Here is a 57,671-nt window from a genome sequence, read left to right as displayed (position 1 = left end):
CTGTAAAGGTGCGCCGCAAATTGTACAAATCGGCCGAAGAAGGTATTTTGACGTACCGGCATAGGGATAGTTTGTACTAATGCGGTATCTGGGTTTTGTTCGAGACGGCGGGCTAAATCTAACATGCGCTCGCCCGTCATTATGCTGTCGGCATCTAGCACAATCATAGATTCGTAGTTCGCACCCCAGCGTTCACAAAATTCTTTTAAGTTACCCACTTTGCGATGAAGGTTCTTTTCCCGGCGACGATAAAACACTTGTGAGGCGAAGCTGCCTAAACGTTTCGTCATACGCTGCCATGCGCGAAGCTCGGCATCCGCCTTGGTTTGATCGCGGGTGTCACTTAACATGTAGAAGTCGAAATGATCAGCGTGTGGCGTATTCATTAACTCGCGGACACACGCTTCAAAGCCCACCATAATTCGGCGTGTATCTTCATTATATACTGGCATTACCACCGCATGACGCTCGGTTAATTGAGTGGCTTCATCAGGCTTACTTTGCTTTTTACGCAAGCTTAAAGGGTCAATATTAAAGAGTTGGAGTACAAACCCGATAATACCGGTCCAAAATGCCATACAGAGCCAAGCGAACAATATTAGACCTAAACCAAGCTGAGCTATTTCAAGCTTTGTTAACCCATTTGGAAGAAAAATTTCATAAAGGCTCCAACCGGCCAAAGCCGTACTCGGAAGCACTAACATTGCCATTATAAATACGCGCATGTGCTCTCCTGTCGTGATGAATCGGTCACGCTTTGTTGAGGATGTTGGGGAAATGGAAGTATTACTTAGGTTGGTAGACATAATTCCAAACCTCACTGATACGTTTGCCATCTAGCTCGATATAAGCACGCATATCTACCGTGCTTTTGTCTTTAGGCTTAAGAAGAAAAGTAGCACGCCACTCTTTCCCTTCATTAGCGGGGTAAAGGCGCTGCTGAGAAATTGCACCATTGCTACCTTGCACAATAAGCTTGGTAGCGTCTGGGTTAACGCTTGTAGCCGTGTTTTCATTAGCTGACATTTCGGTCGAATCCATATCAGGTGAAGCGAAGTCAACAATAAAGCGGCGCTGAGTCTGCTTCGCTTCATCTTTTACTTTCTCACCAGGTAACGACGGTTTGCCTTGGCGTGTGCGAATAACAGTGGCCAACTCGCTAACAAATGCGTTTCGCTCTACCGTTTTTAAGGTGTACGCAAAATAGCGAGATTCACCACTAAGTAACGGTGCTTCAGGCACCCAGTAGGCTACAATATTGTCGTGCGTTTCTGAGTTAGTCGGTATTTCTACCACCTCTAACCGGCCTTTCTCGAACCCCTCAGTAGGGGTTACCCAAAGACCTGGGCGAATATGATAGTTTGCTTCAGCATCCAAGTAGCTTCCCCACTCACCATCGCGCTGCAACATGCCAAAGCCTTTCGGTGCACTGTCACTCAACGAGGTAATTTGTAGCCTTGCCGGGTTAGTCAGCGGACGCCAAATCTCTTCATCGGCATGCGTCACCATTAACACGCCATCGCTGTCATGTACTTCAGGGCGGTAGTCATCTGGACGCTTTTCACTGTTTTCGCCATAAAGAAACATACTGGTAAAAGGGGCGACACCTAGTTTTTCTACATCTTCGCGGGCAAACAACCAGCTTTGCACATCAACCTTTGTATCAATGCCGGGCTCAATAACAAACTTGTACGCTCCAGCCACTGACGGACTTTCCAGTCGTGCGTAAATCGTAATAGGCTGGCCTTCTTTAGGCTCAATAAGCCAAAATTCAGTAAAGTGAGGAAATTCTTCCCCTTTCGTGAGGGCAGTATCAATGGCAAGCCCGCGAGCAGAAATACCATACACTTGATTCTTACCCACTAAACGAAAATAAGACGCCCCTAAAAATACGGCAAACTCATCTTTGTATACTTCATTTTTCAATGGGTAATGAACGCGAAAGCCTGCAAACCCCGTTTTATCGTTAGTCAGCCCTGCTAACGGCGCTGCTTTGTCGTCATAGCGAAACATGTCGCTAGTGAAGGGAATGCGCTGAGCGCTATTGAATTCATCAATCGTGTGAACTGTCACAGGTAATTGATAGAGAAAGCCGGGGTGAAAAAACTGTACTTCGTAGTCGTTTTTGCCGTCCCACAAGCTTTTCTCAGGATTAAAGCGAATAGCGCGATAAGTTTGATAATCAATTGATTTTAACCCTTCATCGAGACCATGATCGTTTTGCTCATAACCTTGCTCAGCAGACGCTTTTGCGGCATCGATAACAGATTGAAGAATAGGGGATGCATCACGAGGTTCGTTGCTATTACTCACCTCTTCAGCATTAATCACTGGTGCGACTAATAATGACAACACACAGGCCATCACAACCGCAACGCGAGAGTAAAGTGACATGAGGCCTCGCTTGGTTACTTTACTGACACTCGTCACGCCATCAAAGCGGTCTTGTTTATACTCTTGCTGCATGTCGTTATCTCCATGAATTAGGGCTATGCCAGAACGCGTTCAAAAAAGTCACCTGCTAACTCCATAGATGAATGCCCAAAGGTGCTTATTTTGATAGGAACCTCGCTGCCCCATAAAAGGAAGAAGAACTGGGTAGCGAATTAACCGCGCTTGAACTCATAAGAGCAATTGCAAAGAATGATCCAACTTATTGAAAAGGGGTTGAAAAACCATCAATCGCCTTATTTTCAAACATTTACAAAAGTTATTTTTGAATTGGAGGGCCATCTTCCACTGTGTAAAAACGTACCAGCCATTAGACGAAAGGATATAGTGTTGTTTTTTAGATACACATTTAGCGGATTTTGTTGTTCAGATAATCAACGCTGTTTGATAAACCTGTTTCGGTAAGAGAATGCACTCGCAGCTAAAAACCACTATCTTTCTGTTAGTTATAGAAAAATCGTCTGTTAAACCATCAACCCATAACGTAATTGGCAAACCCTTTGCAAAACAAACTTCAGATTTAACAATGGAATTCGCGATATTTGTTTGCATATTACGATGCACAGGTTCGCAAAATTTGAAACGCAGGTATTTTTTCTTTCTGCGATAAATAGGAGTTTTTTCAATGCGTAAAGCAATCACTTTACTGACAGCACTTACCACTACCGCAGCCTCTGTTGCTTCTTTTGCAACGTTAGCTGAGTCTCCAGACTGGCGTTATGTAGAAGGTGGCTATAGCAAGATGGATTTTGACGATAACGAATCGTTCGAACCCGATGGTTTCGTACTAAGCAGCAAATACCTATTAAACAGCAACATTTACTTAAACGGTGAATACAGCAACTTTGAAGAAGGCAGCTTCGATTTCGATATGCTAACCCTAGGTGCTGGTTACAGAATGCCACTTAACGCCACTACCGATGCATATTTCGGCGCCAACTTTGAGCGCATCGATGGCGATTTCGATGATGAGACGGGCTACAGTGTGAATGCTGGTGTTCGTTCTATGGTGACTGAGCAAGTTGAGCTTCTAGGTGAAGTAGGCTACTACGACGTTGAAGATGGCGATGCCACGTTCAAAGTAGGCGCGAACTATTATATCACCCCTCAATGGGCCGTGGGTGCCAACTACAAGCTTATGGATGACTTAGACATCATGCAGGTAACTGCACGCTACAGTTTCTAAACCTTTCTCGTTTTGGGATGCTCTCCTGATGAAAGGTAGCCGGGTCACTCGCCCGGCTTTTTTTATTCTTCAATTTACGTATAAGCTCTGTTTTAAGCTGCACGTATACCTACTTTTCTTCAGCAGACTCACTTTGGGATGTCACATCGCCTTTTGGTCTGATATCCACGCTCTCGTGAAGCTCTGAATACACTAGCACGGCCTCACCACTTTTAAGCGCATCTAATACTTGTGTCACTTTGGTTTCCATAGTGACGTCTTCAGCGCCGTATTCTGTGCCTTCTCGCAGCACAAATGCTTCCACTAAACTGTGTAGGGTTTCGGTATCAACCGCGTCGATTGGAATTATCATCTCTGCCTCCAGAAAAAAGTGAGCTCACGCTAACGATTAAGCATGAGATAAAGCCAGCTAACGTGCAAACAAGATAGGAAACTTACACGTAGGGCGTGGTGGGGTTAATGGGCAGTACATCGCTAACGTACCTTTTTACCCTTTCATGCAGCCACACTTTAGGGCTAAACACCGAACCTTGCATAAAGCCAACATGGCCACCACGCTCACTGAGTTCAAGGGTAACATTGCGTGCTAACTCTTCTTCTTTAGGCACCACTAAATGGTTCATAAAGGGGTCGTCAATACTGTGCAATACAAGCGTAGGGCAATGAATAGCGCTCAAGAAGTGGTACGCACTGCATTTCTCGTAATAGTCGTTCGCGTCTTCGAAACCATGCAAGGGTGCAGTGACTTTCTCGTCAAATTGCGCAAAGCTGGTAATGCCATCAACATCATCGCCTGTTAACTGAATAAGTTTACGATAATCGATAAACGACATCTTCTTTCGTAGCGTGGTTTTTATGCTCGATAAAAGGTATTTCTGATACACCCGCGAGAAACCGTGGTTAATTGATTTGGCACACTCCGACAACTTCAATGGTGACGATATAGCAATAGCCGCATTCAGCCATTTTTGCGCGGGGTTCTCACCAAGCAGCTTTAACAGCATGTTACCACCAAGCGAAAAGCCCACAGCAACTTTAGGGAGTTGGGGGAATTTTTGGTTTAGCCAATCAAGAAAAAAGCTCGGATCGCCGGTCTCGCCAGAATGGTAGCCTCTTGGCTTTAAATTTGGTACGCCGCTACAGCCACGATAATGCATCATCACCACTTGCCAGCCATTCACGGATAAATTGGCCATCATATCGTTGGCGTAATGTGAGCGAATGCTGCCTTCAAGGCCATGGAACATCACAATAATCCCCGAAGGCTCTGCGGGCTTTGGCCCCCATGCAACGTCGACAAAATCGTCATCTGGCAATGTTAGGCGTTCCATGCTGTATTTTAGCGGTAAGCGTTTTTGAATGAAGCGTGGCCATATAGTTTGAACATGACGGTTCTTTGCCCAACTTGGTACCCGAAAGCTGCTTTTTATAATCTTTCCATGCGATAACGCAATTTTGCTCATGCTGTTTTCTTATTTTTTCTACGACAAATGCTTTAGTAACTGGCTGATTAACTTGCGGGCTTCTTGTTTTTCTCTTAGCCCATACGCATTAATAAGTGCAGCGATAGAAGCATTGAACACACCCGACTGACCAGAGGCGCCTGAAGGTAAAGACGCTAAGCCAAGGCTGTTTACCGTTTCTACAATAATAGCTTGTTGCGTTTTTTCTAATGCTAACTCGTCATCTTTTAGCTGATTGTATCTCGCTAAAGCTTTCTGGTAGTTTGCATCTTGCTTGTCTTTTGGCTTCGCTTGCTTTCGCTCAAGCCGATGTTGCTTAAGGACGTGTTCTGATGCTTCAACGGCGCTGATAACCGCGTTTAACTGAGGCAAATTAATAATGAAGCCGTGCTCAATACACCAACATATCAGCAAAAGTATGTTTACGTTCACACCATGGCGGTCTTGCAACAAAATGGCAAGTGGCGCTACATCGCCTGTACCATAGCGACTGCCTGCGTACTGCCAAAAATCCTCTGCATTTACAATAGCATTATTGTGCTTCATAACTTGCGCGCTGCGCCTCCATTTGCTCCTGAGCATCAAGCCACTGCATCTCTTCTTCTTCAAGCTGCTGAGTGAGCTTTGCCTGTTTATCTAACAATTGCATAAGTTCGGCTTTTTTATCATCGTTATATAAACTTGTGTCTGATAATGATGCTTCAAGGGTTTTCAGCTCGCCTGAACATTTGTCCATGGCCTTTTCGTGCTTCTCTAAGGCTTTTTTCAGTGGAGCAACTTGCTTTCTAAACTCTGCTTCTCGGCGCTTTTCTTCTTTACGATCGATTTTACGCTCGCTAACAGCGCTTGCGTCTTCATTTAACGCTTTCGCATCGCTGTTCGCTTTTGCTTTTTCGGCGGCTTGTTGCTTTAAAATCCAGTCGCGGTAGTCGTCTAAGTCGCCAGTGAACGCCGCCACTTCGCCGCTATCTACTAGGTAAAAGTCTTCGCATACCGATGAGAGTAAAAATCTATCGTGCGATACCAACACCATGGCACCTTCAAAGCCTTGCAGCGCAATATTCAACGCATGACGCATTTCTAAATCAAGGTGGTTGGTGGGCTCATCGAGTAATAACAAGTTTGGTTTTTGGTACACAATAAGTGCGAGCACTAACCGGGCTTTTTCGCCACCAGACATAGGCGCAACAGCTGAAAGCGCTTCATCGCCGTTAAAGCCAAAGCCACCTAAATAATCTCTCAATTGTTGTTCGGTAGCTTTTTCGTCTAGGCGCTGTAAGTGCAAAATAGGCGTGGCGTTAGGATCGAGGGTTTCTAATTGATGCTGAGCAAAGTAACCAATTTTAAGGCCTTTGGCGGTATCGAAAATACCTTGCTTCGGGGCATGTACACCAGCTAACAACTTGATAAGAGTAGATTTACCTTGTCCGTTTCGCCCCAGTAAACCAATACGACTTCCTGGCACCAAGTTAAGCTTCACTTGCTGTAATACAATATGGTCATCATAACCTAACTGTACGTGTTCCATTTGCACAAGGGGATTAGGCAGTGCAGCAGGCGGTACGAACTCAAAACTAAATGGGCTAGCCGCATGAGCAGGCAACAGAGTTTCCATTTTTTCAAGTTGCTTAATACGGCTTTGTGCTTGCTTAGCTTTACTCGCTTTAGCTTTAAAGCGGGTAATAAAAGAGGTTAAATGCGCCACTTTTTGCTGCTGCTTTTCAAACTCTATATTTTGCAAACGAAGTCGCTCGGCACGCTGCCTTTCAAAGGCAGAATAGTTACCGGTATAGGTAATCAGCTGTTGCTGCTCAACACTGATAATTTGCGCTACGGTATTATCGATAAACGCCTTATCGTGAGAAATCAATAACAGCGTACCTTCGTAGCGCTGCAACCACTTTTCTAACCAAATGACGGCATCTAGATCTAAGTGGTTCGTGGGCTCATCAAGCAACAATAAGTCAGAGGGGCATAGTAGTGCTTGCGCCAAATTTAGGCGCATACGCCAACCACCAGAGAAATCGGTAACCGGTGCGGTAAGCTGAACGTTGGTAAAGCCCAGCCCTGATAGAATAGTCGCGGCTCTTGCTTCTACATCGTACGCGCCGGCTTGCTCTAGTTGGCCATGAATTTTACCAATCAATACGCCGTCTTCATCTTGTTCTGCTTGCTGAAGCTGTGCTTGTAAACGGCGAAGATTTTTATCACCATCAATAACGTACTCTATTGCACGTCTGTCGGTGGCAGGAGTTTCTTGTGCAACACTCACTATACGCCAATCAGCAGGCACCACACAGTCGCCTGCATCTACAGACATTTCGTTACGCAGTAAGGAAAACAAGGTCGATTTGCCACAGCCATTGCTCCCTATAAGGGCGACTTTATGGCCTGGAAATACCTGCGCTGATGCATTTTCTAGCAGCACTTTTCTGCCACGCATTAGCGATACGTTGGTAAGCTTTATCATTCATAACCTTCGCGGGAACAATTTAGGTCGCGTATAATAGCAAATTCCTATCAAAATCTGATCAGGAAATGGCTTTTCGCGGTATAATACTGAGTAAATTACGTTAAGAGAGCTGCAATGCAAAAATCGATTAAACGCCGCTTTGTTGCAGGCGCTACCTGCCCAAAATGCCAAGAGTTAGACACTATTTCGCTATATTACGAAAATAACGTAGAAAAGCTAGAGTGCGTGGCCTGTGGCTATAATGAAGCGCAAACCGAAGAACAAGTGAATGCGGCCACCCGTGAAAATGAAAACGTGATTGGCATTTTCAAACCTCACTAGTTCGCGGTTACCCCCCCTCACGTTTGTGTAACTCACATCTTCGCAATTAGCGCTAGTATACATAATACTCAACCTTGCATTCCTCGTAGGGTGCTACTCATGAGTTAATTCACATAAGATTATAGTCATGTGCATTGCCTCTTTCTAATAAGAAGTAACTATTACGCATTCTGTGAAGATACCGCCCACATTCGACGTATCTTTACATAATGTAACGTCAGAAAGCTTTTGATAGCATACTCTTATCCAACTGATAGTACTGAATTATTTAACCTCGCCCCATTTACAGACAGCTAACTTCCGGCGGCATAATTCTTGAAGTACTCTTTTAAAGGAGTATTTATGAAGACCGCAAATCGTTACCTATTTATTTCACTCGCCATCGTACTTGGGTTGCTACTTATCATTCGCATGAGCATGCCTTATACGGCCCAGTGGTATATCAATAAAACTCTCAGTCAGCCGGGTGAATACAGCGGCCGAGTAGGTGACGTAGATTTAATGCTTTGGCGCGGTGCTTATAGTTTAGAGCACGTGTTGTTGTACAAGTCTAACGGACAAGTAGACAAGCCTCTGTTTCGCGCCGATAAGGTTGAGTTCACATTAAACTGGAGCCAACTTATAAAAGGGGCCGCAAGCGGTACGGTGAATCTTACTCGTCCTGAAATTAACTTTGTCGACGGTGCCACCAGCGATAACAGTCAAGCCGGTAAAAACGAAGATTGGCTTAACATTGCTAATCAACTGTTTCCATTACGTATTGATAAGCTTAGTGTGACCGATGGCAAAATTGGTTTTTATAACCCAGAGACCTCGCCTGTTATTGATATTTCGCTACACGACATTCAAGGTGAAGTAACAAATTTGGTGAATAGCGATGCGTTATCTGACAATCGGGTGGCTAATGCCACCCTGAGCGCACAAACTGCCCAACAAGGTACACTGAACCTAGAAGCCAAGCTTAACCCTGCCACACATAAACCTACTTTCGATCTCAATATTCAAGCCGACAATGTGGCTTTAGTTAACTTTAAAAATCTGCTGGATACCTATGCACCATTCGACCTAGAGGCAGGTTCACTTACCCTTGCTGCCGAAGTTGCTGCCGATGATGGCAAAGTAAAAGGCTACATAAAACCAATACTGCACCATGTGGAAGTATTTTCATGGAAGGGTGATATTGAGCAAGATGGTGATGGATTACTTGAAGGCACCGTAGAGCTATTATCCGCTTTTATTACTGAGCTATTTGAGAACCAAAGTGAAGATCAAGTCGCTACTCGCATTCCTATTGAGGGGGATTTAAGTAGCCCAGATACCGATGTACTTCGTGCGCTGGGCGCCATTATTAAAAACGCTTTTATTAAAGCCATTAGCGGCGACATTGAAGAGTCGGTAGAGTTAGAAACTTTAGCTGAACCCGCACTGCCTGATTCAACCAAAACCATTGACACAGACAGCCAAAGCACTAAACCTTGATACGATAAGCTGGTCGTTGTATCTGTATCGGCCAGGGCTTCGTAAGCTCAGTCTGCAATGCGGGGGTATCATTAATAATGGGGAGGCGGTGTTTCTTCCGAGTCTTTGGCCATATTAGAAGGCTCAATTGATTTAACCTTGTCGATAACGTGGCGTAACTTGTAGGTAAGCTCATCAAGTTGTTGCTGCTGTGAAGACAGCGCTTCATTTAAGGCTTCAATGGTATGCTCTTGAAACGCTATTTTCGTTTGGAGCTCTTCAATACTGTGGTTCGTACTATCGAGTTCTACCCGAAATGCGACACTGTCAGTACTGCTATTTTTATCTGTCATAATCTACTCTATTTACTGCGTTGCCATACTTCGGCAAGACCACTGCTGCTTTCTGTCACAATATTACCATCGGACATAAACCCAACGCCATAAACAACTGCAGTTGGCGGTGAAACAGTATCTCGTGATGCTACTTGCCAAGCATCCACTTCCTTACCACTTTTCAAATCCCACAAATACACTTGGCGTGACGGCGAGCCTGTCAGTAAATACTTACCATCATCAGAAAACACAGCATCAGTGAAGATTTTTTGCCTAGCAATAAAGCTCAGACCGCTAATGGCCTCGCCAGTTTGCACGTTCCACACTTGTGATTTGCTTTGGCTATCGGCAGTAAAAGCAAAACGACCTTTGTCATCTAATGCCACTTTGGTCACCCGGGAAGGATGCGTGAAGGTATGGATTATTTGCCCTGTGTCGGTGCTCCATAAATAAGCGATATAGTCGTTGCCACCGGTTAAGGCAAACTTGCCATTCGGGGAGATATCAATCGAGTTCACTTTTTCTTGATGCCCTAAAAACTCTAACCTGCGCTGAGTTTTAGGCTCAAAAAACATGACCTTACCATTAGAACGAGCCACCAAGATGCCATTGCCATTATTCGAAATGGCCACATCACGAATAGACGCTTCGTCAATACGCCAAAAGCCAATCGGGTCGCCGGTTTCAATGCTCCAGAGTGCAAACGCTTCTCTGTCAGCGGTGACTACATGAGTATTGTCGGCTGATATATGTAACGAAACGACTAAATTATTGCCTTCCCCTTGATGACTCCATTGATACAAAGGAGTGTCTTCGCCTATTCGCCATACATTGATGCCATTGTTGATGCCTGATACAACGGAAATAGTACCATCGGGCGACACATCGGCTGCGTAAGCCCCTTCCTCAACATGTCGCCATTGTTTAATTGGCGTGGTCTCAGGGAAGCTACATCCTATAGATCCACTTATTAATAAGGTGAGTAACAATAATCTGGGGAACATTTGAGCCCTAAACATAATCAAATAGGTTTCGCTTTGTGAATGCTAGGTTTAACATAGCATGGATCACGCATCTTTCACTATCGTGCAGACTGCCCTGGATGCAGCAGTTTAAACATAGACGCATGATGATAAAAATTTATGGAGACGTTTTATGCAGAAGTCGCTTGTTGCCTTATCTACTATTGCTGCCCTAGGCCTTTTTGCCTGTCAGCCAAACACCTCTGATGAGGCCGCTACTACCGGCACTGACATCGCTGAAACCGCCGATGTTTCGACAGAATCAATGACAGACGTACAAAAGCAAGCGTACGCTATGGGTGCAAGTATGGGCTTGTTCGTGAGCAACCGTGCACAACAGCAAGAGCAACTAGGCTTTCCGCTAGATGAAGCGGCGTTGAAAGAAGGCTTTGAAGATGGCCTTAACGACACATTGAAATTTACCCCACAAGAAATTCAGCAAATTGCTCAGCAAGGCGAAGAAGTACTTCGTGCTAAGCAACAAGAAATGGCGCAAAAAGCCGCACAAGACAATGTTGAAGCAGGCGCGGCATATTTAGAAGAAAACGCGAAGAAAGATAGCGTAACCACAACCGAATCTGGTCTTCAATATGAAGTGTTAGAAGAAGGTGATGGCGCAAGCCCCGCGGCTGAAGACATCGTTAAAGTTCACTACCGTGGCACTTTGCTAGACGGTACTGAGTTCGATTCTTCATACAAGCGTGGTGAGCCAGCTCAATTCCCACTTAACCAAGTTATTCCTGGCTGGACCGAAGGCGTTCAACTTATGCAAGAAGGTGCGAAGTACCGCTTCCACATCCCTTCTGAATTAGCTTATGGCGAGCGTGCTACTGGTTCAATTACACCAAATTCAACGCTAATCTTCGATGTTGAATTGCTTGAAATCGTTAAAGAAGAAGCTGCTGCTGAGTAATATCACGCCGCGCTTCAAAGTGTAGTGGCTACGCTTTAGCATTGGCCACTACTTGTATAAGCCGATACTTATTTAAGTGTCGGCTTTTTTAATGCGTTAAGTGATGGTTGTACCAAAAAGAGCGGATAAGAGTGAAGGCTGCACGATAGTCACCGCTATTAATACAGCAAATGCCCACCTTACGCAGAAGGTGTATTAGACGGCTAGTCATTCGATTACTCGCTTTTTGTGCACCTTATCGACAACCTATTTAAGTATGACGAGGTGGCGCACGACGACGTTCACGCTGCACTTTAAATACCGCAAAGTGATTTAACAGATATTGACCAAACTTATACATTAATAAACCAATCACGAGATATCCTGCTGTTATCAGGCTATCCATACGTACTACAATATCCAGTAAGCCATACAGCACCATTAACGCGCCAGTTAAAAAAAGCATAAAACCAGCAATAGTGCCGCCCATTGAACCGTTAGTTGCAGCACGGCGCCTGTCTGCAGGCTTATTTTCCGCCTTCGGTGCGTTATCTTCCATTCGATTTTCCCGCTCATTAGCTGGTTGCTATTTATACTGCGACAACAACTTTAAGGTTTATGTTCAATATTTGCACAAAGTGGTTTAAATGGTAGATTTCAACGCATTTGTTTATTGCGTTCTATTAATTCACCCACATACACTAGCCATAAGATTTCAATTTAACTAAATAATTGTGAAAACACCACTGATAACACGAAAAGGATATTTGAAGCTAAAACAGGAGCTTGACCATTTGTGGCGGGAAGAAAGGCCCGAAATCACACGAAAGGTGACGTGGGCTGCTAGCTTGGGCGATCGTAGTGAAAATGCAGATTACCAATATAATAAGAAAAAATTACGTGAAATCGACAGGCGAGTACGTTACTTACGTAAGTGTTTGGAAAACCTTAAAGTCGTGGATTATAGTTCCCAGCAGGAAAATAAAGTTTATTTTGGTGCTTGGGTAGAAATCGAAAACGAACAAGGGCAGGTGCTAGAACTTCGCCTTGTGGGTTACGATGAAATATTTGGCCGTCGAGATTACATTTCTATCGACTCTCCTATGGCGCGAGCCCTAGTGGGGAAAGAAGAAGATGATGACGTTACGGTAAAAACAGAAACCGACATAAAAGAATGGTGGATAAACCGCATTTGGTACGATCCAACCGATAAACTGTAATAAGGTTAAAACAGTTTCCATGAATACTGACCTTACAATCAGGCTTCTTCTGACCCGTCGCGGTGGTATAATTGCTGCCAGTTATTCCAACTAAAATGAAAGCGGTGTAAAAAGGCTAATGCTAGCCACTACATCCTTATTTGCTATTGCCTAGAGCGTATTATGATTATTAACAAAATTGCCGAAGAACTTGCCGTACAAACTTCTCAAGTCAGTGCTGCGGTTAAGCTTCTTGATGAAGGTTCAACGGTGCCGTTTATTGCACGTTACCGTAAAGAAGTGACTCAAGGGCTAGACGACACTCAGTTACGTACGCTTCAGCAACGTCTTACCTACCTTCGAGAACTAGAAGACAGACGCCAAGTCATCTTGAAATCTATTGATGAGCAGGGAAAACTGTCTGATGAGTTAAAGCGCAACATTACCGGCGCTGATAGTAAGACCACATTGGAAGACTTATACTTACCCTTTAAGCCCCGTCGACGCACCAAAGGTCAGATAGCCATTGAGGCAGGCCTTGAAGGCTTAGCAGATACTTTATTTGCCAACCCTGACCAGTCTATCGATGAGTTAGCCGCTAAATACGTTAATGCCGAAAAAGGGGTTTCAGATACCAAAGCCGCACTTGAAGGCGCTCGCTTTATTTTAATGGAACGGTTTGCTGAAGATGCAGCACTGTTGGGTAAAATTCGCAGCTACCTGATTGAAAACGCACATATTAAAAGCACAGTAGCAAACGGTAAAGCACAAGAAGCCGTTAAGTACAAAGACTACTTTGAACACAGTGAAAAGTACAAAAACGCACCTTCACATCGCGCCCTTGCTATGTTTCGTGGCCGTAACGAAGGCATGTTGAACATTCAACTTGATGCCGACCCGCAGCAAGATGATGCCAGTGCACCTTCTCACTGTGAACACCTTATTGCCAGCCACTACAACATAATGCACCGCCACCGTCCTGCAGATGATTTCTTAGCGCAAGTAGTGCAGTGGACGTGGAAAATTAAAATCGCGTTACACATGGAAACCGAGCTATTCAGTGGTCTTCGCGAGCGCGCTGAAAAAGAAGCGATTGAGGTCTTTGCTAAGAACCTCAACGATTTGCTAATGGCTGCGCCTGCTGGCGCTAAGACCACGATGGGCCTTGATCCTGGTCTTCGTACTGGCGTGAAAGTCGCTATCGTAGATAAAACAGGCAAAGTCGTCGCTAAGAATACCATCTTCCCCCATGCACCGCAGAACCAGTGGGATAAGTCACTGCGTACCCTCACTACCGTGTGTAAGCAGTATAAAGTTGAGCTTATCAGTATAGGTAATGGTACAGGTTCCCGTGAAACCGATAAGCTTGTAGGGGAAATGCTTAAAAATAACCCAGAGCTAGGTGCACAAAAAATCATGGTAAGCGAAGCCGGCGCATCGGTTTACTCTGCATCAGAATTAGCTTCAAACGAACTACCTGATTTGGACGTGTCTATACGTGGTGCAGTTTCCATTGCTCGTCGTTTACAAGACCCCCTTGCCGAGCTTGTAAAAATTGAACCTAAAGCCATTGGTGTAGGCCAATATCAACATGATGTTAGCCAAAGCCAGTTAGGTAAATCTCTCGACCGCGTAATTGAAGACTGTGTAAATGCGGTGGGTGTAGATTTAAATACAGCATCACCCGCGCTGCTAAGCTATGTGTCTGGATTGAATAAAACCCTTGCAAACAACATTGTGCAATTTAGAGATACCAATGGCGCCTTCGGCGACAGAAAAGCGCTAATGAAAGTTGAGCGCCTAGGGCCGAAAGCCTTCGAACAAGCGGCGGGATTCCTACGCATCGTAAATGGTAGCAACCCACTAGATGCGTCTGCGGTTCACCCCGAAGCTTATCCTGTGGTTGATAAAATTGTGGATACGGCCGCGGTTGCCGTTAACGATCTTATCGGTAACACAGAGCTATTGAAAACCTTATCGCCAGATACATTTACCAGTGACGCTTTCGGCTTACCCACGGTAAAAGATATTTTAAGCGAGCTTGATAAACCGGGCCGCGATCCTCGACCTGAATTTAAAACTGCCACCTTCAAAGAAGGGGTGGAGACCATTAAAGATCTTACCCCAGGTATGATTTTAGAAGGCGTTGTGAGTAATGTTGCGAACTTTGGTGCCTTTGTTGATGTAGGTGTCCACCAAGATGGTTTGGTGCATATTTCAGCGCTAACCAACAAGTTCATCTCAGATCCACGGGATGTAGTGAAAGCCGGGGACATTGTTAAAGTTAAGGTGCTTGAGGTAGACGTAGCACGTAAGCGTATATCGTTTACTATGCGGTTAGAAGATACCCCGACCTCGTCGAATCAAGCAGGCAAAAGCAATAACAGCAATGGCGCTGCTAACGCAAAGTCTACTGCTAATTCCCGCGCTAACAATGGGTCACGTGGACACTCTCACGCAGATAAGCCAAACAAGCGTGGCGGCGGACAAAACCAGCAGCAAAACAGTGCGATGGGTAATGCCTTTGCCGATGCCTTCGCCAAAGCCAAGAAATAACGCCTAACGCCATTGTTTACACGCGCGATTATAATTTTAAAGCCAGCATACATGCTGGCTTTTTGTATTTGCCCAGTAGAGTTTTGTATTTATGAGAGTAGTACGGTTAAGAACACGTGTTATTGGCAATGAGGGTAAACGAGGCTAGATAAGCGCTATTACTGTTAAGCGCTAGGCACTACAAACCCTAGGCGCTAGCGGAAAAACCTTCACGTACTGGTGTATAGGCTTGTGTGTAGAAATTCTGAATGCGACCAATGCGGGCTGAGTTAGCTTGGCTTTGTTGAACATTGTCGCCATTTGGCAGAGCTTCGTTGCCAAATGCTAGTGAGCGCGTATCAAACCCACCACCAATCTCATTTGAAGCTTCACTAGTACCTTGCGCTCCTTGGCTTACAGCATCTTGCTCAACCGTTTGCGCTTGTAAAACAGCTTCGTCTAGTGCCCTTGTCGGGCGTTCAACACCCGCATTATCGGTAATTTCATCAATATCAGGGGGCGTGATATCTGATGCGCTAGGCGATACCGATGATGTTGTAGCGTTGTCTTCAGCGATTTCGCTGCGAGCTTCAAACGATTTTTGAGTAGCTTCTGCTGCCACTTTTAAATCTTGCGCAGAAGGCTCCGCAGGGGCGAGTGCAGCAGCACGTACTTGCTGCATTTTACGAAGGGTTTCTTCAGGGCTATTTAGCTCAGAGATATCAATAGAGACTTCGCCATCGGTTACATAACGTTTGTTATCCGGCCCAGTGGTATATTCATATTGGGGAGATCCAGCGTATTGCCCACCCGCCGCGGCGTGTGCCTGCTCGTGAGTACGGACTTCTTGATCACGCGCCTCTAAGTTACTTATCTCTTGCTGTTCTTCTTCCGTCTGCTGCTCAGGCTGTGCGGATTGCTGTCCTGAAGCTTGCTGGTTTGATTCCTGTTGGCTTGATTCCTGTTGGTCTTGGGCATTTTGTTTACCCGCGCTTTCATCAGAGCCATTGTCTTTTTGTTCGCCAAACACGCTTTCAAACGCGCTTTGCAGCTCAGTTTGGACTTGGGGGCGATCGTAGGTAACAGGCGCAGGCGTTTGTCCCGGATTTCGAGCTTTGTCACTGTCCGAACCTAGGCCCTTTTGCGACGCCCCTTTCTCTGCATCCCCCGATTGAGGAATGGTTTCACGTAATGCGTTGTCTCGTCTCGCTGACTCGGTATTAACGTTTGCAGTAGGGTACGCTATGGCCGTAAGGATAGGGGTAACAATGTTCACATTACACTCCTACATTACTACGCTAACGTATCGATTATTGTGCCTATCGTGTCATTCGCCACATCAAGCACCTTGGCGGAAGCCTGGGCGTTGATACTGTTGATTTTCAATGACAACAGATTTGTGGTGACATCATCCTGCGTAGAGGGAAGTATGTTGCGTACATTCTGTAAGCTTTGGGTGGCAGCATTGGCTAAAACGGCTTGCGGATCGCGCTCTGCGTTCGTGGTTTGCTGGGCAATATTAGACGCAGCCTGCGTAATACCATTACTGGCATTCTGCAAACCGAATTGTCCGGACAAAATCGCCGAATTTATATTATTACTATTTATACCTGATATACCAGACATACACTACCTCTACACTCTCATGAGCAATTATTAACCAAATTGCACTAAATGAAAAGGTCTGTACCGCTCATACGCCTTAACTGGCTGTGAAAACGAGCAATATTTCTTCTTTGCGCCTAGCATTTCGCTGGCTAAAAGCTGCGGCGTATACACTCGCGGCCGTTTACATCACCTTAACGCGACTTAAAAGCATCGGATTTAAGATGCTTTTTGTTGATACACGCTCGATGCAAAGCTAAACAAAATATCGGCACTTTGTTGAGGGTGAGAAATAAACGGCGCATGAGCTGCATGGGGCAACACCACCGTATCGGCTTGAGGATGCAACTCGCAAATACGATCTATACCACTGGTAGGCACTAGGCTGTCTAAGCGACCATAAAGTCTAAGGGTTGGCACCGTTATCCGGCCAATGTCTTGGCGTAAATCTTCTGTGGAAAGAATTCTCAAGCCTTGTTTCAGCGCTTGCTGATCTGGTTCGGGGAATTCACTGATATGCCCACGAATAGCTTTTATATCTTGTCGTGCCGTATCACTTCCCATTGCTTGAATCGCTAAAAAGCGCTCTAGTGTCCTGTTGTAGTTACTCTCTAACTGATTTTCGAACATGGCGAGTAAATCACCTGCAATGCCTGGCCAGCAGGGGCCAGCGATGAAACGTGGTGTAGAGGCTATCGTCACTAAGCCTTTCAGATCTAAGCCACCAATTAAAGCTAATCGTTGCGCCACCAAACCACCTAAAGACCAACCCACAACAATACTTTCTGGCGGAATATAAGGCGCTATCATTCGTGCTAAAGACTCAGCGTTATAAGGGGAAGGCACATGCTGAGCGTTTTCGCCGAAACCGGGAAGATCAATAGTGGTAACCCGAAAACTATTGGTTAAATAGGGAATAAACGAAGTAAAAGCCCCACTATTCATACCCCAACCATGAAGGAAAACCAGATCGTTTCCTGTACCTTGAGTTCGGGTGACAAGCTGTGTGTTTGTATGCAAATCTTTCACTGTATACATCCTTTGGCTGTTGCATGAAGAAGCAAACCTAATAGGCTGCCATATATGCATGATTACCCATTATCTCAAAAAATGCTTAAAGACACGTTATCTTACTGTAGCTACAAGCGAGAAAAAGCGACTCAACTTAAGAATTCAAAAATTCACGTACTATGAATCTTTCATGCTTACTATGTTATCAGGCAAGTCCTGCGCCAGTATGTCATTGGTGTGAACATGACATATTTTTTTTCTCGGCCAACGTTCACGGTAATAACTTACTGTCATTTGGACCAGTCGGTCAGCACGTTAAGCATAGTGCCTATCAGCAGCTGTCGGTATTGGCTTTACATACTTATCCAATAACCACCTTAATTCATAGCTTTAAGTTTCAACACTCACTCACTTCAGGGAAGGTTTTAGCCAAGTGGTTTGTCGGTAAACAGCAACACTTGGCGCACCACACACCGCACTTAACCCACACTGCTCCCCAACTTCTCTTACCAGTGCCATTAAGCCCTTGGCGGCTAGCAACGCGACATTATAACCAAGCCGCAGTGTTAGCTAAATCCATTGGAAGTGCACTGAATATTCCCATTTGCACCAATTGGGCGATTCGACAAGGTATGTCTGCGCAACATCAACTAGGAAAAGCACAAAGGCTACAACATGCTAAGCAGGTGTTTTCATTAACTCATCAGTGTATTGATAGGTTAGTCGATTCTACCCCTACTCTTAAGCGTATCGCTATAGTAGATGATGTTATTACTACTGGTGTTACGGTAAACGCGCTAGCAAGCTTATTGAGAGCTCGCTACCCACAACTGAATATTCTGGTATGGGCAATGACCTTTACACCGCCCCCGAAAAGTTCACTGCTAGTTGCGGGGTAATCGAAACGACTACCGCCACGTATTCTTGCTACATAAGAATTGGCTAAATAAAAATTAGTTACTTAAGAAAACCAGACTGATAAATGGCATTACTTAACATTTTGTTTGTGCCATACCAGTACCCTCGAAATTGCGTATTGTCGGTAAACCCAATCACAACACCTTTACCTTGCTGTGTGGTTATCACAGCAGGGGTTTCGGCAATTAGTTTCACTAGTTTTTCATCACTGAATCCAGCCAATAATGGCGCTGAGGTATATCGAGCTGGCGTAGTAAATGGCGTGTAATAATTGTTCACCACCATATTGCTGGTTTTGAACATAGACAGTGTAGTGTCGGTATAACCGTAAAATAGTGGATGGGTGATATCTATTTCAGCTTCATAAACCGCGCCAGCCACCAACTTTCTTGCATATAACGCCGATTTATCGCCAAACGTCAGTTTATCTTCATCAAATTGACTGTCTATTTCTTCTCTATCTACTATATCGACGTTTAACCATTCATTGGCTGCAAAATAACGAAGGGCTGATTTTTGTCCAATCAACACACCGCCATTTTTAACCCACTTGAACAGGGCATCTTTAGTGTCATTCGACAGCGTATACTGCCCGCTAGCAAACACAATGTGGGTATAACCTGACTGTAGCGCATTGCCCAGTTTTTGTTGCTCCACAATACTGGCAGGTAGGCCAACCCGCGTATCAAAATAGTGCCACATTTCGCCCACTTCATATTCGCTTACCCCCTCGCCCCCAACTAATAGCACTTTTGGCCCTAAAATAGGTTTGATTGAGCGACTTCCAATATCACTGCCCGTTGGCGTTAGTCCACTCGCGAGGGCGTAAACAGGAATACGTAACGCGCGAGCTTGCTCGGTTAGCAGACTGAGTAAATTTTCAGGCTGAACTAATCCTGTAGGAATGACAATGCTACCCGAGGTAAAGGTATGGCGCTGATTATTAACAAGCTTAGCTTCAAACGCATTTTCGCTACTTCTTACGCTTACCCCAGCCTCTAATAACGACTGAAGCAAGGCTGGCGCGTAGTAATCGTTCCATGAAAACGCGTACGCATAGGCACTGGCAGGTAACGACTCGCTAAGCACTGGCATTGCTAACTTTGCATTGGCAGCCGTTTTTACGTTTCGGGTATCCCGTTTTTCAACCACCGAGAAGGGCAAGTTAAATGCCATCGCCATGTTCCACGATGACACATCGTAGAAGGTGTTATTTTCAAACGAGGTTTGGGTTGAAAATATGGACGTGATAAGTCGGTACTGGGCCTGCGCGACAGGAATATAAATGGCGCGATTAGCATTAAAGGTTTGCTTGCCAACGTCTGAGTCTTTGCTGACAACCTCGAACTTAATATTGTGTTGTTTAAGTAGCGACAACATCGCATTAAACCTGCCGCTATCACTCGACTCACCCACAATGTAGCCGCTAATATCACCGTCTTTTGCTAATGCTTGCGTGTCTTTAACAAAAGCCGATTGATAATCTAAAATAGCCGGCTTGTTGGCAAGCGCACCTTCAAAGGTACTTAATGAGGTCGTAATTTGATTTGCGATAGTGGTAGAAAATGCCAATGGTCCATTGATAGATTCTTGTAAATGTCCGCGAGAACTCGCTTGTTCAAACAAAATACCGATGCTGCCATGTAAATCAGGGTAGGTACTGCCCTTACCGGCGTAAAAGTCGTCAAATGCCTCTTCCGAGAAATACAGCTTTCCTTTCTTATCAAATGCTTTGGCATGATACGCCGCTAACGCTTCGGTTAAAGTGACGTTTTCATCCGGCGTAATAGGGTTTTTACGCGAGCGTACACCTGGCTGAAAAAAGTAGGTGCTATCGGTACCCATTTCATGAAAGTCAGTAAGAATATGCGGGCGCCAGCGATGAAATTGCTTTATACGTGCTTGAGACTCTGGGTGAGCCAACAATAACCAGTCTCTATTTAAGTCAAACCAATAGTGGTTCGTGCGTCCTGATGGCCAGCCTTCATCATGCTCACGGGTGTTACTATCCGCGACAAGTTGCTTTCCTTTGTGCATATTGGCCCATTGCGCGAAACGAGATAACCCATCGGGGTTGAAAGATGGGTCTAACAGCACAATATTGTTGTTCAGTAACGTATCGATTCGCGCACCTTGCCCAGCGGCTAAGTAATAAGCTAGGGCTAATGCAGCGTTTGAGCCTGAAGGCTCATTACCGTGAATGCTGTAACCCATATAGAAAATGAGTGGCGCACCGGCTTTTACTTTTTCACCTGAATTCATGGCATCGATATGCGCGGTTCGCATACTTTCTATATTAGGGCGGTTCGATGGCGCAGTAATGGTAAGTAGCAATAGCTCACGATTTTCATGGGTTCTGCCGGTGACTTCTAATGAAATGCGGTCGGAATGGTCAGCGAGTACACGCATGTAGTGGGTTAGTTGATCGTGACGTACGTGCCACTGGCCAATGTTCGCACCCAGTACTGATTCTGGCGTAGGGATATCTGGGTTATATGTTACATCAGTTGGTAAGTAGGCCTGAACCGGCTTTCCCCCCTTATCGAGGGCAACTATATTGGCATTTACCGAAGCAGATACGCACACGGCGGTTAACACGATAAATGGCGCAAACCATTTTGGGAAAATCGAGATTGTGGCGGTGCGAACCAAAGCTGCGAGCATAGTGATATCCGTCTTGTCGTTATGCGGTTACATCGAAACTAGTCAATACTTGACTGTTTTAGTCAGGTAAATTTGTTATCATAAACCAAATTTTAAATTAATAGGACTTACTGATGATTACTATATCAGAAGAAGCCCAGGCTCACTTCGTAAAACTGTTGGATAAACAAGAGACTGGCACAAATATTCGTGTATTCGTCGTAAATCCGGGCACATCGAGCGCCGAGTGTGGCGTGTCCTATTGCCCGCCAGATGCCGTTGAAGAAACGGATACTCGCCTAGAGTTCAATGGCTTCAATGCAGTGGTAGATGAAGAAAGTGTTCCTTTTTTACATGAAGCAGAAATTGATTATGTCACTGATCAAATGGGTTCGCAGCTTACGCTTAAAGCCCCTAATGCTAAAGCACGCAAAGTAGCTGATGATGCGCCTTTGGCTGAACGCATAAAGTACATGATTGAAGCTGAAATCAACCCTCAACTTGCTAGCCATGGCGGCCAAGTAATGTTGGCTGAACTTACCGAAGATGGCTTCGCTATTCTTCAGTTCGGCGGCGGCTGTAATGGCTGCTCTATGGTTGATGTAACTTTGAAAGACGGCATTGAAAAGCAAATGCTTGAGCAATTTGCAGGGGAACTAAACGGTGTTCGTGATGCTACTGAACATGAAGCCGGTGAGCATTCTTACTACTAAGATGTTGTATCTCAACTATGTTTGATGTGCACAAAAGCTGGCGACGATTTAAATTAGGCCTTGCCTTGTTCGTTGCTGGCGTTGTGCAGCTTTTCACGTTAAGTCATCTAAGCACCTTCCTTTACTATTATTCTCTTACCACCTTGCTTGTGGGCTTTGTCATTGCCATGTCTGGCTATGTAGGCATCTTCATGCAGCGTTTCGCGTTTCTAAAAGATAAGAAAATACCGCCTAGTTTCAAAGACGATTAGTCGCTTACCTCCTGCTTTTGTCCCATACGTTTCCTAACATACTTTTGTTAATTCTCACGTTCAATGACCTTGTCCTAGGCTGCGGATTGCACGTAGTCTAGTATTTATAATCTTACATTGGTTGTTCTTAACGTCATGTTTGTGACGGTTTTTAATACGTTTTTTGTCGTGCTTATTAGAGGAGGCTGAGATGAAAACCATTGGGCTTATTGGTGGTATGAGTTGGGAATCGACGGTTAGCTATTACCAAGCGATTAACCGGTTGGTGAATAGCCAACTCGGGGGGCTCCACAGTGCAAAAATATGCCTATACTCGGTTGATTTTGCCGAGATAGAAGCTTTCCAGCGCAGCGGTGAGTGGGATAAAGCCGCCGATGCGTTGAAGCACGCCGCACAGTCATTAGAAGATGCCGGCGCAGACTTTCTCCTTATATGTACCAACACCATGCATAAGGTCGCTGCCCAGGTGGCCAGCGCTGTAGCCATTCCTTTATTGCATATTGCCGATGCCACCGGCGTGGCTCTGTGTGAAAACACGGTCAAAAAAGTGGGCTTGTTAGGCACCCTATTCACCATGGAACAGGCATTTTACAGCGAACGTTTAGCGCAACAGTTTGATTTAGATGTAGTCGTACCAGACAGTGAAGACAGATTAGTCGTGCATAAAATTATTTATGAGGAATTATGCAAAGGGGTTATTTGTGAAAAATCCCGTGACGCGTATATTGATATTATCAACAAATTAAAGGCGCAAGGTGCACAGGCCGTTATTTTAGGGTGCACGGAAATTGCCTTGTTGGTAAAGCAGTCAGACACTGATATGCCTCTTTACGACACAACAGCACTTCACGCTGCTGAGGCTGTAAAAATGGCGCTAGAATAGTCAGATAACTATATTTTGCCTACAAAAAGGAAATGCTATGTTTAGTCATGTAATGATTGGCGCGAACGACATCGAAGCATCGAAGAAGTTTTACGATGCCTCTCTTGCTGTATTTGGATACGATGAAGGCGTATACGATGAACACGGTCGTGTTTTCTACTTCACCCCAAAAGGTGTGTTAGCCCTTACCAAACCAATTAACGGCGAAGCCGCTACCCACGGGAACGGTTCAACGATTGGCCTTGCTGCGGCAAACCCAGCGCTTGTTGATGAATGGCATAAAGTAGGCGCAGCCAATGGCGGCGTGCCGGTTGAAGATCCTCCCGGCATTCGTGGTACAGAAGAGCGCCAGTTGTACCTTGCGTATTTGCGCGACCCTTCTGGCAACAAACTGTGTGCGACTCACTTCGTTAAGAAATAACCTTGAGCGGATACACAGCCTTGAGCTTTTAAACAGCCTTGAGCGTGTATAAACATCTACGTTTAGCTCGTCAGTGCTACACTGGCGAGCGATAAGTCAGAATAGGTAAGCGACCATGACACCAGCAGAAACCGGCCTTGCTTACGATCAAATTACCCAGCGTTGGACACGGCCAGAGTTTAATCGTAGCAATGGTATTGCTCAGCATAAGGTCGCGTTATCATTTCTAGACGTATTTACGTCAGAACAAGGCTCATCCAGAACAGATCAACCTCGCATCGGCCTTGATGTAGGATGTGGCTGTACGGGTAGGTTTATTGAACTGCTGCATGACAACGAGTTTGTAGTAGAGGGGATTGATATCTCAAATGAGATGCTGGCGTTAGCCAGAGGAAGACACCCTAACAACACGTTTTATTTTGGTGATATTTGCACCTTCGACCTGCCCCATCAGTACCGCTTCATTAGTGCTTGGGACTGCCTGTGGCACGTACCACTACACAGCCAAGCGGCTCTAGTTACCAAACTTTGCAATGCACTACAGCCAGGTGGCATATTTATATTTAGCTGTGGCGGTGTGGATGAACCGGGTGAACATACCAACACCACCATGGGGCCTGAAGTCTATTACGCTTCACTAGGTATCAACGGTTATATACGTCATATTGTCGAAGCCGACTGCATTATTCGGCATATTGAATACGAGCAGCTACCCGAATTTCATACCTACTTTGTCGTGCAAAAGGCAATACCGCAAAAATAGTCGGGTATGTTTTGATTCAACTTTGTATTGTTTGCTTAACCTCAATAACGCTAGTAACGAATGAACCCTTTATATCGCCGTCTTGATAAGGTCGCCGACGCCATTTTAAAGTCGCCCGACCGTGCCAATAATCTTACTCAACTCGCCTCTCTCGCGTGTACCTCTGAGTACCATCTTCATCGCGCATTTAACGCAAAGTTTGGTATTAATATTGGCGCCTACGCTAGGCAGCTTCGACTGCACGAAAGTGCCTATAAATTAGCATTTCGGCCTCAAAAACGCATATTGGATATTGCGATAGAAGCAGGGTTTGGGTCACATGAAAGCTATGCCAAAGCCTTTAAAAAGCATTACAACCAGTCGCCTTCAGGCTTTAGAAAGACACCCAATGTTGAAGCGCTACATAAAGGTGCACAAATTAGCTCGCTAGTAATATCTAACGAAAAAGGATCTTCGGTACTTATGAACACCTCACATGACAACTCAAATAGCGCGTCTGAAAATGTCACCTCTGAAAATCATCAACTTGATGTGTCAGTTATTCAGTTTCCAGCCTTAGACATTGCGATGATGATGCATGTTGGCCCACCTAGCCGCATTATGAGCACGGTAAGTGAATTTATTACGTGGCGCAAAGAAAACAAACTACCGCCCTCCACCAGCCGCACTTTCAACTTACTGTATGATGACCCTGACAACACGCCACATGAGTCTTACCGGTTTGGTGTGGCGTGCCAAATTACTGCGCCTATTAACCAGCCCGCAAAAACAAGCAAGGCTATAGAAGCATGCCAGTCTAAGGATACGATCACTCCCAACGTCACCACCACTGCCATACCGGAAGGATACTGCGCTAAGGTCCGCCATATTGGCACCGATGCCGAATTAGGGGCGGTGGTGCACGCTTTATATCACCAATGGTTGCCTGATACACAATTTGAACTGAGAGACTTCCCGATTTTTTTAGAGCGTATTCGCTTTTTCCCCGATGTAGCCGCCCATGAAGCCGTGACCGATGTATTTCTGCCAATCGAAGTGACTACAGTGACGTAGCTGCTTAGCGTGGTTGGGTTTTGCATGGCTTAGATTAGCTGTCACACAATGCATTGCGCTTGCTTAGCCGTTCGAAGCTCCATCCAAGCGTAATGCCACGGGCGAGTAAGAACGCCAGCAATGCATACCACAAGCTGACATTACCGAGAGACTGAGTAAAAAACCATACTGGGAAATATACCGCGAAGGCGCTAATAATCATTGTGTCGCGCATAGAAGATGACTTAGTAAGGCCAACAAATACACCGTCGTACAAAAAGCACCAATGTGCCAGTAGTGGCAGAATAACCATAAGTGGAAGGTAGGTTACCGCTGCATTCACAATATTTTGATGCTCAGTGAGCAAGCTTATTATGCCGTGCCCGCCAAAGAAGAAGATAGCACTATAGCCTATTGCAAAAAGCGATGACCAAAACAACCCTTGGTATGTTCTGCGCTTTATTTCCGCGGAATTCTTTGCCCCCTTAGCTTCACCCACCAACGCTTCTACTGCATAGGCGACACCGTCTAATCCTAGCGCTATTAATACGAAAAACTGCAGTAGAATAGCATTCACTGCCGCCGGTATTTCACCGAATCGCACGCCTTGTATCGTCAAAAAGGCTAAGCAAGCTTGCAAGGCTAAGTTGCGTAGCAGCATGTCAGTATTGAGTTTCATTAACACTTTACGCGCTGCACGGTTAAACCAACTTGCTTCTGGTGCAATACCTCTCACTTGTTTCAACGCTACGTACATCGCCATAAATGCCATGGCGTATTCAGCAATAATACTGGCTAAGGCAACCCCAGCCACCGACATAGACAGCCCATAAACGAAGGTAATATCTAATCCTGCATTTACAAGGTTACCCACTATTTGAATAATCATCACCGTGCGGGTTTTTTGTTGCCCAACTAAATAGCCGATAAGGGCTAAGTTCAGCATAGCCGCTGGTGCGCCCCATACCCTAACCTGATAATACTCAGTTAAGTGTACTGCTACTGCATCTGAAGGGCTTGCCAATGCTAACCCTGCTGTGAGTACAGGCTCTTGCAGTATTAGTAAGCACAGCCCCAAAATTGAAGCGACAGCAAGGGTTTGCCAAAGTACTTTGGCAGAGGCAAGCGTGGCATCTTCATGCCCTTTTGCCTGTGCGCTTAAGCCCGTTGATGACATGCGCAGAAATCCACACACCCAGTAAATTTGGGTAAGAATTAGTGCGCCAACTGCCGCACCGGCTAACATGGCGGGCGCCGACATATGCCCCAAAACCGCCGTATCCACCAAACCCAGTAAAGGAGTGGTAATATTGGCCAGAATCATGGGCAGCGCTAAAGTGAGTAAGCGTGTATGATCGTGCCATAACGACTCAGGTTGGCGTAGAGATTGCTTATCTTCTTGCACTCGCTTTTGCATTAATTATCGTCTCTGCATTAGTAGAACAGCATGCTGACACGCAGTAAAAAGCAATGCTATTAAATCAACTTCAACTCGGAGAAAACATGAAGTTTATCATGCCTTTCAATGTCATTTCGTGGATTAAATGTGACGCTATATTGGCGCAAATGAAAGGCAACCGACCACACGGGTTAGCACTTTTCTTTTTTGTCTGTTTTTCTGGCTATAGTCTGGCTGCTACTGATAACACTACGCAGCCAACCCGTGAAATTCTTACTCAAAATGGTGTTATTTTGCTTTACCATCATGTGTCTAACCACACGCCGAAAAGCACCAGTATATCGCCTGATATGTTCAAGCAACATATGGCATATTTAAAGCAACATCACACAGTTTTACCTTTAGCAAAAGTGGTCAACGCTATTTTAGATAACACACCGCTGCCTTCCAATACCGTGGTAGTGACCTTCGACGATGGCTATGAAAACATCCTCACAAATGCCCACCCCATTATGGTTGATATGGGCTTCCCGTACACAATATTTATTAATCCAGGGGAAATTGGTACCAATAGAAGCCAACTCACTTGGGAACAAGTTAAGGCGATGCACAACGATGGCGTTACCTTCGCTAACCATACGCTTGATCATTTGCATATGCTGGATGGCAGAGTTTCAAGCAGTGAGGCTGATAGCGACACTAACGACGAAGCTTGGCTTGAAAAGGTATGGCAGAATGTAGCTGAAGCCGAGGCTATTATTGATAGCAAAATTGGCGAATCACTTAAATATTTGGCCTACCCTTTTGGTGAGTTCAACCAAAAGCTAGCAGATAAACTCGCGCAAGAGGGCTACATTGCGTTCGGACAACACTCAGGCGCTATAGGTCCACACAGTCATTTTCAAGCATTACCTCGCTTTCCTGCAGCTGGCCCTTATGCCAACTTAAGTACACTAAAAACCAAACTAAACAGTATTGCTATGCCGGTATTATCGACCAGCTTTGAAGGTGAGTATATCCCTGAGGTAAATCGAAATACGGTGCAAGGCGCTAGTGACGAATCGAGACTCCCCCCTATTACGCTAACGATTAAGGGCGATGATGTACGTTTAAGCCAAGTAAATTGCTTCTTTTCAGGCTCACCAGTTGAAACTAGGGTTGAAGGCAATGCGATTACCTTCAGTATTACTCAAGCACTTCCTGTAGGCCGTTCGCGAGTAAATTGTACCGCTCCGAGCAACTCTCAATCGGGAAGATATTATTGGTATTCTCAGCCATTTTTTGTGGCAGATAAAAACGGAAATTACCCAGATTAGTTAAGCTGAAAGTGCATGAACAAAACGCACAAAGGTGCCGTTCACTGATTGCTCTTTAAAATTAACGCTTTGATAAAACCGGATGGCAGCAATATTACTAATTTGTACGTCTAGTACCAATGCCTGCTTTTTAAGTGCTATCGCGTAACTACGCATATGGGCAATCATGGCGCTGCCAATGCCGCCTCGCCGAGCAATGCTATCTACCGCTACATGGCCCAACATAAGCTCTGTCGCACTTGGGGGAGTTAAACCGACAGCAACAGCTTGGTTGCGCATTAGCACTGCCATTGCTTCATCAAGATTGTAGAAGCTAGTCACGCTGTCTAACGACGCTCGGTCAAACACTGGCCCCAACTTGGTGTGCCACGCCGTAATGACGCCTACAACAACATTATCGACTACCGCAACCCAGTGATTATTGCAGCCATATTGCCCGTCCTTACCTTTCCATGCATGGGTCAAAAATTCGAGAGTATGCCTTGTATCCCCATTACCAAATACACAAACCAATAGGTCTTCGGCAGCACTTAATAATAAGGGAACCGCTTGGCGAGCATCAGATACGAGACCTTGTCGGATTTTTATATCCATGCCTCCCATACCTACCTATAGTGCCGAGTTTGAACTGAATGATGAAGTAATCGCTGGCATGTCATTACGTATTTGCTGTGCGTCACTAATCGACAACTTGCCAGGCTCACGTTTTGGCTTAAAACGCCCTATCACCTGTACTTCAGGATTAATAAGCACTACCGATGCACTATGATCGACAAGATAATTAGGATTATCTGTACTTTCAGCAATCGCATACATCATGCCCAAGTTGCGAGCGAAGGGAAATAAGGCTTTATGCGCACCGGTCGCAGCAATAAAGTTTGGGTTAAAGTAGCTGATGTATTCGTCGAGCCGTGCTAATGAGTCACGGTTAGGATCGATAGAAATAAACACCACTTTAATAGGAAATTCAGACTCAATAGCCTGCAGTTGCGGGTAAATGCTGTTCAGTTCGGCCATTGTAGTAGGGCATATGTCTGGGCAAAACGTATAACCAAGAAACAACAAGCTCCACTGATTTTCTAGCGAAGCTTGGTTAAATTCATTGCCTTTGCTGTCGGTCAGCGAAAAAGGCGCAATGGCGCGAGGCTCAGGATAAGCCTGAAAATACTTGGGTTTACCGCCATTAGACTGACCCGTTGGTGACAAATAAATTGCCCCTAACACACCCGCCAATAACGCTACTAATGCAACAACGCCTACAAAAATCCGTCGGTTCATAAACTCAGTGGTACGTAGTGATCGAACAACAATACTACAAACAATACCATGAGATGAACAATTGAGAACTTAAAAGTTTTCATCGCGGTTTGGCTAGTGGCCGCAAATTTCAGTTTTATCGCGTAATACATAAACCCAATATTTAGAAGCGAAGAGCCAATAAGGTAAATTAAATCACTCATGCCCACCAAATAAGGCAACAGGCAAACCAAGCTCAGTAACACGGTATAAAGTAACACCGAGGTTTTAGTGAATTCTACCCCATGGGTCACCGGCAGCATGGGCACTTTCGCTTTCGCATAATCTTTTTCGCGATGAATAGCCAACGCCCAAAAATGCGGGGGAGTCCACGTAAAGACAATGAGTACTAACAACAACGCATGAGCATGAATTTCCCCAGTGACAGCGGTCCAGCCAAGAAGCGGTGGAGCAGCACCTGCAATACCACCAATTACAATATTTTGCGGCGTGGCTCGTTTTAAAAACATGGTATACACCACGGCATAGCCCACCAAGCTAGCAAGGGTAAGCCAAGCGGTAAGCATGTTCACCCATAAGCTCAATACAACAAAACCCATTACGCCAAGCCCTGCTGCAAACCAAGATGCTTTTGCGATACTTACTTTTCCTTTAGCCACAGGCCGATTGAAAGTACGTGCCATTTGGCTGTCAATTTTGTGGTCGACCACATGATTAATCACCGCGGCTGATGCCGATAACATGCCAATACCCAGCAATCCGCACACCAACGCTGTAGCGTTTACCCAGCTAGGCGAGGCTAAACACATCCCCACTAACGCCGTGAGCAAAAGTAGCATCACCACGTTTGGTTTTGTCATTTCGTAATAGTCACGCCAGCTGATCTTTGCTTGCGAGTTGTTCTTCACTTGCGAGCTTAGCGAGTGCTTACCTGCAACTGCAGTATTTAACGGGATAGTTTTAGCCATGATGACCTCCAGTAGAGTAGGAGAAAGAAGAGGTTGAAGGAGCAACTGACCATGTCAGCCATATCACTGTGAGTAATAGCATGGCGGCAATTGCATTATGTGATACCGCGATAAACAAAGGTAAACTAAACAAAACGTTACTTAGACCCAGCGCCACTTGCACGCATAGTACTCCAAGCATTAAGACACACCCTTTTTTCACCTCCGGTGATAATTTACTGTTTCGTAACCACATAACAGCCAATACGGTAAGGTAAAGAAAGGTGATTGCAGCGCCGAACCGATGCACAATATGCATAGTGGCTCGCTCACCGTAATCGTGTGCCCCAAATTCATAGTTTTGTGCCTCGGGCACACTGTATGCGCCTTGAAAATCTAACCGCTGCTGCCACCCGGGCTCGCAAATTGGCATATCGGTACAGGCGAGGGCGGCGTAGTTGGCCGATGTCCAGCCGCCTAACGCTATTTGCCCCACTAAAATGGCCATACCTAACAATGCCATCATCGTCAGCCTGTTGGTTTTACCAAGATTAAGGCTGTCGTCTGTTAACGGTTGTGCCGAATTGGATTCCCGTTGTAGCAAGTTAACTGAGCTGTGTTTTCTAAGGCGTAAATAAAGCAAAAATAAGCAACTTAGTACGGTGAACCCCCCTAGCAAATGCCCCATAACCACCACAGGCAATAAATTAAGAGTGACTGTCCACATGCCAAGCGCCGCTTGAAAAATCACAAGGCCAAGCAGCAACAAGGGCAGCTTAACTGGCGTGCCTTTATGGCGCTGCCTTACCGCGATAATGGCAATCGCCAAAATGCATAGCCCTAGCGCCCCTGCAAAATAGCGATGAATCATTTCGTTCCATGCTTTATGCGCCTCCACGGGGCGGTCTGGAAACGCCGTATTCGCCGCGGCTACCTTTTCGTCACTTAGCGGCACGGTAAGGTTGCCATAGCAACCCGGCCAGTCAGGGCAACCAAGGCCAGCATCAGTAAGGCGTGTGTAAGCCCCTAAAATGATGACTACTGCGGCAAGAAACAGGCTAAACAGCACCAGTTTTTTCATAGCATCTCCTACCCAATACGAGACAATTTCAGAAGCTTTTTAATATCAGCCAGCATACTTCGGCTTTCCATCACCGCGGTACTTCTGTCACTGTCTATTTGGTAATACAACATGGCATTATTTAAGGTATCAACGATATATACGCTTTGCTGTTTAAGGTTGGTGATAGGCACACCGCTGACGCTCAGGGTATGCACATTGGCGTACTCAGATAACTGTTCTAGCGCTGTTACATCACTTTTTTCAGTGAACAAAACTAATGCTTGCGCCCTGTCAGACTCTTTGCCTAGCGCCAGCCACACTTGGTTAATGCTAAACAATGCATTTTCACAAGTGACATCACAGCTTTCGGGCAAGACATACAACAAGCGCCATTTCGGCTCCGTACCTTCTAAAAGCGATGAAACATCAATGGTAGGCTGCAACAATGCACCTTTATTGGTAGCACCTTGGTTGAACCAATCATTCTCTAACGCAAGCTTGGCTAAAATCACTGGTAGCACGAACACGGCAACCATGATAATTAAGGTTTTTTTCGAGGCCGGATTACTCATATTGACGTCCTTTTTTCATAATTGCGAAACCGCCAATCAAGGCGGCTGCGATTGCAAGACCAAACCATTGAATGGCATAACCCAAATGCTTTTCAGGCGGCATGGAAACTCGATTATAACGCCTGACAAAAAGGTCATTTTTTGCGGTAAGTACTACTACATAAGGTAATAAGTTAAGCGATAACAATTCACTGGCGGTACTGGTAGAAACTTGCTGAATACGAGCCGGAAAGCTTAATGCTGATGAAAGCGTTTCTTTTACTAACGGATTATGAGTGGGCTGACTCACCACCCCTTCAAATTGTTGTGCGTGGTGGCTAATTTTTACTGCCGGTAGCGAACGCATTAAGTCTGGTGCAGGCAACCAGCCATAATTAACTAATATCCACCCTGCATTGGTTTGTACTGGCACTAGAACGTCATAGCCTACCCGTTGTTCGTGTATTTGATTATCGAGCAATAACACCTTGTCGCCGTTTGGCGTACCTTCAAAGTAAACGGCGCGATCTTCGGGCGCTTTCATTGAAAGGGCATCAATAAGCGACAAGCTTTCTTTCCCCTGTTTTTCGGTTATGCTAGCTATGCGTTGTTGCTTTTGTGCCATTCGGTCTAGTTGCCAGAACCCCAAGCCACACATCGCCATTACACATAGACTAGTAATGACGATTGCGATTAATTTGGATGCTGTAACCTGATTCATTTGGCCAACCTGCACACTACTATTGAGGTTTATATGTTGATAAAAATAATCTTGGTTGCATTGGTAATTTTCATGATCGTTAACCTATTTATGGCCATGCGTGTCATGATGAAAAACGATCCCAAAGACGGTCCAATGAGTAAATATATCGGTCGCAGGGTGCTCACATCTGCCATCATAGTGATTTTAATTTTAGTGGCGATTGGCACCGGTTTAATTACGCCAAACCCTCGACCTTACTAGGGTTTGGCAACGTTTTTATAAAACGTAAACAAAGATATAAAGCATTACCCACACCACATCAACGAAGTGCCAGTACCAACTTCCGGCTTGAAAAGCAAAGTGGTTATGCGGTGTAAAATGCCCTTTTAGTACCCTAAAAAACATGACAATAAGAATGATGGTGCCAAGGGTAACGTGCATACCGTGAAAGCCCGTCAGCATGAAAAAGGTATTGCCGTAAATGCCTGACTGTAGCGTTAGCCCTAGGTCACGATAGGCGTGAACATACTCTTCCACCTGTAAGAATAAAAACCCAATTCCCAGCAAGATAGTGACGCCTAACATTAGGGTCAGTTGTTTGCGTTTGTTCTGCTCTAAACCAACATGAGCAAAATGCAATGTGACCGACGATATAAGCAAAATAACCGTATTAATGGTGGGTAAACCAACCGCACTCATTTCTTGTGTAGTGATGCCCCCTGGGGTAGATACTAACGGCCACATGGCTTCAAATGTGGGCCATAACACTTCGTTAGTCATTGCATTATTTGATGCACCGCCTAACCAAGGCACTGAAATGAATCGGGCATAATAGAGTGCCCCAAAGAAAGCGGCAAAGAACATGACTTCAGAGAAGATAAACCAACTCATTCCCTGTCGGTAAGAGCGTCCTAATTGGTCGCTATATAGCCCTGACATAGACTCATCAATTTGGTTTTTAAACCATCCGACCAGCATCACCATCAATACGACAAACCCAGCGAGAAGTGTATAGCCTCCATAGCCTGATTCACCTTTAGTGGCTTCAATCACAAAGTTGCCCGCGCCAACGGCAATTAAAAATAGCGCCACCGCGCCTACAATAGGCCATGGGCTTTGTGCCGGTACATAATATTTCTGATATTCTTGCTGCATTACTCTCTCCTTATCCCAACACCTGTTATTTACCACTTTCAGGTTGAGGGACCATGTAGGGATTCGGTTTTGTTTTCATGTCACTCGCTCGTGCGGTCACATCAAAAAGGGTGTATTGCACAGTAAAATAACTAATATCTTCGGGAAGCTGTGGGTCGACATAAAACTGCATGGGCATATAAGCCTCGGCCCCAGCATTTAAAGGTTGTTGATTAAAACAAAAGCATTCCGTTTTATTCAAATATAGCGCTGCCATACCCGGCGACACCGATGGAATAGCTTGCGCCATCATATTGCTCGACGCTGGATTTCTTACGTAAAACGACACCGTATTAAGCTCCCCAGGGTGCACTTTCATACGACTAGTTTGCGCGCGAAATTCCCACGGCATACCAGTGTTAGTGCGGGTAATAAACTCCACTGTTATCTCACGGCTTTCGTCTATTTCGATGGACTCATACACCGCTGCGGTATTCTCAGTTTTACCGTTAATACCAGTAACGTCACAAAATACGTCGTAAAGTGGCACCAGGGCGAACCCAAAACCAAACATGCCAAACACAATAACGACGAGTTTTATCACCATTTTGTTGTTTGCATTTGCTTGTGTCATGGGTAGCTCCTTTTCTTACTTGCCCTATTTTCTCTATTTAACAACGGGCGGCGTTTCAAAGGTGTGATAGGGCGCAGGAGAAGGAATTTCCCATTCTAGTCCCTCGGCACCTTCCCACACTTGGGCAGATACTGGCTCACCCTGCTTCTTACAGGCCTTAATTAACAATGCTAAGAAGATTAGTTGCGACAGCCCAAAGGCAAAGCCGCCAAGGCTTATCCACTTATTAAAGTCGGCAAACTGTAAGGCGTAGTCAGGAATACGACGTGGCATACCAGCCAGCCCCACAAAGTGCATCGGGAAGAACAACACATTTACCGACACTAGTGAGCACCAGAAATGCCATTTTGCTAGCGCCGTGTCGTACATTTTCCCTGTCCACTTGGGTAACCAATAATACACCGCAGCCATAATCGAGAAGATGGCACCGGTGACCAGAACGTAATGGAAATGTGCGACCACGAAATAGGTATCGTGGTATTGGAAGTCCACCGGCACGATGGCCAGCATTAATCCTGACAGGCCGCCAATGGTAAACAATACGATAAACGCAATGGCAAACATCATGGGCATTTCAAAGGTTAGAGAGCCCCGCCACATAGTCGCCACCCAGTTAAAGACCTTCACGCCTGTAGGCACCGATATAAGCATAGTGGCAAACATGAAGAACATTTCCATATACACCGGCATGCCGGTGGTAAACATATGGTGAGCCCATACCACAAAGGACAACAGCGCAATAGAGCCGGTGGCATACACCATTGATGCGTAGCCAAACAGCTTCTTACGGGAAAACGTAGGGACAATTTGAGAGATAATACCGAAGGCCGGCAATATCATGATGTACACCTCAGGGTGCCCAAAGAACCAAAAGATATGCTGGAACATAACGGGGTCACCACCACCTGCTGCATCAAAGAAGCTGGTGCCAAAGAACTTATCCGTCAGTACCATGGTGACCGCCCCCGCTAACACAGGCATAACAGCAATAAGCAAGAAAGCAGTAATAAGCCAAGTCCACACGAATAAAGGCATTTTCATCCACGTCATACCGGGGGCACGCATGTTGAATATGGTCACAATGACGTTAATAGCCCCCATAATGGATGAGATACCCATGATATGTACCGAGAACACAAACAATGCGGTTGAGTCACCACTGTAGGTGGTAGAAAGCGGTGCATAGAAGGTCCAACCAAATGCCGGGCCGCCGCCCTCTAAAAATAGCGAGCTAAGCAAAATAAGAAAGGCGCCAGGTAATATCCAAAAACTCCAGTTATTCATTCGCGGCAGCGCCATGTCTGGTGCACCTATCATCATAGGAATTAGCCAGTTTGCAAGCCCCGTAAAGGCTGGCATTACCGCACCAAATACCATGATAAGGCCGTGCACAGTCGTCATTTGATTAAAGAAGTTTGGCTCAACAATTTGTAATCCAGGCTGAAATAGCTCAGCACGGATCACCATTGCCATGGCGCCACCAATCAAAAACATGATAAAGGCGAACCATAAATACAACGTGCCTATATCTTTGTGGTTAGTGGTAAACAACCATCGGGTTATTCCTTTTGGAATATGGCTATGATGGTCATGATCTTCGTGATGCGCCGAGGTATCCGGCGCAATGACATCAGTTGCTTTACTCATTACGCACTCCTAGTTCCCATTAACGACGGCGTTAACATCTTTAGCCTGCACCATATCACCCGTGTTATTGCCCCACGCATTTCGTTCGTAGGTCACCACAGCCGCAATGTCTTTCAGGCTTAACATTTTTCCGAACGCCTGCATGGCCGTACCGGTTTTACCGTTCAACACAATATCAATATGTGCAGTTTGGTCTTCAAGTACCATCTCACTGCCTTTAAGCGCAGGGAAAACTCCGGGTAACCCTTCGCCGTTAGGCATATGGCAAGCCGCACAAGTGGCGTTGTAAACCCGCTTACCTTCATCCATAAGTTCGTCCATCGACATATTCATCGACAGTAGACGTTGCTCTTCTTCTTTCGCTTGGCGAGCTGCTTCTTCTTGTTCATTCATCCAAGCATCAAATTCGGCAGGCTCTTTAGCAATGACCACAACCGGCATAAAGCCATGATCTTTTCCGCAAAGCTCGGCACACTGTCCACGATAAATACCTGGCTCGTTCACCTTTGCCCACGACTCATTAATAAACCCAGGATTAGCATCTTTTTTCACTGCAAAGTCCGGTACCCACCACGAGTGAATAACGTCATCAGAGGTGATAAGAAAGCGCACTTTTTGCCCTGTGGGGATCACCAACGGACGGTCGACTTCCAACAGATAGTTCGCGCCTTTTTCGAATTTGTTTTCAATTTGCTCTCGTTGCGTCGCCATTAACGAATAAAACTCAACGTCTCTGTCCATATACCGGTAATGCCACTTCCACTGAGATCCAGTAACGACAACGGTAAGATCAGGTTCACTGGTATCTTCCATCGCAATAAGGGTTTTAGCAGCAGGAATAGCCATAAGAATAAGAATGATGAATGGCACTACTGTCCATGCAATTTCCACTTTTACATTTTCATGGAAGTGAGCGGGCTTAGCGCCTCTGGATTTACGGTGCAAGTACATTGAGGCAAACATAACCCCAAAAACCGCAACAGCGATTGCGATACAGATAAAGAACATCAACATATGGAGGTCGTATACTTGACCACTTATGTCTGTTGCGCCTCGGCGCAAATTTATGGAAGAGCCTTCGCCCGTTGCTGCATCAGCAAACAGTAGTGGCGAGGTAAGCAAAAGTGGAAGCCCGTAAAGCCACTTTGTCGCTTGTGTCGCCGCTTGTGTCGTTACTCGTTTCACTCAACACCTCCGTTATAACAGAAGCATTAACGCATTAGATGCGCTGCGCTTCTGGCAACTGATACTCGAAATCCAACTTTTAACTTAACTGCCTAGCTTTAGTTGTAAAACAAAGTTACAGCTATTGTTATTATTTTGTTAAATACAGTATAAGAATTGCTCAATAAAACGCACAAGTCTAGTCTTTTCTAAGAAAAAACAATTGCAGCGTTTAATTTTTAATCAACGCGGTATGACAGAGAAGTGAATGACGTCACAGCGCATGGACGTTACACGGGTATTTAGCGAGCCCGTTTGAAACGCTCATTTTGAACGAGATGGGCGAATAGAAGTTGGCAATAAGTTTCTTATAATCAAAAGGTAGTTACGCACTTATGATTGTTTTTCAAACAAAACAGATGACTAAAATAGCGCTAGTTAGCACTAAAAAAGGTGACATAAATAGGAGAAAATATGCGGGAGCGGTATCTGGTGGCTTTTGAGGGATTTCTTAGACTTAAATACGATTATTGTGTAAGCAAGGTATGGTAAACATACAAAAAAGCGGCCTATAAGCCGCTTTCTTTACTAAATAGCTAAAAGGTTACATCCAATCAGCATTTCGAATAACACCAACGGCAATCCCTTCAATGGAAAAAGGCTCTGACGCTAAGTCGACTTTAATCGGTGAAAACTCGTCATTTTCGGCATGAAGCAATACTTCGCGGCCACGCTTTTCAAGGCGTTTAACAGTAACGTCCTCATCGACACGTGCTACTACCACCTGCCCATTATGGACATCCGTCGTGCGGTGCACGGCTAACAAGTCACCATCAAGTATACCAATGTCTTTCATACTCATACCGCTTACACGAAGTAAGAAGTCGGCGTGAGGCTGAAACAGGGCAGGGTCGACCTTATAATGAGACTCTATATGCTCTTGCGCTAGAATAGGCTCGCCCGCAGCCACTCGGCCAATAAGAGGAAGGCCTTCTTCTTCAGGGGCTTCATCTTCAAGAGGAATATTAAGTTTAATACCACGAGAAGTGCCTGGAAGGATTTCGATGACGCCTTTACGGGCCAACGCTTTTAAATGTTCTTCAGCGGCATTCGCAGAACGAAAACCTAAATGACGGGCAATTTCTGCACGGGTAGGCGGCATGCCAGTTTCGAGCATCGTTGTTTTTATAAGCTCGAGAACTTCTGTTTGTCTTGCTGTGAGTGGGCGCATAAAAGACCTGTCTGTCTATACAGTTCCTGTAAGTATATACACCTAAAAGGAAATGACAAGCACTAAGCGTTGCAAAGCATGTTTTTTACTCAGGCCAAATCACAACAAAAAAGCGACCATTAAAGGCCGCTTTATCTATCACTACTATTCAGCGTGACTAAAATTTATATTGCAAACTCACGCGAGCATTAAGCGGCTCGCCGGTGGCAATATTGTTGTCGTTATGTGCTGATGGGAAATAGTCTTCGTCGAATACGTTTTCCACATTTAGCTGAATTTTAATGTCTTCGCTGTAATCGTAATACACTGCAGCGTCTACGCGAACAAAATCAGGTAGTTCGACGGTATTGTTTAAAGACGCGTACTGCTCAGATTGATAAATCACGCCTAATGCAACACGCCATTTATCGTTTACTTCATATTGGTTCCATAACGTCAGCATGTGTTCTGGTAGCTGTGCTAAATCACGGTTCGCCAATGCGCCATCTACAATGCGGCCCATTTCTTCGCCATCAAGGTTGCTATACCCAGCATTTATTACCCAACGCTCTGAAAGCTTGCCCACCACCTGCACTTCAAAACCTTTGGTTTCGGTGCCGGTTAAAATAGACGCTTCTGGATTGTTAGGATCTTGCGCTGTGCCATTTTCACGTTCAACTTCAAATGCCGCTGCTGTTACGCTAAGTGAGTCAGAGAAATTCCACTTTACGCCAATTTCTTTATTTTCAAATTCTTCAGCTTCCAGCGCTTGGCTTGTAAGCGACAGAGAAAGGAATTGGTCACCTGAACGAGGTAAAAACGATTTGCTGTAACTGGCATAAATCGAAACAGATTCCGCTGGCTTGTAAATTAGGCCAACACGGGGTGACACTTGTGAATCAGAACTAGATAGGAAACCGCTGTTACCATCGTCAGCACCGTTAGCCACTTCAATAGTGTCTACCACATCGATATCAAAATTATCGTAGCGAAGACCGGCCACCACAATCCAATGCTCGTTAAGCTTAATTTCATCTTGCACGAAAGCTGAGGTAAAGGTGACGTCTGATGCACGATTTCTTACCGGATCTGTCAGCGTCATTGACGGAATAACCAGGGGGTCGCTAAACACGAAGGATACTTGGTCGTCTTGACTGTCTGCAAAAAACGCATCACGACGAGCATTTTCTGTATCTTGGCTGCCGTACTCCATTCCTGTTAGTAAGGTATGGTTAATATCACCTGTTGCAAACTGCCCAATAAGGTTTAATTGAACCAGCGCATTTTCACGAGTGGTGGTATCACGATACCCATCTAACGTAACCGTGCCTGCATCAGCGTCAAAGTTAACGGGGTACAAGTTTTGGTAAGCTTTATCATAATCAGCAAACTGAACGGTACCGTTCAAGTTCCAATTTTGCGATAGTGCATGATCAACACGAACACGGGCAATATGCGCTTCAAGGGTAGTATTGTTGAAGTCTGGAGCACCAAAGTAGGTGTCGTCAAAGCCTTCAAGCGGTGCACCATCTAATGAGGGTATACCTCTATCGACTAAACGATCATCATTTACGTATTCGTAAGATGCAACCACCGTGGTGTCGTCGTTAGCCATCCATGTATAAGTTGGGTTAATGGCGTAACGTTCACCATCTTTAAAATCACGATGATTATCAATACTGTCAAACACACCGTTAAAACGAAAAGCATTATTAGCATCTATGGCTTTATTGGTATCAACACTAATAGAACCAGCGCCAAAGGTATCAATACCTGCTGACAGTGTGGTGAAATCTTCTGCGCTACTGGCCACTTTAGTCACACGGTTAACTACGCCACCGCCTCCACCACGGCCGAATAGTAAGGCGTTCGCGCCTCGTAATATTTCTACACGCTCTAGGTTATACAATGGGCGAAAGTACTGAACGTCGTCACGAAGACCATCAACAAAAAAGTCGGCGGTGGTGTTCTGACCACGAATAGTCACCTGATCGCGATGGTCTTCACCTAGGCCAATGCTCACACCTGGGGTGTATTGCATAACATCGGCAATACTAAACAATGCTTGCTCTGAAATTTGTTCTGCGCTTACAACAGATACTGACTGGGGCACGTTAACCAATAATGTAGGGGTTTTAACCGCTGTGGCGACTTGTTGACCAAAGAATGCGCCGCGTACGGTAATACGTTCAACGCTTTCATCTGACTCAGCCATATCGTCTTGTGCGAATGCAGATGTGCCATAAAGAGCTAAAAGAACAGCAGTAGAAATAGTTGCTTTACCAAGTTTCAAGCAAGTCTCCTCAAGTGATAATTCAAACAGTATTGAAAATGATAGATATTCTTATTTAGAGCGGATTCTAGTCAGATTTATTGGCAATTAAAAGGTGTATTAATAAAAATTAAACTTTTGTTATAAATGAATGCGTCAGCTTGACGAGACAGTCTATTGAAACAATCCTCACGAATGGAATCAGTACCCTTAATGGTATTTACGTCAAGATGACAAGTTTGCCATTAAAGCATAAAGTAAACCTTCTTCTAACTATGCTTAACCAGAGTATTGAATTCCATCATGTTGCATTACCTCGACTATACCCCCGAGTTAGCCCCCCATTTCGACCGCATAAATAGAGAGTGGATAACCAAAATGTTTCATTTAGAGAGCATTGATGAGGCTGTTATTGGCTACCCACAGCGCAATATTATCGATAAGGGTGGATACATTTGGTTTGCTGAACACCCGGACTTTGGCATTGTAGGTACATGCGCATTAATGAAAAAAGGAGAAGGGGTATTCGAACTTACTAAGATGGGTGTGGTCAGTGAAGCAAGAGGATTAAAAGTAGGGGAAGGCTTGTTACAACATGTGTTGAATAACGCCCCTACCATTGCTTTTAATACATTATTTCTTTTGACGAATAAGAAGTGCGAGGCCGCCATTCATCTTTATGAGAAAAATGGCTTTGTTCATTGTGAAGAAATCATGCAAAAGTTCGGCTGTGCCTATGAACGCTGCGACGTAGCGATGCATTACAAAGGTGCAGTTACCAACTGATGTATGAGTAAAAACACGCTCAATCGATTTGCTATGGCAACAATTTATACTAATGACTCTTTCAAACAGCCCCATGGCCTCTGCAAGACATTGCACGAGATGTGGTACACTTCCCCCGTTTTAATTTCATAGGATTACAGAATTCATGTCGTGGATGCGAAAAGCCCTTTTGTCGCTATTTCATTATCCTGTTAAGTTGCTGGTTAAAGCCCACAGCATTCCCGTAAACGTAGAAACTGAGCTTGGCATTGATAAATCGAAGCCCATCGTTTACTTGCTTCCAGCAAACTCGGTAACCGATCAATTAGCGCTTAGAATGTCAACAGAAGCACTAGGCCTACCGAGCCCAACAGATACGCTTACGTTAGCGGGCAGAGAATACCCTTCTACGTTATTTTTGCGTAAAACCCAGCCGATCTTTCGTTCACAAGCAGACGATACGGGAATTGAAGATGTATTTACTGACTTATTTCATCTGCATAGAGATCATCACCAGTTAGATCTCCAAGTGGTTCCGGTGTTTGTCACCTGGGGCCGAGCGCCTGGCAGAGGCACACCAGGATTAGCCGACCTTATTGCCGACAATGCAGCGCCAAGTTGGCTAAGAAAACTCTTTATCGTGATATTTTTAGGCCGCGACAATTTTATCAATTACTCAAAAGCCGTATCAGCTCGCGCCATGTCAAATCAACATGGCAGTGATAAAAGCATTGCACACAAGCTAGTACGTGTAGCAAGCACTCACTTTCAGCGTAAACGCCAAAGTATGACCGGCCCTACATTGTTAGAGCGCCAAGAGTTGAACAACAGTGTACTAGGCTCTGATGCCGTGCGCCGTGCTATGGCTGAAGAATCACGCAGTAAAAAAATCACTCATGAAGCGTCTAAAGATAGAGCGCAATCTTACGTTACCGAAATAGCCGCCGATTACCGCGAAGGACTTATACGTTTTGGCGACCGACTGCTTACTCGCATTTGGAACAAAATTTACAATGGTATTAGTGTTGGACACTCTGAACGTATTCGAGAATTAGCCGCAAACGGCCATGAGATTGTTTACGTGCCTTGTCACCGCAGCCACATGGATTACCTTTTGCTGACCTACGTGATTTATCATGAAGGCATGGTAACCCCTCACATTGCTGCTGGTATTAACCTAAACTTCTGGCCGGTTGGGAAAATTTTCCGCCGTGGTGGTGCCTTTTTCTTACGCCGTAGCTTCGCCGGTAATAAGTTGTACACCGCTGTATTCCGTGAATACTTAGAGTTACTTTTCAATAAGGGCTATTCAGTTAAGTATTACCCTGAAGGTGGCAGAAGTCGCACTGGCCGTCTTATTCCGCCCAAAACAGGCATGCTAGCCATGACCATTCAGGCCATGCTGAAAGGCGTAAACAGGCCAGTTAGCTTGGTGCCAGTCTATATTGGCTACGAAAACGTGATGGAAGTGAAAAGCTACCTGAACGAGCTTAAAGGTACTAAGAAGCAAAAAGAATCGAACTGGCAAGTATTCTCGGCTATTCGCAAGCTTAAAAACTACGGTCATGGTTATGTAAACTTTGGTGAGCCTATTCAGCTGAATCAATTTTTGGAAACCCATGTGCCAAACTGGCGTGACTGCCGCGATGCCGAGCCAGAGAAAAAGCCTGCATGGCTAACGCCAGCGGTAAACGAGTTGGCCAACAATGTAATGACCCGGATTAATCGCGCAGCAGCGGTTAATGGCATGGCGCTAACGTCGCTGTGTTTGCTGTCATCGAAAACACAAACCATGAGTGAGTCTGAGCTTAAACAAGCGATGGGCGACTTTATCAGTTTGTTCAAAAATGTGCCTTTCAGTGCCGATGCCACTATACCCGATGCTAGCGGGAAGGAATTGTTTGACGATACCTTGAAGCTTGGTAAGTTTGTGATTGAGGAAGATGACTACGGTCGATTAATCAGCCCAAAACCTAAGTCGGCAGTTTATCTCACCTATTATCGCAACAATATTTTGCACTTATTTGCGTTGCCTGGCTTAATTATGGCCTGTGTATTTGCGCACAAAGGCACAAGTAAAGCGACAGTATTCCAGTTAATTGCTGCGTTATACCCGCTGCTACAGCGCGAGTTATTTTTGCACTTGTCTCAAGACGAAGCCCTTGCTCACACCGATGCGCTTATTGATGAATTGGTCGACCAAGGCCTTCTGCGTATAAAGGGCGGTGACTTACTTCCACCTGATGCTCAGCAAAAGCAGTTTCATTCAGCATGGCTATTGAGCCGCTGTATGCAAGAAACCTTGCAGCGTTATGCGGTAGTACTGACTATTTTAGACAAGGAAAAAGTTATTAGTCGTGGTGCGCTCGAACGTACCAGTCGCCAAGTGGCCGAACGCTTGTCTACCCTTTATGGGCTAAGCTCACCTGAGTTTTACGATAAGAACGTACTGTCTAGCTTTATTAGTGCGTTAAAAGATAACCATTGGTTAGACTCTACAGAAGATGGAAGCCTGAAATACTCTGAAGAGTGTGAAGCGCTTCGCGAAGACGTGATGGCGTTAGTTTGGCCAGAAATGACCCAGCATCTTGAGAATGTGGTATTGCATAACTAGTTTACTTCGTCGATTGGGATGCAGCTAGCTGCTACTCGATAATAGGCTGCACACTGAAGAGACTGTTATCGATAACGTGAAAAAGCCGAAACGTTAAATCGTTTCGGCTTTTTTATTGATTTGGAATACGCTTTACCTCGCCCCAAGGTAAACCATGCTTAACGTGAAGCGAAGTAAAGCGAAAACGGTTTGCTCTTTACTTAGATGATTGTGACAAGAAGAACTTATAAGCAGGGTCTTGTGTGACTTCATCTACTTTGTAGCCAAGTTCAATAACATGTTCATTGAAGGCCTCTCGGCTTTCAGGGGCAATATCGAACCCAACCAACACTAACCCTTCTGCTGCACCGTGGTTACGATAATGGAACAAGGTAATGTTCCACGATTCACCTAAGGTGTTTAAGAAGGTTAGCAGTGCGCCAGGGCGCTCTGGAAATTCAAAGCTGAACACTTGCTCGTTTAGAATGGCCGGTGGTCTTCCACCCACCATATGACGAACGTGTAGTTTGGCTAATTCGTTATTGGATAAGTTAAAGCACTGGTAGCCTTTATCTTCTAAGTCGCTTTGCAGGCTTAAGAACTCTTGCTGGCCGCCTTTTAATTTAACCCCAACAAAAATATGGGCTTCGTCATCATTCGCGTAACGATAGTTAAATTCGGTAATTGCCTTTGCGCCAACACATTCACAAAACTGCTTAAATGCCCCTTTGCGCTCGGGTATTTTCACCGCGAATACAGCTTCTTTTTGCTCGCCAAGTTCACAGCGCTCAGACACATAACGCAAGGTATGGAAGTTAATATTAGCGCCGCATAAAATGCCGCCTAGCTTTTTACCGGTAAGGTCGTGTTGCTTCGCATACTTTCGAATAGCCGCCACAGATATCGCACCAGCTGGCTCTGCAATAACCCGCGTATCATCAAAAATATCTTTAATGGCACCGCATATTTCATCGTTACTTACCGTCATGGTTTCATCAATTAAGCGATTACACAGCCTAAAGGTTTCTTGGCCCATCACTTTAACGGCAACGCCATCGGCAAAAATACCTACGTTTTCAAGCGCAGCAGGTGCACCTTCTTTTTGCGCTAGGGCAAAACAGGCAGACTCTTCCGATTCAACTGCAACAATTTTAATCTCAGGCTTTAATTGCTTTAAGTAAACCGCAATACCTGCCGCTAAACCGCCACCACCTAGCGCAACAAACAAAATATCTAGGTTAGGGTTTTGCTCTAGCAATTCGCGAGCAACCGTTCCTTGCCCCGCAATAACATCAGGGTCATCGAACGGCGGCACAAAGGTGTAACCATGTTCTGCACAAAGCGCTTTCGCGTGACCACTGGCTTGGTCGAAACTAGTGCCATGAAGTACAACGTTTACATGGTCGCCGCCAAAACGACGCACCGCATCCACTTTGATGTCTGGGGTAGTTTCAGGCATCACAATGGTTGCCTGAATGCCCTTGCGCCTAGCGCTGTACGCCAAACCTTGTGCATGATTACCCGCTGAAGCACCGATAACACCTGCATTAAGTTGTGCTTCGCTTAACGAGCAAATACGGTTGTAAGCGCCACGCAACTTAAATGACTTTACCGGTTGCTGATCTTCACGCTTTAAAAATATTTCATTGCCTAACTCGGCAGACAACAACGACATGTAAGAAAGCTCACTGCTTACGGCTACGTCGTAAACAGGGGCTAATAGAATTTTCTTTAAATAGTCGTGATCGCTAACGGTCATAGATTTTCCAGTTTCGATACATCACGTACTGCGCCTTTATCCGCACTGGTGGCCAATGCAGCAAAGGTTTTCAATGATGTTGATACTTCACGAACGCGATCTTTCGGGCGCCAAGGCTTATCGCTGGCTTCCATTTTCGCGCGGCGCTCTGCGAGTTCTTCATCGCTAATAGCGATGTTGATACTGCGATTTGGAATATCAATTTCAATCTTATCGCCGTGCTCAACTAAACCAATACCACCGCCACTGGCAGCTTCTGGCGAGCAGTGACCAATCGATAGGCCACTTGTACCACCCGAGAAACGGCCATCAGTAACGAGCGCACACGATTTACCTAAGCCTTTCGACTTCAAGTATGAAGTGGGGTATAGCATTTCTTGCATACCCGGTCCGCCGCGTGGGCCTTCGTAACGAATAAAGACCACATCGCCAGCTTTCACATCGTCAGCCAGAATACCGGCAACGGCATCATCTTGGCTTTCGTAAATGCGTGCAGTACCAGTGAACTTCAAGATAGAATCATCAACACCAGCGGTTTTAACAATACAGCCATCTTCCGCCACATTACCGTATAACACGGCTAGGCCACCTTCTTGGCTAAAGGCATTTTCAACTGAGCGAATACAGCCGTTTTCACGGTCGCTATCTGCTTCATCCCATCGACAGCTTTGGCTGAATGCTTGGGTAGTACGAATACCGGCAGGGCCTGCACGGAAAAATTTAATCGCATCGGTGTTTTCTGGATTGGTGATATCCCAGTCTGCAATCACTTCTGTCAGTGACTTACCTAACACATGGTTTGCATCACCATGCAGTAAGCCACCTTTGTTTAATTCATTCAAAATACCTAATACGCCACCTGCACGGTGCACGTCTTCCATATGGTATTTCGGGGTAGACGGTGCCACTTTACAAAGGTGCGGAACCTTACGTGACAGTCTATCGATGTCGTTCATAGTGAAAGGTATTTCACCTTCCATTGCTGCCGCTAACAAGTGCAAAATAGTGTTAGTAGAGCCGCCCATGGCAATGTCTAAGCTCATGGCGTTTTCAAAGGCATTAAAGTTAGCAATGTTACGTGGCAACACACTTTCATCATCGTCGCCATAATAACGTTTACACAGCTCTACTATTTGCGTACCAGCTTTCTTAAACAAACCTTCACGGTCAGCGTGGGTCGCTAGCATTGAACCATTACCCGGAAGCGATAAACCGAGTGCTTCGGTTAAGCAGTTCATAGAATTTGCGGTAAACATGCCTGAACATGATCCACAAGTTGGGCATGCAGAGCGTTCAATTTCGTCAGTATCAGAGTCACTCACTTTATCGTCGGCAGCGGCTACCATGGCATCCACTAAGTCGAGTTTGATGATTTGATCAGAAAGCTTGGTTTTACCCGCTTCCATCGGACCGCCTGATACAAACACAACAGGTACGTTCAAGCGCAATGACGCCATTAACATTCCTGGGGTAATTTTGTCGCAGTTTGAAATACATACAATGGCGTCGGCGCAGTGCGCGTTCACCATGTATTCTACTGCATCAGCAATAATTTCACGGGAAGGTAAGCTATAAAGCATGCCGCTGTGACCCATAGCAATACCATCATCTACCGCGATAGTATTAAATTCCTTTGCTACACCACCGGCGGCTTCAACACTTCGTGCCACTAATTGACCCATGTCTTTTAGATGCACATGCCCCGGCACAAACTGCGTGAATGAGTTAGCAATAGCAATAATAGGTTTACCGAAATCAGAATCCTTCATTCCCGTTGCACGCCATAAAGCGCGTGCGCCGGCCATATTTCTACCTTGCGTAGTCGTTGCAGAACGTAACTTGGGCATAAAATCCTTCCCGTTTAATAAATAGCTAAATTAATTACTTGTAAACCGGTGTTAACCAGTTCCATTTGTCTTCAGTAGTACCGTTGAAAAGACCGAAGAACATATCTTGCACTTCTTTGGTGATTGGGCCACGGCCGCCCGCACCTACTTCAATACCATCGACACTGCGTACTGGCGTCACTTCTGCCGCTGTACCACACATGAATACTTCATCAGCTAGATACATAGCTTCACGAGGAATGTTTTCTTCGCGAACTTCGTAGCCTTTGTCTCTAAGTAGCGTGATACATGTATCACGAGTGATACCTGGAAGAATGGCTGCAGTTTTAGGCGTGGTAATTACAATGCCGTCGCGAATAACAAAAATGTTTTCGCCCGCACCTTCACTGATGTAACCGTTAGTATCAAGGGCAATACCTTCACCATAGCCATGACGACGGGCTTCCATCGAAATCAGCTGTGAAGATAAGTAGTTACCACCGGCTTTTGCACCAGTAGGCATAGTGTTAGCTGCTAAGCGGTTCCAAGAAGAAATACCCGCATCTACACCATTTTTAAGGGCTTCTTCACCTAGGTAAGCGCCCCACTCAAATGCAGCAATGGCAACCTCAGCTTCCGTACCGAACGGCACTTGAAGTCCCATACCAATATCACCGTAAAACGCGATAGGGCGAATGTACGCTGATTTCAATTTGTTCTCACGAATGATATCAAGGGTAGCTTGATTAATTTGATCTAGCGTGTATGGAATGGTCATACGATAGATTTTCGCTGAATCGAACAAGCGACGGTTGTGATCGTTTAAACGAAAAACACAAGTGCCTTGATCCGGCGTGTTATATGCACGTACACCTTCAAATACAGACGAACCATAATGAATAGCATGCGTCATTACGTGAACAGTAGCGTCTTTCCAATGTTTCAGTTCGCCATTAAACCAAATATGTTCGGCAGGTTGCTTAGCCATGAGTAATCCTTCAAAAATTGAGCGTAAAGCCCGAACCGCGTTTTGCGGAAATATTAATACCGAGACGAATGATACATGACAGTGCGCGAGCGCCCAATACGCTTGATGCAATACGCGACGCGCGGACACATAAATTTACGCATCTGTGCTTTATCACTGACATTGAAACACTGTCGTTTGTCGTGTAAACAAAGGACATCAGATAAAAACAATGGACTTATGCCATTGAATTTACAGATTTAATTGACGAGCAACACCCAGTTCCTTGGATGAATACTAAAATGAATGGTTGTACGATAGGGCTATGGCTTTTACCCCAATTAAACGTGAATTGGCCGTTACACGTTTATTGTGCGCAAAGAAATAGCATGAAACCGCAGCCAAAATCAAGTATTTTTCGGTTCAAACGCGGTTTTCGTCAGATAAAAAAGGGTATCGCAATACAATGGTAGACTGGTTTCACTGGTTAAATTTAGCAGGGGTAGCCGTGTGTGCTATTTCTGGCACCCTAATGGCTTACCAAAAACGGATGGACGGGTTTGGGGTTATTGTATTGGCAAGCGCTACTGCTATAGGGGGTGGAACGCTGCGCGACATGATGCTAGATGTCCCCGTATTCTGGATTGCCGATAACGATTATCTTTACACCACCTTAATTGCTGCCTTCATCCCTATTATTTGGTTACGATTAAGCCCACGCTTTCCTTATCATTATTTACTTATTGCTGATGCCTTTGGATTAGCGTTGTTTAATGTAGTGGGGATTGAAAAAGCCTTAGCTAACGATACTGGCATTGCAGTGGCGATTGCCATGGGCACCATTACAGGGGTATTTGGTGGTCTATTACGTGATGTTATATGTAGAGAAGTACCATTAGTTTTAGGCGGGGAACTCTACGCAACGACGTGTATTGTTGGAGGAATGGCCTACGGTCTCGCCATGTACTTGGGCTTTGAGGCACAGTGGTGTGGTGCAGTAGCATTGGCAACAACGGTATTAATGCGGTTAGGCGCCCTACGTTGGCACTGGGAAATGCCGGTCTTTTATAACGAAAATTAGTTCTTCTTCTTGCCCTAAGTACAGTTTCAGCTTTTATCATGCTCGCTTAAAGTATTTCCCTTAAGGTACTTTTTCTAGAGCAACAATGTATGAGTATGGCAGTTGTTAAAACCTTTGCGGGGCAGGGCGTTGCTGCGCCAGAGGTGTCGGTAGAGATTCATTTGGCCAATGGTTTACCCGCGTTTCAATTGGTGGGTATGGCCGAAACCAGTGTAAAAGAAGCCCGAGAACGGGTGCGCAGTGCGCTCATTAACAGCGGCTTCGATTTTCCCGCAAAACGTATCACGGTAAACTTGGCGCCCGCTGATATTCCTAAGTATGGTGGCCGTTTTGACTTACCCATTGCAGTAGGTATTTTGGTGGCATCAGGGTATCTCCCTGACACTAGCGTGCTCAATATTGCGTTTGTGGGCGAACTGGGATTAAACGGTGAAATTAAGCCAGTAAATGGACTTATTCCTATTTTAATTGCTGCTGCTGACGATGACACTCCCCTTGTTTTTCCGGGAATTAACGATGTTGAAGCCTCGTTAGTATCCTACGCGACTCGCTACCCAGCGTTTGATCTTTTGTCGGTTTACGAGCACCTCGCAAATAATAAAAAACTTAATAAAGGTCAGCCCTTTAGCTCTTGTTCCTCCTCTTCTAGCAGTATGGGTTGGGATGATATTATTGGCCAAACACAAGCCAAGCGTGCATTAACCATTGCCGCAGCGGGTAGCCATAACCTGTTGATGGTAGGCCCTCAAGGCACGGGTAAAAGTTTACTAGCCAGTAGGTTACTTGCCCTATTACCCCCCATGACTGAACAGGAAGCTCTGGAAGTAGCCTCCATTCATTCGGTAAAAGGGGAAAATTTAAATGTAGAGCGGTTTTTAAAGCGCCACATGCGCAGCCCACATCATACTAGCTCTGCTGTAGCGCTTACCGGCGGCGGGTCGCAGCCTGTACCTGGCGAAATATCGTTAGCCCATAACGGGGTATTATTTTTAGATGAATTACCCGAATTTGGCCGCCGCGCATTAGATGTACTTAGAGAGCCATTAGAAACCGGTGATGTGCATATATCGCGGGCGATGGCGAGCGCTACCTATCCTGCCAATTTTCAATTAATAGCGGCCATGAACCCTAGCCCTACTGGCGATATTGACGACAACCGCTTAACACCACAACAGCAGTTGAGTTATTTAAATAGGCTGTCTGGCCCCTTATTAGACAGAATAGACATACAAGTAGAGGTACCCAGGCTTGCCAGTTACGATTTATCGCCACCGGTAAATTCTGAGTCTGACTCCATGTTAGATGCCAGAGACAGGGTATTACGTGCAAGAGAAGTGCAACTTCTTCGCCAAGGAAAGCCCAATGCACAGCTTGCCGCCGGGGAGCTTGCTGATTTATGTCAGCTAACCGATAGCGACTTACGCTTTTTACAAGCAGCCGCTAAGCAATTAAATTTGTCGATGCGGGTATTCCACCGCACCCTTAAGGTAGCGAGGACACTGGCAGACTTGTCAGGACAGCCTACGGTGACTCGCGCCCATTTAGCCGAAGCGCTAGGTTACCGCGCATTGGACACCTTAATTAAGCAGCTCAGTAGTCAGTAGCCTATTAGGTGATATTTAACAGCAAGTAGCATGAAAGCTTAATGCATAGCCTTTAACGTCCAAGCTTATTTGTAGTTCAAATATCTAAACACCTCACCATTGAATAGATCAGGGCGTCATTTCCAATTGTAAAAACGCGTTAATAAGCGGCTCGTTTTGCTTATCTTGCAAGCAGCATAGCCCTAGCCCATAGGGCTCAATGTCATCTACCGGAATTTGGGTTACCAAGCTAGCCATACTGGAATGATCAAGCACCACTTTAGGCACAAAACCCACACCGCATTCTAGAGCCACCATGCTGACAATGGCTTCATTCCCCCCTACCGAAGCATACACATTTGGCCTAATACCATGCTCTGCAAACCAGTGGTAAGCAATGCGTCTTGTTGGCCCATGCTCTGGCATGATCACGTGATGTTTAGTCCAATCAACCTGAGTCAACTGGGTTAACCGCCAGTCTCGCGGCGCAATTAGCACCAAAGGCACGTTATCTAAAGGGGAGAAATGTAAGTCAGTAGGTAAGTCAGGCGTATAAATAGCTATCGATAAGTCACATTCTTTCTGCTTTACCTTATCTATCGCTAGTGCAGGGTCGCCGGTAATTAAGCGAATATCGACTCCAGGATGCTGTGCCCTAAACTGACGCAATATAGCAGGCAAATGACTTTGACTGGCCGTTACAGAACAAAACAAACTTATCTCACCTTGCAACGAATTACTGTCTTCTCGCAAGTCTACCTTCAACTGTTGCCAGTCTTTTAAAGACTGGGTAGAGAATGAAAGCAGTTTATGACCACTATGAGTAAGCGCCACTTTACGGTTGTCGCGTTTAAACAAGGTACAACCCAATTCATCCTCTAGCCTTTGTATAACGCGGCTTAGCGTAGAAGGCGACACATACATGGCTTGCGCGGTATCGCCAAAATGTAGGCTGGTGGCAAGATGCGTAAACAATTGAAGGCTACGAAAATCCATAGTGTTTCACTTATTGCAATATTATCTTGCAAATATATCATTTTCCAAAACAAAAGAAATCCCTTAATCTCCGTAACAAGTCGTCATAGACGAGGTCGTCAACGCCACGGTTGGTTGTTGATAATGACGAAAATGAATGTTGTTCGGAATTTTTATGGCTAATTATTTCAATACCCTATCGCTACGCCAGCAGCTAGATCAGCTTGGCCGCTGCCGCTTCATGGCACGCGAAGAATTCGCTGACGGTTGTCAGTTCTTAAAAGGCAAGAAGATTGTCATTGTAGGCTGCGGTGCTCAAGGTCTTAACCAAGGCTTGAACATGCGTGACTCTGGGTTAGATGTTTCTTATGCGCTGCGTCAAGCAGCTATTGAAGAGCAACGTGACTCTTACAAACGTGCTACTAGCAATGGTTTCACTGTTGGCACTTATCAGGAACTAATTCCTAGTGCTGACTTGGTGTACAACCTAACACCTGATAAGCAGCATGCAAGCGTTGTAGAAGCGGTAATGCCGTTAATGCAAAAAGGCGCAACACTTGGATACTCACACGGCTTCAACATTGTTGAAGAAGGCCAACAAATCCGTAGCGATATTACGGTGGTTATGTGTGCACCTAAGTGCCCAGGTACAGAAGTACGTGAAGAATATAAACGTGGTTTCGGTGTACCAACTCTGATTGCCGTTCACCCTGAGAACGACCCTGAAAACAAGGGTTGGGATACTGCTAAAGCGTTAGCAAGTGCAACAGGTGGCGATCGTGCAGGTGTACTTGAGTCTTCGTTCGTAGCTGAAGTTAAATCTGACCTTATGGGTGAGCAAACCATTCTATGTGGTATGCAACAAGTTGCTGCAGTACTTGCCTTTGAGAAAATGACCGCTGACGGTATTGACGCAGCGTATGCTGGTGCACTTATTCAGTTCGGCCTAGAAGCTGTCACTGAAGCACTTAAAATTGGTGGCGTAACCAACATGATGGACCGCCTATCAAACCCAGCAAAAGTGAAAGCGTACGATTTGTCAGAGCAACTTACTGACTTGCTTCGCCCACTATTTGAAAAGCATCAAGACGACATCATTAGCGGTGAGTTCTCTCGCACTATGATGGAAGATTGGGCAAACGGCGATGCTAACCTACTTAGATGGCGCGAAGAAACCGGTGAAACTGGTTTTGAAAACGCACCTGTCTACGAAGGTGAAATCAGCGAGCAAGAATTCTTTGACCACGGCATCCTTTTAGTTGCCATGATCAAGTGCGGTGTAGAAGTAGCCTTCGACGTAATGGTTGAAGCGGGTATCTTACCTGAGTCTGCGTACTACGAATCACTGCATGAAACACCACTTATCTCTAATACCATTGCGCGTAAGCGTTTGTATGAAATGAACGTGGTAATTTCAGACACAGCAGAATATGGAAACTACTTGTTTGCGAATGCAGCAATTCCAATTTTGCGTGAGAAATTTATGCCTACTATCGATACTTCAGTTATTGGTAAGGGATTGTCAGAAACCTCTAATCAGGTTGAAAACAAGCGCCTTGTTGATATTAACGAAGCTATTCGCACTCACGGTGTTGAGCAAGTAGGTAAGACCCTGCGTGGCTACATGACTGACATGAAAGCCATCATCGGTTAGGACAGTTTCTGTCGTTAGGTGCTTTATATAAGCCCTCTTGCCCGACCAATTTGGTCGGGCTTTTTTATGCCTGCTTTTTTTTACCTATTCCCCGCATTCGCGAACCCGCTCTGCATATCTCACCGCAAAATAAGCCAATACGAAGAAGACAAAAAAGCCAATGCCTATGGGGTATAGATTACCGTCTAAAAAGCTATCTACGAACAGCGCAATGGGCACAGAAAACAGGCTTGAGAGAGAACCGATTATAGCAGCACCAAGCCCTGCCATATCGCCTAATGGCTGCATAGCAAGTGCGTTTAAGTTACCGAATAAAATACCCACAAAAAAGAAACCGACGAACATGGTAACAACGGTAAGCACGAGCGGTGGCAACCCATCATAAGCGAGCAGCAACGCAAGATAGACAACGGCAAACCCGTTAACGCCTTTAAGCGCAAAACGACACAAGCGGCGCATGCCGAATTTCATTACCATGGTGCCGTTGAAATAAGATGCTAAACCAATCGAGAATGCCAGTACTGCGAATATGTAAGGAAACATATCGCCTACACCGTAATACACCTGAAAAATGGTTTGTGAGGCACTTAAATATGCCAAAAACGAACCAAAAATACCCGCCATCGCGAAGGTGTAACCCATTACCGTTGCATGAGTAAGGATAAATTTTGATGACAAGTAAAACTGCTTAAACGAAAACGGCCTGCGTTTATGCCGTGGCAAAGTCTCGCCTTGCCGGCTGAAAAACCATGTACCCGCTAATGTTGCCACAATCAAAAATAGGGTGAATATATGAAACCACCCCAAAAAGGCCATTACTGCTTGGCCCACCATGGGCGCTATCATAGGCACGAGGATAAACACCATCATAATAAATGACATCACCCGCGCCATAGCGTCGCCCACGTACAAATCGCGAATAATCGCCATAGCGGCAATACGCGGCCCTGAAACACCAAAGGCTTGTATCACACGGCCCACCAGCATGGTCTCTAAATTAGTGGCCGACATGCACACAAAAGTGCCAATCGCAAAAATAAACAGCCCGATCAAAATGGTAAGCCTTCTACCACGACTATCTGCAAATGGACCGAAGAACATCTGCCCAAAGGCCATTCCTATAAAGAAAACAGTCACAATAAGATGAGTATGGTGCGGCTCGTCTACGTTTAACGTTTCGCCTATTTGCAGTAGTGCAGGCAGCATAGCGTCAATGCTTAACGCCACCAGCGATGTCATGGTAGCCATCAGTGCTACAAATTCAATTAACCCTAAAGGGGGCTTTCCTTGAGGCTGGCCAGCATTAGGCGCGGTCTCGCTTGAATGGGACATAATTTCTCTATTTAACGAAGAAGGGGGTATAAGTTGTGTTGCTCAGTGTGATGATTGCCACGTTAGTGCATCATAATTGCACGCTAATCGGCAGAATTGTAACGTAAAGATGAACAAAAAGCCGCCAGTTTCACACGATTTGGTCGTGGAACTTGGCGGCTCTGGCTTTTTTAAGCGTACAGTGTGAAAAAAGGTTTATTCTGTTTTCAAATACTTATCTAAGAATGCATCCATTTCAGCAAAGAAGCGATGACGATTACCCTGTATAGACAAGTAATGGTCGCCCGATTCTAGCTCGACATATTTAAATGTTTTATCTAAATCTTCTAGTTCGTCAGCCATGTAACGGCTTTGCAATGGTCTAACGATGCGATCTTCTTCGCCATGTACCAGTAAAATAGGCGTTTTTATCCCTTCTGCGTTGTAATAAGGTGACCGCGATTCCAAGTCGTCAAAGTCGTCACCAATTTGTTCTTTCACCAAATCTGAATTTACAAAGCGTCTGGCGTGAATAACGATATGCTTTAGCGAACTAACACCAGCAAAGCTGACTGCACATTGAAACAATTCAGGCGTTTTCACCGCCGCCATTAGCGCTGCATAGCCACCATAGCTCGCGCCAACAATACACATATTGTCTTTAGTGGCATAGCCTTGCTCAACCATCCAGTTTGCTGCATCTGTAATGTCATCTTGCATCGACAACCCCCAGCTTTTCATCTGGCTTTGTGCAAAGTCAAACCCATAACCTTCCGATCCTCTAAAGTTAGGGCGAAGTACCGCGTACCCCTTGTTAGTAAAGTACGATGTCCAGTAATCGAAACCACTAAAATCTCGCGCACCTGGCCCACCGTGTGGATGAATAATCGTAGGGAACGGCCCTTCACCTTTAGGCAAGGTTAAGTAAGCTTCAATTTCCATATCGTCACGGGCAGTGTAAGTAATCAGGTTATGCTCGGTCAGCATGCCTTCTTCAATTTTAGAGTACTGCTGAAACAAGAAATCTAGTGACCCTTTATCTCGATCACCTATGAAATAGGCGCCTGGCATAGTGTCTGACTCAGAATAAACAATATATTTTTTCTCATCACGGCTAAAGCTAACGAGTGTATTGGAATAGTCGACCAGCGCTTCGTCTAAGCCGTTTTGCAGGGCAACATAGCGCTCGTCCCAGTAATGTCTACCATAGTGACGAATACCAATAGCATCGTTGGTAACAGGGGAGTAGATTAAACTGCCATCAACGTCGTAGCCTTCATCAGAGAAAATTTCTGTATGCTCATTGGTCTCAAGGTTTAGCGTAAATAAGGCTTTGTAGTCACCCTTGTAGCCGCGATAGTAAAGAATGTTGGGGTCGAGACCGAACCCGAGAGGCATTTCACCTTTTTCACTCATGGCATTGTAACTGAACAGGGTGCGCCAACTATCATCTTCTTTAAGCAAAACGTGGCGCTCACCGCTGTCATAATCTAACGTGGTACCCACACGAACATTATGCTGTCTATCAACTATCCAGTCTCTGATACTGCGCTTCCCACGCTCCAACCTAGAGGTGCTGCCAGTATAAACATTAACTTTATATACAGAGGGAAGAGCGAACACTTCTACATCGATGGCCATTAAGATGTGTTCCGGATCATCAGGTAGCCAATCAATCACATTGTCTTGAAATTGGGGGACACGATTAGGGTCTGCCGCTCTTCGTTTCAGTCTTCGCCAATCTAAAAGGTGTTTAGGTTTTTCGCCTTGCGCATCGAAGTTCATAGCGAGTAGACGAGTATCATAAACCCGCGTATTACCGCGACGACTTTCATAACGAGCACTAATAACTATTCGCTCATCGTTAACCCACCGGTACCAATTGATCTTAACTTTTTCATTATCAGAATGAATAAGGTAATGAAACTTGCCGGTAGACAGGTCGACAGTGGCTAAAACCGATAATTCATCAGGTTCGTTAACGTTCTTCACAAACGCAATTTTATCACCTTTAGGCGACAATGCAGGCCTTCGATAAGCCGGTAAAGCACTAAATACGGTGTAAGGCAGGGGAGCTGAAACACTTTCTACTGGCTTGGCCGTATTTTCGTCACTAAGCGAGGAAAAGCTTATTAAGCTGAATGAAAATAGAACCACTAAAGAGGTAACTGAGTGAATACACGAGAACAAACGACAGCGCATACATTTTCCTTTGCTTATTAATAACCCGTATTGAACTATTCATCCTGTGATTAGCTCGAAGTTTCTACCACTATACAACATTT

Annotated in this window: 52 protein-coding genes (1 of these 52 only partly in view); 20 read left to right on the top strand and 32 right to left on the bottom strand. The window is 45.2% G+C overall.

The features are described 5' to 3' along the window. Together mdoH and KYS23_RS13665 are read right to left on the bottom strand one after the other, a co-directional pair. On the bottom strand, positions 1-806 hold the 5' portion of the coding sequence (mdoH, locus tag KYS23_RS13670) for a glucans biosynthesis glucosyltransferase MdoH (RefSeq protein ID WP_218419100.1). 1,147 nt of this gene lie to the left of the window's left edge; 806 of the gene's 1,953 nt are visible here — the first part of the coding sequence; it begins with the start codon at positions 804-806; its stop codon lies off the left edge, out of view. Next, complete coding sequence (locus tag KYS23_RS13665) at positions 787-2,466, bottom strand: OpgD/OpgG family glucan biosynthesis protein (protein WP_218419098.1); 1,680 nt, start codon at positions 2,464-2,466, stop codon at positions 787-789. Before KYS23_RS13665 ends, mdoH begins: the two co-directional genes overlap by 20 nt. Positions 2,467-3,076: 610 nt before the next feature. Here KYS23_RS13665 and KYS23_RS13660 point away from each other — a divergent pair. Next, positions 3,077-3,637 carry an outer membrane beta-barrel protein gene (locus KYS23_RS13660; RefSeq protein WP_159534088.1) on the top strand — a complete coding sequence of 187 codons (561 nt, stop codon included), beginning with the start codon at positions 3,077-3,079 and terminating at the stop codon, positions 3,635-3,637. Positions 3,638-3,746: 109 nt separating this feature from the next. Here the strand turns inward: KYS23_RS13660 and KYS23_RS13655 are convergent, their stop codons facing one another. From KYS23_RS13655 to KYS23_RS13640, 4 genes are all read right to left on the bottom strand, one after another. Beyond that, positions 3,747-3,989, bottom strand: a complete 243-nt coding sequence (locus tag KYS23_RS13655) for a YheU family protein (RefSeq protein ID WP_218419096.1) — start codon at positions 3,987-3,989, stop codon at positions 3,747-3,749. Positions 3,990-4,071: 82 nt separating this feature from the next. Beyond that, positions 4,072-5,100, bottom strand: a complete 1,029-nt coding sequence (locus tag KYS23_RS13650) for a hydrolase (protein WP_218419094.1) — start codon at positions 5,098-5,100, stop codon at positions 4,072-4,074. Between the two features lie 18 nt (positions 5,101-5,118). Beyond that, complete coding sequence (locus tag KYS23_RS13645; RefSeq protein ID WP_218419092.1) at positions 5,119-5,646, bottom strand: TIGR02444 family protein; 528 nt, start codon at positions 5,644-5,646, stop codon at positions 5,119-5,121. Next, a complete protein-coding gene (locus KYS23_RS13640; protein WP_159534094.1) occupies positions 5,633-7,570 on the bottom strand; it encodes an ATP-binding cassette domain-containing protein in 1,938 nt (645 codons plus the stop codon). Before KYS23_RS13640 ends, KYS23_RS13645 begins: the two co-directional genes overlap by 14 nt. Positions 7,571-7,687: 117 nt before the next feature. Here KYS23_RS13640 and KYS23_RS13635 point away from each other — a divergent pair, with 117 nt between their 5' ends. Both KYS23_RS13635 and KYS23_RS13630 read left to right on the top strand, forming a co-directional pair. Continuing rightward, positions 7,688-7,894, top strand: coding sequence for a YheV family putative zinc ribbon protein (locus tag KYS23_RS13635; protein WP_159534096.1), 207 nt, complete (start codon positions 7,688-7,690; stop codon positions 7,892-7,894). 342 nt (positions 7,895-8,236) lie between these two features. Beyond that, positions 8,237-9,373: a DUF748 domain-containing protein gene (locus tag KYS23_RS13630; protein ID WP_218419090.1), complete on the top strand. Its 1,137-nt coding sequence runs from the start codon at positions 8,237-8,239 to the stop codon at positions 9,371-9,373. Between the two features lie 71 nt (positions 9,374-9,444). Here the strand turns inward: KYS23_RS13630 and KYS23_RS13625 are convergent, their stop codons facing one another. Both KYS23_RS13625 and KYS23_RS13620 read right to left on the bottom strand, forming a co-directional pair. Beyond that, positions 9,445-9,705, bottom strand: coding sequence for a SlyX family protein (locus tag KYS23_RS13625; protein ID WP_159534099.1), 261 nt, complete (start codon positions 9,703-9,705; stop codon positions 9,445-9,447). 8 nt (positions 9,706-9,713) lie between these two features. Then, entirely contained in the window at positions 9,714-10,691 is a 978-nt protein-coding gene (locus KYS23_RS13620; RefSeq protein ID WP_220099962.1) for a WD40 repeat domain-containing protein, read from the bottom strand. 151 nt (positions 10,692-10,842) lie between these two features. Here KYS23_RS13620 and fkpA point away from each other — a divergent pair, with 151 nt between their 5' ends. Beyond that, positions 10,843-11,622 (top strand): FKBP-type peptidyl-prolyl cis-trans isomerase, encoded by a 780-nt coding sequence (gene fkpA, locus KYS23_RS13615; protein WP_159534101.1) that lies wholly within the window; start codon positions 10,843-10,845, stop codon positions 11,620-11,622. 250 nt (positions 11,623-11,872) lie between these two features. Here fkpA and KYS23_RS13610 read toward each other — a convergent pair whose 3' ends face one another. Further along, positions 11,873-12,160 (bottom strand): hypothetical protein, encoded by a 288-nt coding sequence (locus KYS23_RS13610; RefSeq protein ID WP_201299286.1) that lies wholly within the window; start codon positions 12,158-12,160, stop codon positions 11,873-11,875. Positions 12,161-12,335: 175 nt separating this feature from the next. Between KYS23_RS13610 and greB the strand changes: the two genes are divergently transcribed. Beyond that, a complete protein-coding gene (gene greB / locus KYS23_RS13605; RefSeq protein ID WP_159534103.1) occupies positions 12,336-12,821 on the top strand; it encodes a transcription elongation factor GreB in 486 nt (161 codons plus the stop codon). Between the two features lie 162 nt (positions 12,822-12,983). Further along, positions 12,984-15,356 (top strand): Tex family protein, encoded by a 2,373-nt coding sequence (locus KYS23_RS13600; protein ID WP_218419088.1) that lies wholly within the window; start codon positions 12,984-12,986, stop codon positions 15,354-15,356. 187 nt (positions 15,357-15,543) lie between these two features. Here KYS23_RS13600 and KYS23_RS13595 read toward each other — a convergent pair whose 3' ends face one another. From KYS23_RS13595 to bioH, 3 genes are all read right to left on the bottom strand, one after another. Further along, positions 15,544-16,611, bottom strand: coding sequence for a putative metalloprotease CJM1_0395 family protein (locus KYS23_RS13595; RefSeq protein ID WP_159534107.1), 1,068 nt, complete (start codon positions 16,609-16,611; stop codon positions 15,544-15,546). A gap of 17 nt (positions 16,612-16,628) precedes the next feature. Next, positions 16,629-16,961 (bottom strand): hypothetical protein, encoded by a 333-nt coding sequence (locus KYS23_RS13590; RefSeq protein WP_218397532.1) that lies wholly within the window; start codon positions 16,959-16,961, stop codon positions 16,629-16,631. Between the two features lie 198 nt (positions 16,962-17,159). After that, on the bottom strand, positions 17,160-17,978 hold the full coding sequence (gene bioH, locus KYS23_RS13585; RefSeq protein ID WP_220099967.1) for a pimeloyl-ACP methyl ester esterase BioH: 819 nt from the start codon (positions 17,976-17,978) through the stop codon (positions 17,160-17,162). Between the two features lie 152 nt (positions 17,979-18,130). On the opposite strand from bioH, the gene KYS23_RS13580 reads away from it, so the two are divergent. Then, complete coding sequence (locus KYS23_RS13580; RefSeq protein WP_218397534.1) at positions 18,131-18,850, top strand: ComF family protein; 720 nt, start codon at positions 18,131-18,133, stop codon at positions 18,848-18,850. Positions 18,851-18,908: 58 nt separating this feature from the next. On the opposite strand, the gene KYS23_RS13575 is transcribed toward KYS23_RS13580, so the two are convergent. Next, a complete protein-coding gene (locus KYS23_RS13575) occupies positions 18,909-21,533 on the bottom strand; it encodes a M14 family zinc carboxypeptidase (RefSeq protein ID WP_218419086.1) in 2,625 nt (874 codons plus the stop codon). A 113-nt stretch (positions 21,534-21,646) separates the two neighbouring features. Between KYS23_RS13575 and nfuA the strand changes: the two genes are divergently transcribed. The 6 genes from nfuA to KYS23_RS13545 all read left to right on the top strand — a co-directional run bounded on the left by nfuA (position 21,647) and on the right by KYS23_RS13545 (position 25,596). Further along, positions 21,647-22,225 carry a Fe-S biogenesis protein NfuA gene (gene nfuA / locus KYS23_RS13570; protein ID WP_126872128.1) on the top strand — a complete coding sequence of 193 codons (579 nt, stop codon included), beginning with the start codon at positions 21,647-21,649 and terminating at the stop codon, positions 22,223-22,225. Positions 22,226-22,242: 17 nt separating this feature from the next. Then, a complete protein-coding gene (locus tag KYS23_RS13565; protein WP_159534117.1) occupies positions 22,243-22,476 on the top strand; it encodes a hypothetical protein in 234 nt (77 codons plus the stop codon). A gap of 190 nt (positions 22,477-22,666) precedes the next feature. Then, positions 22,667-23,359 (top strand): aspartate/glutamate racemase family protein, encoded by a 693-nt coding sequence (locus tag KYS23_RS13560; RefSeq protein WP_159534119.1) that lies wholly within the window; start codon positions 22,667-22,669, stop codon positions 23,357-23,359. Positions 23,360-23,396: 37 nt separating this feature from the next. Next, positions 23,397-23,780, top strand: coding sequence for a VOC family protein (locus KYS23_RS13555; RefSeq protein ID WP_218397537.1), 384 nt, complete (start codon positions 23,397-23,399; stop codon positions 23,778-23,780). Positions 23,781-23,895: 115 nt separating this feature from the next. Beyond that, positions 23,896-24,543 carry a class I SAM-dependent methyltransferase gene (locus KYS23_RS13550; protein ID WP_159534123.1) on the top strand — a complete coding sequence of 216 codons (648 nt, stop codon included), beginning with the start codon at positions 23,896-23,898 and terminating at the stop codon, positions 24,541-24,543. Between the two features lie 60 nt (positions 24,544-24,603). Continuing rightward, complete coding sequence (locus KYS23_RS13545; protein WP_218419084.1) at positions 24,604-25,596, top strand: AraC family transcriptional regulator; 993 nt, start codon at positions 24,604-24,606, stop codon at positions 25,594-25,596. 34 nt (positions 25,597-25,630) lie between these two features. Here the strand turns inward: KYS23_RS13545 and KYS23_RS13540 are convergent, their stop codons facing one another. Further along, on the bottom strand, positions 25,631-26,899 hold the full coding sequence (locus KYS23_RS13540; protein WP_246604405.1) for an MATE family efflux transporter: 1,269 nt from the start codon (positions 26,897-26,899) through the stop codon (positions 25,631-25,633). Between the two features lie 179 nt (positions 26,900-27,078). Here KYS23_RS13540 and KYS23_RS13535 point away from each other — a divergent pair, with 179 nt between their 5' ends. Beyond that, positions 27,079-28,290 (top strand): polysaccharide deacetylase family protein, encoded by a 1,212-nt coding sequence (locus KYS23_RS13535; protein WP_218397542.1) that lies wholly within the window; start codon positions 27,079-27,081, stop codon positions 28,288-28,290. On the opposite strand, the gene KYS23_RS13530 is transcribed toward KYS23_RS13535, so the two are convergent. Genes KYS23_RS13530 through KYS23_RS13505 form a run of 6 tightly spaced genes read right to left on the bottom strand, consistent with a single transcriptional unit; the run spans position 28,291 to position 32,829 of the window. Beyond that, complete coding sequence (locus KYS23_RS13530; protein ID WP_159534131.1) at positions 28,291-28,884, bottom strand: GNAT family N-acetyltransferase; 594 nt, start codon at positions 28,882-28,884, stop codon at positions 28,291-28,293. Between the two features lie 15 nt (positions 28,885-28,899). Then, positions 28,900-29,568, bottom strand: coding sequence for an SCO family protein (locus KYS23_RS13525; RefSeq protein WP_159534133.1), 669 nt, complete (start codon positions 29,566-29,568; stop codon positions 28,900-28,902). Beyond that, positions 29,565-30,515: a heme o synthase gene (cyoE, locus tag KYS23_RS13520; protein ID WP_201299287.1), complete on the bottom strand. Its 951-nt coding sequence runs from the start codon at positions 30,513-30,515 to the stop codon at positions 29,565-29,567. Before cyoE ends, KYS23_RS13525 begins: the two co-directional genes overlap by 4 nt. Next, entirely contained in the window at positions 30,508-31,575 is a 1,068-nt protein-coding gene (locus tag KYS23_RS13515; RefSeq protein ID WP_218419080.1) for a COX15/CtaA family protein, read from the bottom strand. Before KYS23_RS13515 ends, cyoE begins: the two co-directional genes overlap by 8 nt. A gap of 8 nt (positions 31,576-31,583) precedes the next feature. Further along, a complete protein-coding gene (locus KYS23_RS13510; protein WP_159534137.1) occupies positions 31,584-32,129 on the bottom strand; it encodes a hypothetical protein in 546 nt (181 codons plus the stop codon). After that, entirely contained in the window at positions 32,122-32,829 is a 708-nt protein-coding gene (locus KYS23_RS13505) for an SURF1 family protein (protein WP_218397545.1), read from the bottom strand. Before KYS23_RS13505 ends, KYS23_RS13510 begins: the two co-directional genes overlap by 8 nt. A gap of 33 nt (positions 32,830-32,862) precedes the next feature. On the opposite strand from KYS23_RS13505, the gene KYS23_RS13500 reads away from it, so the two are divergent. After that, positions 32,863-33,072 carry a DUF2909 domain-containing protein gene (locus KYS23_RS13500; protein WP_159534141.1) on the top strand — a complete coding sequence of 70 codons (210 nt, stop codon included), beginning with the start codon at positions 32,863-32,865 and terminating at the stop codon, positions 33,070-33,072. Between the two features lie 15 nt (positions 33,073-33,087). On the opposite strand, the gene KYS23_RS13495 is transcribed toward KYS23_RS13500, so the two are convergent. The 6 genes from KYS23_RS13495 to KYS23_RS13470 form a co-directional block, all read right to left on the bottom strand. Then, positions 33,088-33,966, bottom strand: a complete 879-nt coding sequence (locus KYS23_RS13495) for a cytochrome c oxidase subunit 3 (RefSeq protein WP_159534143.1) — start codon at positions 33,964-33,966, stop codon at positions 33,088-33,090. A gap of 25 nt (positions 33,967-33,991) precedes the next feature. Next, the gene (locus KYS23_RS13490) at positions 33,992-34,579 is read right to left on the bottom strand and encodes a cytochrome c oxidase assembly protein (RefSeq protein ID WP_218397547.1); all 588 of its coding nucleotides are present in this window, start codon (positions 34,577-34,579) and stop codon (positions 33,992-33,994) included. Between the two features lie 33 nt (positions 34,580-34,612). After that, entirely contained in the window at positions 34,613-36,226 is a 1,614-nt protein-coding gene (gene ctaD, locus KYS23_RS13485; RefSeq protein ID WP_159534147.1) for a cytochrome c oxidase subunit I, read from the bottom strand. A gap of 9 nt (positions 36,227-36,235) precedes the next feature. Continuing rightward, positions 36,236-37,411 carry a cytochrome c oxidase subunit II gene (gene coxB, locus KYS23_RS13480; RefSeq protein ID WP_013786737.1) on the bottom strand — a complete coding sequence of 392 codons (1,176 nt, stop codon included), beginning with the start codon at positions 37,409-37,411 and terminating at the stop codon, positions 36,236-36,238. Positions 37,412-37,994: 583 nt separating this feature from the next. Continuing rightward, positions 37,995-38,621: a transcriptional repressor LexA gene (gene lexA, locus KYS23_RS13475; RefSeq protein ID WP_057795164.1), complete on the bottom strand. Its 627-nt coding sequence runs from the start codon at positions 38,619-38,621 to the stop codon at positions 37,995-37,997. A gap of 157 nt (positions 38,622-38,778) precedes the next feature. Beyond that, a complete protein-coding gene (locus KYS23_RS13470; protein ID WP_218419078.1) occupies positions 38,779-40,893 on the bottom strand; it encodes a TonB-dependent receptor in 2,115 nt (704 codons plus the stop codon). A gap of 282 nt (positions 40,894-41,175) precedes the next feature. Between KYS23_RS13470 and KYS23_RS13465 the strand changes: the two genes are divergently transcribed. Beyond that, a complete protein-coding gene (locus KYS23_RS13465) occupies positions 41,176-41,658 on the top strand; it encodes a GNAT family N-acetyltransferase (protein ID WP_232370709.1) in 483 nt (160 codons plus the stop codon). 145 nt (positions 41,659-41,803) lie between these two features. Then, positions 41,804-44,251, top strand: coding sequence for a glycerol-3-phosphate 1-O-acyltransferase PlsB (gene plsB, locus KYS23_RS13460; protein WP_159534151.1), 2,448 nt, complete (start codon positions 41,804-41,806; stop codon positions 44,249-44,251). Positions 44,252-44,447: 196 nt separating this feature from the next. On the opposite strand, the gene ilvA is transcribed toward plsB, so the two are convergent. From ilvA to KYS23_RS13445, 3 genes are read right to left on the bottom strand one after another with little or no spacing between them, the layout of a single operon-like run. Next, complete coding sequence (gene ilvA / locus KYS23_RS13455) at positions 44,448-45,989, bottom strand: threonine ammonia-lyase, biosynthetic (RefSeq protein ID WP_218419076.1); 1,542 nt, start codon at positions 45,987-45,989, stop codon at positions 44,448-44,450. Continuing rightward, positions 45,986-47,836, bottom strand: coding sequence for a dihydroxy-acid dehydratase (ilvD, locus tag KYS23_RS13450; protein WP_218419067.1), 1,851 nt, complete (start codon positions 47,834-47,836; stop codon positions 45,986-45,988). Before ilvD ends, ilvA begins: the two co-directional genes overlap by 4 nt. Before the next feature lie 34 nt (positions 47,837-47,870). Continuing rightward, positions 47,871-48,803 (bottom strand): branched-chain amino acid transaminase, encoded by a 933-nt coding sequence (locus KYS23_RS13445; RefSeq protein ID WP_159534157.1) that lies wholly within the window; start codon positions 48,801-48,803, stop codon positions 47,871-47,873. A gap of 445 nt (positions 48,804-49,248) precedes the next feature. Here KYS23_RS13445 and KYS23_RS13440 point away from each other — a divergent pair, with 445 nt between their 5' ends. Beyond that, positions 49,249-49,863, top strand: a complete 615-nt coding sequence (locus KYS23_RS13440) for a trimeric intracellular cation channel family protein (protein ID WP_013786745.1) — start codon at positions 49,249-49,251, stop codon at positions 49,861-49,863. A gap of 89 nt (positions 49,864-49,952) precedes the next feature. Then, positions 49,953-51,467: a YifB family Mg chelatase-like AAA ATPase gene (locus KYS23_RS13435; protein WP_218397549.1), complete on the top strand. Its 1,515-nt coding sequence runs from the start codon at positions 49,953-49,955 to the stop codon at positions 51,465-51,467. A 108-nt stretch (positions 51,468-51,575) separates the two neighbouring features. Here KYS23_RS13435 and ilvY read toward each other — a convergent pair whose 3' ends face one another. Further along, positions 51,576-52,442 (bottom strand): HTH-type transcriptional activator IlvY, encoded by an 867-nt coding sequence (gene ilvY, locus KYS23_RS13430; RefSeq protein WP_159534163.1) that lies wholly within the window; start codon positions 52,440-52,442, stop codon positions 51,576-51,578. Between the two features lie 154 nt (positions 52,443-52,596). Here ilvY and ilvC point away from each other — a divergent pair, with 154 nt between their 5' ends. Beyond that, positions 52,597-54,075, top strand: a complete 1,479-nt coding sequence (gene ilvC, locus KYS23_RS13425) for a ketol-acid reductoisomerase (protein ID WP_013786748.1) — start codon at positions 52,597-52,599, stop codon at positions 54,073-54,075. Between the two features lie 84 nt (positions 54,076-54,159). On the opposite strand, the gene KYS23_RS13420 is transcribed toward ilvC, so the two are convergent. Together KYS23_RS13420 and KYS23_RS13415 are read right to left on the bottom strand one after the other, a co-directional pair. Then, positions 54,160-55,407 carry a multidrug effflux MFS transporter gene (locus KYS23_RS13420; protein ID WP_218419065.1) on the bottom strand — a complete coding sequence of 416 codons (1,248 nt, stop codon included), beginning with the start codon at positions 55,405-55,407 and terminating at the stop codon, positions 54,160-54,162. A 195-nt stretch (positions 55,408-55,602) separates the two neighbouring features. Further along, positions 55,603-57,588, bottom strand: coding sequence for an alpha/beta hydrolase family protein (locus KYS23_RS13415; protein WP_159534167.1), 1,986 nt, complete (start codon positions 57,586-57,588; stop codon positions 55,603-55,605). Positions 57,589-57,671 lie beyond the last annotated feature (83 nt).

The sequence above is a fragment of the Alteromonas lipotrueae genome, from assembly GCF_019249255.1.
GTDB lineage: Bacteria > Pseudomonadota > Gammaproteobacteria > Enterobacterales > Alteromonadaceae > Alteromonas > Alteromonas lipotrueae.
The sequence above is the reverse complement of the archived record's forward strand: the minus strand, read 5'-3'. Positions and strand labels throughout refer to the sequence as shown.

Bases quoted from the DNA above. Each gene is read 5' to 3' on its own strand.
- KYS23_RS13635 (WP_159534096.1), top strand. From the start codon at position 7,688: ATGCAAAAATCGATTAAACGCCGCTTTGTTGCAGGCGCTACCTGCCCA.
- KYS23_RS13490 (WP_218397547.1), bottom strand. From the start codon at position 34,579: ATGACACAAGCAAATGCAAACAACAAAATGGTGATAAAACTCGTCGTT.
- ilvD (WP_218419067.1), bottom strand. From the start codon at position 47,836: ATGCCCAAGTTACGTTCTGCAACGACTACGCAAGGTAGAAATATGGCC.
- lexA (WP_057795164.1), bottom strand. From the start codon at position 38,621: ATGCGCCCACTCACAGCAAGACAAACAGAAGTTCTCGAGCTTATAAAA.
- KYS23_RS13630 (WP_218419090.1), top strand. From the start codon at position 8,237: ATGAAGACCGCAAATCGTTACCTATTTATTTCACTCGCCATCGTACTT.
- fkpA (WP_159534101.1), top strand. From the start codon at position 10,843: ATGCAGAAGTCGCTTGTTGCCTTATCTACTATTGCTGCCCTAGGCCTT.
- KYS23_RS13515 (WP_218419080.1), bottom strand. From the start codon at position 31,575: ATGAAAAAACTGGTGCTGTTTAGCCTGTTTCTTGCCGCAGTAGTCATC.
- KYS23_RS13560 (WP_159534119.1), top strand. From the start codon at position 22,667: ATGAAAACCATTGGGCTTATTGGTGGTATGAGTTGGGAATCGACGGTT.
- KYS23_RS13650 (WP_218419094.1), bottom strand. From the start codon at position 5,100: ATGAGCAAAATTGCGTTATCGCATGGAAAGATTATAAAAAGCAGCTTT.
- KYS23_RS13660 (WP_159534088.1), top strand. From the start codon at position 3,077: ATGCGTAAAGCAATCACTTTACTGACAGCACTTACCACTACCGCAGCC.
- bioH (WP_220099967.1), bottom strand. From the start codon at position 17,978: ATGTATACAGTGAAAGATTTGCATACAAACACACAGCTTGTCACCCGA.
- KYS23_RS13500 (WP_159534141.1), top strand. From the start codon at position 32,863: ATGTTGATAAAAATAATCTTGGTTGCATTGGTAATTTTCATGATCGTT.
- KYS23_RS13440 (WP_013786745.1), top strand. From the start codon at position 49,249: ATGGTAGACTGGTTTCACTGGTTAAATTTAGCAGGGGTAGCCGTGTGT.
- KYS23_RS13415 (WP_159534167.1), bottom strand. From the start codon at position 57,588: ATGCGCTGTCGTTTGTTCTCGTGTATTCACTCAGTTACCTCTTTAGTG.
- KYS23_RS13420 (WP_218419065.1), bottom strand. From the start codon at position 55,407: ATGTCCCATTCAAGCGAGACCGCGCCTAATGCTGGCCAGCCTCAAGGA.
- KYS23_RS13625 (WP_159534099.1), bottom strand. From the start codon at position 9,705: ATGACAGATAAAAATAGCAGTACTGACAGTGTCGCATTTCGGGTAGAA.
- KYS23_RS13665 (WP_218419098.1), bottom strand. From the start codon at position 2,466: ATGCAGCAAGAGTATAAACAAGACCGCTTTGATGGCGTGACGAGTGTC.
- KYS23_RS13540 (WP_246604405.1), bottom strand. From the start codon at position 26,899: ATGATTCTGGCCAATATTACCACTCCTTTACTGGGTTTGGTGGATACG.
- nfuA (WP_126872128.1), top strand. From the start codon at position 21,647: ATGATTACTATATCAGAAGAAGCCCAGGCTCACTTCGTAAAACTGTTG.
- KYS23_RS13465 (WP_232370709.1), top strand. From the start codon at position 41,176: ATGTTGCATTACCTCGACTATACCCCCGAGTTAGCCCCCCATTTCGAC.
- KYS23_RS13535 (WP_218397542.1), top strand. From the start codon at position 27,079: ATGAAGTTTATCATGCCTTTCAATGTCATTTCGTGGATTAAATGTGAC.
- KYS23_RS13610 (WP_201299286.1), bottom strand. From the start codon at position 12,160: ATGGAAGATAACGCACCGAAGGCGGAAAATAAGCCTGCAGACAGGCGC.
- KYS23_RS13640 (WP_159534094.1), bottom strand. From the start codon at position 7,570: ATGATAAAGCTTACCAACGTATCGCTAATGCGTGGCAGAAAAGTGCTG.
- ilvA (WP_218419076.1), bottom strand. From the start codon at position 45,989: ATGACCGTTAGCGATCACGACTATTTAAAGAAAATTCTATTAGCCCCT.
- KYS23_RS13525 (WP_159534133.1), bottom strand. From the start codon at position 29,568: ATGAACCGACGGATTTTTGTAGGCGTTGTTGCATTAGTAGCGTTATTG.
- KYS23_RS13510 (WP_159534137.1), bottom strand. From the start codon at position 32,129: ATGAGTAATCCGGCCTCGAAAAAAACCTTAATTATCATGGTTGCCGTG.
- KYS23_RS13655 (WP_218419096.1), bottom strand. From the start codon at position 3,989: ATGATAATTCCAATCGACGCGGTTGATACCGAAACCCTACACAGTTTA.
- KYS23_RS13620 (WP_220099962.1), bottom strand. From the start codon at position 10,691: ATGTTCCCCAGATTATTGTTACTCACCTTATTAATAAGTGGATCTATA.
- KYS23_RS13435 (WP_218397549.1), top strand. From the start codon at position 49,953: ATGAGTATGGCAGTTGTTAAAACCTTTGCGGGGCAGGGCGTTGCTGCG.
- KYS23_RS13495 (WP_159534143.1), bottom strand. From the start codon at position 33,966: ATGCAGCAAGAATATCAGAAATATTATGTACCGGCACAAAGCCCATGG.
- KYS23_RS13545 (WP_218419084.1), top strand. From the start codon at position 24,604: ATGAACCCTTTATATCGCCGTCTTGATAAGGTCGCCGACGCCATTTTA.
- ilvY (WP_159534163.1), bottom strand. From the start codon at position 52,442: ATGGATTTTCGTAGCCTTCAATTGTTTACGCATCTTGCCACCAGCCTA.
- KYS23_RS13590 (WP_218397532.1), bottom strand. From the start codon at position 16,961: ATGTCTGGTATATCAGGTATAAATAGTAATAATATAAATTCGGCGATT.
- KYS23_RS13555 (WP_218397537.1), top strand. From the start codon at position 23,397: ATGTTTAGTCATGTAATGATTGGCGCGAACGACATCGAAGCATCGAAG.
- KYS23_RS13505 (WP_218397545.1), bottom strand. From the start codon at position 32,829: ATGAATCAGGTTACAGCATCCAAATTAATCGCAATCGTCATTACTAGT.
- ilvC (WP_013786748.1), top strand. From the start codon at position 52,597: ATGGCTAATTATTTCAATACCCTATCGCTACGCCAGCAGCTAGATCAG.
- KYS23_RS13645 (WP_218419092.1), bottom strand. From the start codon at position 5,646: ATGAAGCACAATAATGCTATTGTAAATGCAGAGGATTTTTGGCAGTAC.
- KYS23_RS13445 (WP_159534157.1), bottom strand. From the start codon at position 48,803: ATGGCTAAGCAACCTGCCGAACATATTTGGTTTAATGGCGAACTGAAA.
- KYS23_RS13580 (WP_218397534.1), top strand. From the start codon at position 18,131: ATGAATCTTTCATGCTTACTATGTTATCAGGCAAGTCCTGCGCCAGTA.
- ctaD (WP_159534147.1), bottom strand. From the start codon at position 36,226: ATGAGTAAAGCAACTGATGTCATTGCGCCGGATACCTCGGCGCATCAC.
- KYS23_RS13565 (WP_159534117.1), top strand. From the start codon at position 22,243: ATGTTTGATGTGCACAAAAGCTGGCGACGATTTAAATTAGGCCTTGCC.
- KYS23_RS13575 (WP_218419086.1), bottom strand. From the start codon at position 21,533: ATGCTCGCAGCTTTGGTTCGCACCGCCACAATCTCGATTTTCCCAAAA.
- KYS23_RS13600 (WP_218419088.1), top strand. From the start codon at position 12,984: ATGATTATTAACAAAATTGCCGAAGAACTTGCCGTACAAACTTCTCAA.
- cyoE (WP_201299287.1), bottom strand. From the start codon at position 30,515: ATGGCTAAAACTATCCCGTTAAATACTGCAGTTGCAGGTAAGCACTCG.
- KYS23_RS13530 (WP_159534131.1), bottom strand. From the start codon at position 28,884: ATGGATATAAAAATCCGACAAGGTCTCGTATCTGATGCTCGCCAAGCG.
- KYS23_RS13550 (WP_159534123.1), top strand. From the start codon at position 23,896: ATGACACCAGCAGAAACCGGCCTTGCTTACGATCAAATTACCCAGCGT.
- plsB (WP_159534151.1), top strand. From the start codon at position 41,804: ATGTCGTGGATGCGAAAAGCCCTTTTGTCGCTATTTCATTATCCTGTT.